The 57,671-nt window shown below is 33.1% G+C and carries 57 protein-coding genes (1 of these 57 running past the window's edge); 31 read left to right on the top strand and 26 right to left on the bottom strand.

What is annotated here, in order from left to right; all coding sequences use genetic code 11:
• The first annotated feature begins 410 nt into the window (after positions 1-410).
• Both WBG07_RS00005 and WBG07_RS00010 read left to right on the top strand, forming a co-directional pair.
• Complete coding sequence (locus tag WBG07_RS00005; protein ID WP_340198411.1) at positions 411-2,636, top strand: spermidine synthase; 2,226 nt, start codon at positions 411-413, stop codon at positions 2,634-2,636.
• A 60-nt stretch (positions 2,637-2,696) separates the two neighbouring features.
• Entirely contained in the window at positions 2,697-4,895 is a 2,199-nt protein-coding gene (locus WBG07_RS00010) for a spermidine synthase (protein ID WP_340198412.1), read from the top strand.
• Positions 4,896-4,964: 69 nt separating this feature from the next.
• Here WBG07_RS00010 and WBG07_RS00015 read toward each other — a convergent pair whose 3' ends face one another.
• Positions 4,965-5,192: a DUF6095 family protein gene (locus WBG07_RS00015; protein ID WP_340198413.1), complete on the bottom strand. Its 228-nt coding sequence runs from the start codon at positions 5,190-5,192 to the stop codon at positions 4,965-4,967.
• Positions 5,193-5,307: 115 nt separating this feature from the next.
• On the opposite strand from WBG07_RS00015, the gene WBG07_RS00020 reads away from it, so the two are divergent.
• The 4 genes from WBG07_RS00020 to WBG07_RS00035 are packed head-to-tail and all read left to right on the top strand — an operon-like array spanning position 5,308 to position 9,737.
• Positions 5,308-6,912 carry a sodium:solute symporter family protein gene (locus tag WBG07_RS00020; RefSeq protein ID WP_340198414.1) on the top strand — a complete coding sequence of 535 codons (1,605 nt, stop codon included), beginning with the start codon at positions 5,308-5,310 and terminating at the stop codon, positions 6,910-6,912.
• A gap of 4 nt (positions 6,913-6,916) precedes the next feature.
• Positions 6,917-8,593, top strand: a complete 1,677-nt coding sequence (locus WBG07_RS00025) for an alpha-amylase family glycosyl hydrolase (RefSeq protein WP_340198415.1) — start codon at positions 6,917-6,919, stop codon at positions 8,591-8,593.
• Entirely contained in the window at positions 8,590-8,853 is a 264-nt protein-coding gene (locus tag WBG07_RS00030; RefSeq protein WP_340198416.1) for a glycerate kinase, read from the top strand. The genes WBG07_RS00025 and WBG07_RS00030 overlap by 4 nt, the downstream gene beginning before the upstream one ends.
• Positions 8,854-8,855: 2 nt before the next feature.
• Positions 8,856-9,737, top strand: coding sequence for a glycerate kinase (locus tag WBG07_RS00035; RefSeq protein ID WP_340198417.1), 882 nt, complete (start codon positions 8,856-8,858; stop codon positions 9,735-9,737).
• Between the two features lie 34 nt (positions 9,738-9,771).
• Here the strand turns inward: WBG07_RS00035 and WBG07_RS00040 are convergent, their stop codons facing one another.
• From WBG07_RS00040 to WBG07_RS00065, 6 genes are all read right to left on the bottom strand, one after another.
• The gene (locus WBG07_RS00040; RefSeq protein ID WP_340198418.1) at positions 9,772-12,000 is read right to left on the bottom strand and encodes an NADP-dependent isocitrate dehydrogenase; all 2,229 of its coding nucleotides are present in this window, start codon (positions 11,998-12,000) and stop codon (positions 9,772-9,774) included.
• A 767-nt stretch (positions 12,001-12,767) separates the two neighbouring features.
• Positions 12,768-13,118 (bottom strand): 50S ribosomal protein L19, encoded by a 351-nt coding sequence (gene rplS, locus WBG07_RS00045; RefSeq protein WP_340198419.1) that lies wholly within the window; start codon positions 13,116-13,118, stop codon positions 12,768-12,770.
• 138 nt (positions 13,119-13,256) lie between these two features.
• Positions 13,257-13,931: a tRNA (guanosine(37)-N1)-methyltransferase TrmD gene (trmD, locus tag WBG07_RS00050; RefSeq protein WP_340198420.1), complete on the bottom strand. Its 675-nt coding sequence runs from the start codon at positions 13,929-13,931 to the stop codon at positions 13,257-13,259.
• 253 nt (positions 13,932-14,184) lie between these two features.
• Positions 14,185-14,793: a tRNA (guanine-N1)-methyltransferase gene (locus tag WBG07_RS00055; protein ID WP_340198421.1), complete on the bottom strand. Its 609-nt coding sequence runs from the start codon at positions 14,791-14,793 to the stop codon at positions 14,185-14,187.
• A gap of 128 nt (positions 14,794-14,921) precedes the next feature.
• A complete protein-coding gene (locus WBG07_RS00060) occupies positions 14,922-16,370 on the bottom strand; it encodes a glyceraldehyde-3-phosphate dehydrogenase (protein ID WP_340198422.1) in 1,449 nt (482 codons plus the stop codon).
• A 165-nt stretch (positions 16,371-16,535) separates the two neighbouring features.
• Positions 16,536-17,939, bottom strand: coding sequence for a trypsin-like peptidase domain-containing protein (locus tag WBG07_RS00065; RefSeq protein WP_340198423.1), 1,404 nt, complete (start codon positions 17,937-17,939; stop codon positions 16,536-16,538).
• Between the two features lie 133 nt (positions 17,940-18,072).
• Here WBG07_RS00065 and dapF point away from each other — a divergent pair, with 133 nt between their 5' ends.
• The 4 genes from dapF (at position 18,073) to WBG07_RS00085 (ending at position 20,627) form a co-directional block, all read left to right on the top strand.
• The gene (dapF, locus tag WBG07_RS00070; RefSeq protein ID WP_340199310.1) at positions 18,073-18,849 is read left to right on the top strand and encodes a diaminopimelate epimerase; all 777 of its coding nucleotides are present in this window, start codon (positions 18,073-18,075) and stop codon (positions 18,847-18,849) included.
• On the top strand, positions 18,843-19,376 hold the full coding sequence (locus WBG07_RS00075; RefSeq protein WP_340198424.1) for a GNAT family N-acetyltransferase: 534 nt from the start codon (positions 18,843-18,845) through the stop codon (positions 19,374-19,376). The genes dapF and WBG07_RS00075 overlap by 7 nt, the downstream gene beginning before the upstream one ends.
• On the top strand, positions 19,366-19,701 hold the full coding sequence (locus WBG07_RS00080) for a hypothetical protein (RefSeq protein WP_340198425.1): 336 nt from the start codon (positions 19,366-19,368) through the stop codon (positions 19,699-19,701). The genes WBG07_RS00075 and WBG07_RS00080 overlap by 11 nt, the downstream gene beginning before the upstream one ends.
• 296 nt (positions 19,702-19,997) lie before the next feature.
• Complete coding sequence (locus WBG07_RS00085) at positions 19,998-20,627, top strand: peptidoglycan-binding protein LysM (RefSeq protein WP_340198426.1); 630 nt, start codon at positions 19,998-20,000, stop codon at positions 20,625-20,627.
• Between the two features lie 29 nt (positions 20,628-20,656).
• Here the strand turns inward: WBG07_RS00085 and WBG07_RS00090 are convergent, their stop codons facing one another.
• The 3 genes from WBG07_RS00090 to dnaA all read right to left on the bottom strand — a co-directional run bounded on the left by WBG07_RS00090 (position 20,657) and on the right by dnaA (position 23,353).
• Positions 20,657-21,382, bottom strand: coding sequence for an SAM-dependent methyltransferase (locus WBG07_RS00090; RefSeq protein WP_340198427.1), 726 nt, complete (start codon positions 21,380-21,382; stop codon positions 20,657-20,659).
• A 79-nt stretch (positions 21,383-21,461) separates the two neighbouring features.
• The gene (locus tag WBG07_RS00095; protein ID WP_340198428.1) at positions 21,462-21,923 is read right to left on the bottom strand and encodes a low molecular weight protein-tyrosine-phosphatase; all 462 of its coding nucleotides are present in this window, start codon (positions 21,921-21,923) and stop codon (positions 21,462-21,464) included.
• A gap of 2 nt (positions 21,924-21,925) precedes the next feature.
• Entirely contained in the window at positions 21,926-23,353 is a 1,428-nt protein-coding gene (gene dnaA, locus WBG07_RS00100; protein ID WP_340198429.1) for a chromosomal replication initiator protein DnaA, read from the bottom strand.
• A 194-nt stretch (positions 23,354-23,547) separates the two neighbouring features.
• Here dnaA and WBG07_RS00105 point away from each other — a divergent pair, with 194 nt between their 5' ends.
• Positions 23,548-23,961, top strand: a complete 414-nt coding sequence (locus WBG07_RS00105) for an acyl-CoA thioesterase (RefSeq protein WP_340198430.1) — start codon at positions 23,548-23,550, stop codon at positions 23,959-23,961.
• Here WBG07_RS00105 and WBG07_RS00110 read toward each other — a convergent pair.
• From WBG07_RS00110 to ribD, 4 genes are read right to left on the bottom strand one after another with little or no spacing between them, the layout of a single operon-like run.
• On the bottom strand, positions 23,950-24,567 hold the full coding sequence (locus WBG07_RS00110) for an IMPACT family protein (RefSeq protein WP_340198431.1): 618 nt from the start codon (positions 24,565-24,567) through the stop codon (positions 23,950-23,952). The two genes, WBG07_RS00105 and WBG07_RS00110, sit on opposite strands and share 12 nt — an antisense overlap.
• Before the next feature lie 2 nt (positions 24,568-24,569).
• The gene (locus WBG07_RS00115) at positions 24,570-25,436 is read right to left on the bottom strand and encodes an EamA family transporter (protein WP_340198432.1); all 867 of its coding nucleotides are present in this window, start codon (positions 25,434-25,436) and stop codon (positions 24,570-24,572) included.
• On the bottom strand, positions 25,436-26,056 hold the full coding sequence (locus WBG07_RS00120) for an HAD family hydrolase (protein WP_340198433.1): 621 nt from the start codon (positions 26,054-26,056) through the stop codon (positions 25,436-25,438). The genes WBG07_RS00115 and WBG07_RS00120 overlap by 1 nt, the downstream gene beginning before the upstream one ends.
• Positions 26,038-27,096, bottom strand: a complete 1,059-nt coding sequence (ribD, locus tag WBG07_RS00125) for a bifunctional diaminohydroxyphosphoribosylaminopyrimidine deaminase/5-amino-6-(5-phosphoribosylamino)uracil reductase RibD (RefSeq protein WP_340198434.1) — start codon at positions 27,094-27,096, stop codon at positions 26,038-26,040. Before ribD ends, WBG07_RS00120 begins: the two co-directional genes overlap by 19 nt.
• 30 nt (positions 27,097-27,126) lie before the next feature.
• Here ribD and WBG07_RS00130 point away from each other — a divergent pair, with 30 nt between their 5' ends.
• From WBG07_RS00130 to WBG07_RS00150, 5 genes are read left to right on the top strand one after another with little or no spacing between them, the layout of a single operon-like run.
• Positions 27,127-27,615, top strand: coding sequence for a GNAT family N-acetyltransferase (locus WBG07_RS00130; protein WP_340198435.1), 489 nt, complete (start codon positions 27,127-27,129; stop codon positions 27,613-27,615).
• Between the two features lie 13 nt (positions 27,616-27,628).
• Entirely contained in the window at positions 27,629-28,498 is an 870-nt protein-coding gene (gene prmC / locus WBG07_RS00135) for a peptide chain release factor N(5)-glutamine methyltransferase (RefSeq protein WP_340198436.1), read from the top strand.
• Entirely contained in the window at positions 28,499-29,080 is a 582-nt protein-coding gene (locus WBG07_RS00140) for an LOG family protein (RefSeq protein WP_340198437.1), read from the top strand. It abuts the gene before it with no gap.
• A 24-nt stretch (positions 29,081-29,104) separates the two neighbouring features.
• Positions 29,105-31,105 (top strand): NAD-dependent DNA ligase LigA, encoded by a 2,001-nt coding sequence (gene ligA, locus WBG07_RS00145; protein ID WP_340198438.1) that lies wholly within the window; start codon positions 29,105-29,107, stop codon positions 31,103-31,105.
• On the top strand, positions 31,102-31,791 hold the full coding sequence (locus WBG07_RS00150; protein WP_340198439.1) for a hypothetical protein: 690 nt from the start codon (positions 31,102-31,104) through the stop codon (positions 31,789-31,791). Before ligA ends, WBG07_RS00150 begins: the two co-directional genes overlap by 4 nt.
• Here WBG07_RS00150 and WBG07_RS00155 read toward each other — a convergent pair.
• The gene (locus tag WBG07_RS00155; protein WP_340198440.1) at positions 31,763-32,671 is read right to left on the bottom strand and encodes a bifunctional metallophosphatase/5'-nucleotidase; all 909 of its coding nucleotides are present in this window, start codon (positions 32,669-32,671) and stop codon (positions 31,763-31,765) included. The genes WBG07_RS00150 and WBG07_RS00155 overlap by 29 nt on opposite strands.
• The gene (locus WBG07_RS00160) at positions 32,672-33,433 is read right to left on the bottom strand and encodes a 5'-nucleotidase C-terminal domain-containing protein (RefSeq protein ID WP_340198441.1); all 762 of its coding nucleotides are present in this window, start codon (positions 33,431-33,433) and stop codon (positions 32,672-32,674) included.
• 67 nt (positions 33,434-33,500) lie between these two features.
• On the opposite strand from WBG07_RS00160, the gene WBG07_RS00165 reads away from it, so the two are divergent.
• From WBG07_RS00165 to WBG07_RS00230, 14 genes are all read left to right on the top strand, one after another.
• Positions 33,501-34,028, top strand: a complete 528-nt coding sequence (locus WBG07_RS00165; RefSeq protein WP_340198442.1) for a DUF6913 domain-containing protein — start codon at positions 33,501-33,503, stop codon at positions 34,026-34,028.
• 1 nt (position 34,029) lies between these two features.
• The gene (gene dapA / locus WBG07_RS00170; protein ID WP_340198443.1) at positions 34,030-34,920 is read left to right on the top strand and encodes a 4-hydroxy-tetrahydrodipicolinate synthase; all 891 of its coding nucleotides are present in this window, start codon (positions 34,030-34,032) and stop codon (positions 34,918-34,920) included.
• A complete protein-coding gene (locus WBG07_RS00175) occupies positions 34,921-35,847 on the top strand; it encodes an ion channel (protein ID WP_340198444.1) in 927 nt (308 codons plus the stop codon). It begins immediately after the preceding gene.
• 96 nt (positions 35,848-35,943) lie between these two features.
• Positions 35,944-36,750 (top strand): outer membrane protein assembly factor BamD, encoded by an 807-nt coding sequence (locus WBG07_RS00180; protein ID WP_340198445.1) that lies wholly within the window; start codon positions 35,944-35,946, stop codon positions 36,748-36,750.
• Positions 36,751-36,755: 5 nt separating this feature from the next.
• Entirely contained in the window at positions 36,756-37,076 is a 321-nt protein-coding gene (locus WBG07_RS00185; RefSeq protein ID WP_340198447.1) for a DNA-directed RNA polymerase subunit omega, read from the top strand.
• A 3-nt stretch (positions 37,077-37,079) separates the two neighbouring features.
• Positions 37,080-38,285, top strand: a complete 1,206-nt coding sequence (coaBC, locus tag WBG07_RS00190; protein WP_340198448.1) for a bifunctional phosphopantothenoylcysteine decarboxylase/phosphopantothenate--cysteine ligase CoaBC — start codon at positions 37,080-37,082, stop codon at positions 38,283-38,285.
• Positions 38,263-39,177: a type IX secretion system protein PorD gene (porD, locus tag WBG07_RS00195; RefSeq protein WP_340198449.1), complete on the top strand. Its 915-nt coding sequence runs from the start codon at positions 38,263-38,265 to the stop codon at positions 39,175-39,177. The genes coaBC and porD overlap by 23 nt, the downstream gene beginning before the upstream one ends.
• A 57-nt stretch (positions 39,178-39,234) precedes the next feature.
• Positions 39,235-40,887 carry a DNA repair protein RecN gene (gene recN / locus WBG07_RS00200; protein ID WP_340198450.1) on the top strand — a complete coding sequence of 551 codons (1,653 nt, stop codon included), beginning with the start codon at positions 39,235-39,237 and terminating at the stop codon, positions 40,885-40,887.
• A gap of 60 nt (positions 40,888-40,947) precedes the next feature.
• A complete protein-coding gene (locus WBG07_RS00205; protein ID WP_340198451.1) occupies positions 40,948-41,763 on the top strand; it encodes an enoyl-ACP reductase FabI in 816 nt (271 codons plus the stop codon).
• Between the two features lie 73 nt (positions 41,764-41,836).
• A complete protein-coding gene (locus WBG07_RS00210) occupies positions 41,837-42,838 on the top strand; it encodes a glycosyltransferase family 2 protein (protein ID WP_340198452.1) in 1,002 nt (333 codons plus the stop codon).
• Between the two features lie 38 nt (positions 42,839-42,876).
• Entirely contained in the window at positions 42,877-43,806 is a 930-nt protein-coding gene (locus tag WBG07_RS00215; RefSeq protein ID WP_340198453.1) for a CdaR family protein, read from the top strand.
• Positions 43,803-44,387 carry a dephospho-CoA kinase gene (gene coaE, locus WBG07_RS00220; RefSeq protein WP_340198454.1) on the top strand — a complete coding sequence of 195 codons (585 nt, stop codon included), beginning with the start codon at positions 43,803-43,805 and terminating at the stop codon, positions 44,385-44,387. Before WBG07_RS00215 ends, coaE begins: the two co-directional genes overlap by 4 nt.
• A 78-nt stretch (positions 44,388-44,465) precedes the next feature.
• The gene (locus tag WBG07_RS00225; RefSeq protein ID WP_340198455.1) at positions 44,466-46,034 is read left to right on the top strand and encodes a sensor histidine kinase; all 1,569 of its coding nucleotides are present in this window, start codon (positions 44,466-44,468) and stop codon (positions 46,032-46,034) included.
• Positions 46,035-46,039: 5 nt separating this feature from the next.
• Complete coding sequence (locus tag WBG07_RS00230; protein WP_340198456.1) at positions 46,040-46,756, top strand: response regulator transcription factor; 717 nt, start codon at positions 46,040-46,042, stop codon at positions 46,754-46,756.
• Positions 46,757-46,812: 56 nt separating this feature from the next.
• Here the strand turns inward: WBG07_RS00230 and WBG07_RS00235 are convergent, their stop codons facing one another.
• The 9 genes from WBG07_RS00235 to WBG07_RS00275 all read right to left on the bottom strand — a co-directional run bounded on the left by WBG07_RS00235 (position 46,813) and on the right by WBG07_RS00275 (position 55,890).
• Complete coding sequence (locus WBG07_RS00235) at positions 46,813-48,150, bottom strand: GntP family permease (protein ID WP_340198457.1); 1,338 nt, start codon at positions 48,148-48,150, stop codon at positions 46,813-46,815.
• Positions 48,147-48,650, bottom strand: a complete 504-nt coding sequence (locus WBG07_RS00240; RefSeq protein ID WP_340198458.1) for a gluconokinase — start codon at positions 48,648-48,650, stop codon at positions 48,147-48,149. The genes WBG07_RS00235 and WBG07_RS00240 overlap by 4 nt, the downstream gene beginning before the upstream one ends.
• A 41-nt stretch (positions 48,651-48,691) precedes the next feature.
• Entirely contained in the window at positions 48,692-49,609 is a 918-nt protein-coding gene (miaA, locus tag WBG07_RS00245) for a tRNA (adenosine(37)-N6)-dimethylallyltransferase MiaA (RefSeq protein ID WP_340198459.1), read from the bottom strand.
• Positions 49,610-49,613: 4 nt separating this feature from the next.
• On the bottom strand, positions 49,614-50,441 hold the full coding sequence (locus tag WBG07_RS00250) for an ion transporter (protein ID WP_340199312.1): 828 nt from the start codon (positions 50,439-50,441) through the stop codon (positions 49,614-49,616).
• A gap of 170 nt (positions 50,442-50,611) precedes the next feature.
• Positions 50,612-51,976 (bottom strand): exonuclease domain-containing protein, encoded by a 1,365-nt coding sequence (locus tag WBG07_RS00255; protein WP_340198461.1) that lies wholly within the window; start codon positions 51,974-51,976, stop codon positions 50,612-50,614.
• Positions 51,977-51,994: 18 nt separating this feature from the next.
• Positions 51,995-52,663, bottom strand: coding sequence for a YggS family pyridoxal phosphate-dependent enzyme (locus tag WBG07_RS00260; protein WP_340198462.1), 669 nt, complete (start codon positions 52,661-52,663; stop codon positions 51,995-51,997).
• A 36-nt stretch (positions 52,664-52,699) separates the two neighbouring features.
• A complete protein-coding gene (locus tag WBG07_RS00265) occupies positions 52,700-53,935 on the bottom strand; it encodes a DUF1015 domain-containing protein (RefSeq protein ID WP_340198463.1) in 1,236 nt (411 codons plus the stop codon).
• 29 nt (positions 53,936-53,964) lie between these two features.
• Positions 53,965-54,852: a 3-hydroxyacyl-CoA dehydrogenase family protein gene (locus tag WBG07_RS00270; RefSeq protein ID WP_340198464.1), complete on the bottom strand. Its 888-nt coding sequence runs from the start codon at positions 54,850-54,852 to the stop codon at positions 53,965-53,967.
• Positions 54,853-54,930: 78 nt separating this feature from the next.
• Complete coding sequence (locus tag WBG07_RS00275; protein ID WP_340199313.1) at positions 54,931-55,890, bottom strand: Gfo/Idh/MocA family protein; 960 nt, start codon at positions 55,888-55,890, stop codon at positions 54,931-54,933.
• A 156-nt stretch (positions 55,891-56,046) separates the two neighbouring features.
• Here WBG07_RS00275 and WBG07_RS00280 point away from each other — a divergent pair, with 156 nt between their 5' ends.
• A complete protein-coding gene (locus WBG07_RS00280; RefSeq protein ID WP_340198465.1) occupies positions 56,047-56,688 on the top strand; it encodes a protein-L-isoaspartate(D-aspartate) O-methyltransferase in 642 nt (213 codons plus the stop codon).
• Here the strand turns inward: WBG07_RS00280 and WBG07_RS00285 are convergent.
• Positions 56,685-57,671, bottom strand: the 3' portion of a protein-coding gene (locus tag WBG07_RS00285; protein WP_340198466.1) for a DUF5686 and carboxypeptidase regulatory-like domain-containing protein. 1,479 nt of this gene lie beyond the right edge of the window; the window shows 987 of its 2,466 coding nt (coding positions 1,480-2,466); its start codon lies off the right edge, out of view; the stop codon is at positions 56,685-56,687. The genes WBG07_RS00280 and WBG07_RS00285 overlap by 4 nt on opposite strands.

Below are 57,671 nucleotides of genomic sequence, written 5' to 3' on the forward strand. Positions count from 1 at the left end.
CAGCGCAGATGGTACTGGGTAACCGGGAGAGTATGTCGCCGCCTTGCTCAAAAACCCTTCTCTATAAAGAGAAGGGTTTTTTTATGCCGCTATATCTTCATTGTTACACATATTTCTACGAAAACTTAATAATTGTTTTCGTTTAAAAAACTGTTAAACACTGATTTCAAAGACTTAAGCCCTCCCATAATTACTTAAATAAGACTCATTTTTACTTTATATTTTCTAATTATAAGTACACTTATTACACGGCTTAAAGTGCTTCAAACATTTTATTGTATTTTGCTTTCGTAATTATATACTTAAATGCATAGTCGTTTCCTTGATGTTTATTCACCACAAAAATGATTGGCTATGTAAATCAAACCTAACTAGTATTAAGGTAAGTTATTTTAAATATTTTTGTTGATATGAATTCACGACTTTATGTAGTACTTTATTCAGTTACTCTACTTTTAAGTGCTTCTCTACTCTTTGTAGTACAACCTATGTTTTCTAAAATGATTTTACCCCTGCTTGGTGGAACACCACAAGTGTGGAATACAGCAATGCTTTTTTTTCAGTTATTACTGCTAGGAGGGTATGCTTATGCTCATGGAACAACAAAGTATTTAAGTATTCGAGTTCAGGCGATACTACATGTTATTTTATTGGTAATGTTTTTCTTTGTCTTACCAATTGCAATTCCAGAAGGATGGATTCCTCCTCTTAGTAAGGATCCTACTCTATGGCAGCTTTCTTTAATGACGGTAACTATTGGAGGGCCATTTTTTGTACTATCAGGTAGCGCACCCATGTTTCAAAGATGGTTTTCCGGAACAAATCATAAGGATGCAAATAATCCATATTTTTTGTACGGAGCAAGTAATTTAGGATCTATGACAGCTTTGCTTTTCTACCCTGTTATTATAGAACCAGCAATGAATTTAGGAGAACAATCTCACACTTGGATGTATGGTTATATGGCATTAATAGTGTTCACCATATTTTGTGCTTTAGTAGTTTGGAAAACTAACAAGAAAAAAATAGAAGATAAAATAGTAATTGAAAAAGAAGTGATAACATGGGGAAGAAGAGGAAAATGGCTTTTACTTTCATTCATTCCATCATCTCTTATGTTAGGTGTTACTACTTATATTACAACAGATGTAGCTTCGGTTCCATTACTTTGGATAATTCCACTAGCCTTATATGTATCTACATTCATTATTGTATTTGCTCGTAAACCAATTATATCTGAAGAAAAAAGTTCAGAAACTTTTTCTTTTTTACTGATTTTCATGTTTGTATATATGATTTTATATCAGTCTAAAGGGATTATATTTGTTCCCATACATATGATCCTATTTTTCTTTGCTGCTTTGGTATGTCATTCTGCATTATCTTCTTCAAAGCCAAGTGCCCAGAAATTAACCGAATTCTATTTGATCATGTCTATTGGTGGTGCCTTAGGAGGTGTTTTCAATGCGTTAGTAACTCCAAATCTTTTTATAATTCCAATAGAGTATGCGTTGGTGTTAGGATTGGCAGCTTGTATGCGTTTTGCCAATGAAAAACAAGAGAAAACGAAATTGTATTATTTTGCTATTGGCATAATTACAATAGTGGCGATTACTTTTGGGATCAACAATGAATCAATGATTGTTAAGGGGTTGATGACCTTGGTTTCTCTAACCGGTTTAGCTTTAATAATTAACAAACGGTGGGTATTTGGAATCACTGTGGCTATAACTTTGCTAATTGCTCCTCCTGGTGATATTTGGGATTATGTTACAAGTGATACCATTCTTCAAGATCGTAACTTTTTTGGTGTTATGAGGGTTATAGATACAGAAGATAATCAAAGAATTTTTGTTCATGGCACAACAGTACATGGTACCCAGTCATTAGAAAAAGGTTATGAATATACTCCTATGGCCTATTACTACGACACAAGCCCTATAGCTGACATGTTTAAATTTGCCGCTACTAACTATGGAGAACAAAAAATAGCTGTTTTAGGGCTTGGAGTTGGTGTAACCGCGTGTTTTGATAGGGATGGACGTACTTTTGACTTTTTTGAAATTGACCCTGGGATTATCCGAATTGCCGAAAATCCAAAATACTTTACATTTTTATCTGATTGTGGAAGTACTTATAAAATAATTGAAGGAGACGCGAGACTCACTTTGGCTTACAAACCTGATAATAGTTATGAATTTATTCTAGCCGATGCTTATAGTTCCGATAATATACCAGTTCACCTGATAACCCGGGAAGCTGTGGAATTATATCTTAGTAAACTAAAACCTAATGGTCTTCTTGGATTCAATATATCTAATAGTTATTTGGATATAGAACCCGTTCTTGCAGAAATTGCAGATTCTTTTCAAATTAAGGGCTATGCAAAATTTTCAAAAGGGAAAACAATTGAAGGATTAGAAATTAAGAGTAATGATACGGCCGCTTTTGTTTTTGCTAGAAATGAACAGCAGGAAAAATTTCTTTCAGAGAATGGATGGACACCAGCTAAGAAAAGGAAAGGGGTTGGACTATGGACTGATAGTTTTTCTAATATTGTAGGTGTGATAGGAATAAGAACTCTTAAAAAACGGATTGAAGAGCTGGAAAGAAAAGAAAAGAAAATGGATGAGTAATCTTTAGAGCAAAAATTATCTTTTACATAATTAAGAACTTTATCAAAACCTTTTATTAGTATGAATTCAAGATTTTATGTAGCACTTTATTCTATTACCTTGCTTTTAAGTGCTTCGTTGCTTTTCGTAGTACAACCTATGTTTTCCAAAATGATACTACCTTTACTTGGAGGAACGCCACAGGTTTGGAACACTGCAATGCTTTTTTTTCAATTATTATTGTTAGGAGGATATGCATATGCGCATGGGATTACCAAATATTTAAATATTCGAGTTCAAGCAATCCTTCATATTATCTTATTAGTACTTTTTTTCTTTATTTTACCAATAGCAATACCAGAAGGATGGGTACCTCCTTTAGGTAAAGATCCTACCTTATGGCAACTCACTCTAATGACGGTTACTATTGGAGGACCATTTTTTGTGTTATCTGGTAGTGCACCTATGTTTCAAAAATGGTTTTCTAGAACAAATCATAAGGATGCAAATAATCCATATTTTTTGTATGGAGCAAGCAATTTAGGATCTATGACCGCTTTGCTTCTTTACCCTGTGATTATTGAACCTGCGATGAATTTAGGAAAACAGTCTGAAACTTGGATGTATGGGTATATGGCACTTGTAGTCTTTACCGTATTTTGTGCTTTGGTAGTTTGGAAAACGAATACACAAAAAATAGAAGATAAAAAGACAACAGAAAAAGAAGTAATTACATGGAGAAGAAAGGGAAAATGGCTTTTACTTTCCTTTATTCCTTCGTCTCTAATGCTAGGTGTAACTACTCATATTACTACAGATGTGGCTTCGGTTCCATTACTTTGGATAATTCCATTGTCATTATATGTATTAACATTTATTATTGCATTTGCACGTAAACCTATAATAACCGAAAAAGCAGCATCCTCGAATTTTGGTTTTTTACTGATATATCTTTTCATTTATACAATGATGTATGATTCGCAAGGAATTGTTTTTGTTCTTTTTCACATGATCTTGTTTTTCTTTGCGGCTTTGGTATGTCATTCTGCATTATCACAAGCAAAACCAAGTGCTCAAAACTTAACAGAATTTTATTTAGTAATGTCTATAGGAGGTGCTTTAGGAGGTGTTTTTAATGGTTTGATTACTCCAAAGCTTTTTATAATTCCAATAGAATATGCACTTATATTAGGTTTAGCTGCTTGTATGCGTTATGCAAATGAAAAGAAAAAAAGTATACCAAAGTATCATTTTGTTTTGGGGCTTCTTACTATTTTATCGGTTATTTGGGCTATTCAAATAGAATCAATTGTAGTTAAAAGTATTTTAATGGGAGTTGCTTTAACGGGTCTTTTTTTAACGATAAACGGGCGCTGGGTTTTCGGAATTACAGCGGCAATAATTTTGATCATTTCTTCTCCAGGAAATCTTATAGCTTATTTGAATACAGATATCGTTCATAATGATCGTAACTTTTTTGGAATCATTAAAATCATCGATTTAGAGAATTATAGATACTTTTTTCATGGTACAACCATTCATGGTGTACAATCCTTAGAAAAGGACAGAGAACATGTGCCATTGGCTTATTATTACGATACTAGCGCTATCGCAGATATGTTTGATTTTGCAAGCGCCAATTTTGGAGATCAACATGTTGCAGTATTAGGACTAGGCGTTGGAGTAACAGCCTGTTTTGACAAAGAAGGACGTACTTTTGATTTTTATGAAATAGATCCAGGGGTTATTCGGGTGGCCGAAGACTCTACCTATTTTACTTTTTTATCTGGTTGTGGCAGTCCTTATAAAATTATAGAAGGAGATGCAAGACTTACCTTGGCGAATAAAAATAATAATAGTTATGATTTAATTCTTGGAGATGTCTACAGTTCAGACAATATCCCAGTCCATCTAATTACACGTGAAGCGGTTGAACTCTACTTAGAAAAGCTTAAACCAGATGGAATGTTAGGTTTTAATATTTCTAACAGTTTTCTGGATATTGAACCAGTATTTGCAGAAATAGCCGATTCATTTGGTATTAAAGGATATTCAAAATTCACAAGAGGCGATAAAACTAAAGGTCTGGGAGATGCATATGGTTTTGTTTTTGCGAGAAATGAAAATCAAAAGAAATTCTTACTAGCCAATGGATGGACTCCAGCTGAAAAAAGAAAAGGTGTAGGTCTTTGGACGGACGATTTTTCTAATATACTTAGTGTGGTAAGCCCACTTTCAATGAAAAAAAGAACTAAAGAATTGGAAACCAAAGAAAATTAATGGTAAGAATTATCTCTTTGATTTTTTCTTATGCCAACGTAATTCCTCAGACCTTATCCAGAGGATTAGCTACTGATTTTTGGCAAATAATGCATTCATCATAGTTCTTAAACTATAAAATCCCATTGCGATTGCTCCAAGAGAAATAAGTAATCCTACAATCAAAACAGGCCAATAAAAAGGATGGTCTTGATTTTTAAAGGCTTGATAGATAACTATTGGCCCCGTAAACATCATGAAAACAGTAATACTAAAATATTTGACGCTTTTAAAAAGAAGTGATCTATCCGTACTCATGCCATATTTTAAATAGTTTCCAAAAATAAGAATTTAAAACTATATTTATAGCTGTATGCATAGCTTTTGAGTTTGTTACACAGATCTATAATTAACCAATCAAAAATAAATTTACATGAACTGGATAGATTATGTAGTTATTGTGGTATATCTCATTGGTGTATTGGGAATTGGATATTTCTTTAAAGAAAATAAAGACAGTAATGATTACTTCCTTGGAGGTAGGAGTATGGGTTGGGTTCCGTTGAGCCTTTCTACAATGGCTACACAATTATCAGCTATTAGTTTTATTTCTGCTCCCGCATTCGTTGGCTTAAAAGAGGGGGGAGGTCTTCAGTGGCTTACGTATGAGTTTGGAGTTCCTTTAGCAATGGCATTTTTACTGGTAGCAATAATTCCTTCTCTTTATAAGGCAGGGATTGTGAGTATTTATGAATATCTAGAAAGACGTTTTGATGCTTCATCAAGATTACTAATTAGTTTCGTTTTCCAGATAAGCCGTTCAGTGGCTACTGGTGTTATGGTATATACAATGGCTCTTATTTTACAAGCAACTGTAGGCATTGAATTTTGGATTTCAGTATTGCTAATAGGTGTTATTACTTTAATCTACTCTTTTCAAGGAGGAATGAAAGCTGTCATTTGGGGAGATGTGATTCAAATGATCATTTTGTTTTTTGGTATTGTAATCTGTTTGGGATACGGTCTTTCTGAGTTAGGAGGTTGGGAAAATTTTGTTGCCAATGTAGATACAAACCGTTTGCAAGCGGTAGATTTTAGTAAGTGGGGATTTAATAATGGCGATAAAAATGATGAATTTGGATTTTGGCCTATGGTTATAGGAGGTTTTTTCTTATACGCATCTTATTACGGTACAGACCAGACTCAATCGCAACGTTTACTATCTGCCAAAAGTCTTTCAACGGTTAAAAAGTTATTAATTGCCAATGGAATTTTTCGTTTTCCAGTCACACTCACTTATTGTATTATGGGGTTGGTTCTGGGAACCTTACTTATGAATGATGTTGGTTTTCAGGAGCGTATTTCTAGCATCTATGAAAGTAATATTTCTAGTTTACAGGGTAAGAAGGCTGATTTAATGGTGCCAGTTTTCATAATCAATTATTTGCCTAACGGTATTATAGGGATACTTTTAGTTGCAATTATGTCCGCTGCCATGTCATCTTTGAGTTCTACCGTTAATTCTTTATCTGCAGTTTCTATAGAAGATTTTGTAAAAAGATTCAAGGGTGATTTAACGAATCTGCAATATGTTAAGTATTCCAGACTCCTCTCTGTATTCTGGGGGTTGGTTTGTTTGTTTTTTGCTTTTTTTGCAGGTAGTATAGAAGGTACTGTAATAGAGGTGATAAATAAAATAAGCTCCGTATTTTACGGCCCTATTTTGGCCGCATTCATTCTGGCTATCCTTACAAAAAAGACCAATGCATTAGGTGCAAATCTAGGAATCGTGGTAGGAGTAGGTATAAACATCTTTCTGTGGTTGTATGTGCCAGAAATATTTTGGTTTTGGTGGAATGCTATAGGCTGTTTCGTAACTCTAGTTGTTGGGTATTCTATAAGTTTACTCATCCCTATGAAATCAAAAGACAGCTTGTCTTTTATAAAATATCCTGCAAAAAAAGAAATATTATTATTGTTAATTTACTTTGTGCTAATCGTAATTGCGGCACTCACAATTGATAAACTTTTTATTTAGCAAAATGGACAAATCTATTCTTGAAAATCTTTTAAGTAAAATCTATACAAACGATATTGATTTCTTGATGGAAAAAATTCAAATACTTCTTAGTAAGTATGAAAACATTATTCAGGTAAAAGAACAAAAATTAACCCATAAAGACTGTATTCTTATTACTTATGCAGATGCTATTTATGAAGAGGATCATAAACCGCTTAATACGTTAAAGACTTTTTATGATACATATCTCAAAGATAAAATAAGCGCAATTCATTTGCTACCATGTTTTCCCTATACTTCAGACGATGGTTTTAGCGTGGTAGATTACTATCAGATTAATCCAGATTATGGAGATTGGAAGTCTATTGCTAGCTTAAATGAATCTGCAGACTTGATGTTTGATGCAGTTATTAATCACATGTCTAAATCATCTGTCTGGTTTCATAAATTCATGGAAGAGGAGTCTCCTTTTGATACTTATTTTATCACGTCAGATCCTGCGGAAGATCATAGTAAAGTAGTTAGGCCTCGTGCATTACCTTTATTACATAAATATAATAAGAATGGTAAAGAGTTTTTTTTGTGGACAACGTTTAGTGAAGACCAAGTAGATCTAAATTTTAGAAGCCCTTATGTTTTTCTTCAGGTATTAGATATATTGTTGTTTTATATTTCAAAAGGATCTCGCTTTATAAGATTAGACGCTATTGCATTTCTCTGGAAAGAAAAGGGAACTAGCTGCATACATTTACCAGAAACACATCAAATTATTCAAGCATATAGAAAAATTATTGAGTCGTTAGCACCAGAGGTTATATTGATTACAGAGACCAATGTTCCTCACCTTGAAAATATCTCTTATTTTGGTGATGGTTCTAACGAGGCACATATGGTGTATAATTTCACCTTACCTCCATTATTAGCATACTCAGTACATCAACAAGATATATCTACCTTTGTTAATTGGGCGAAAACATTGGATTTAGCTAACGATACAAACTGTTTTTTCAACTTTACTGCGAGTCATGATGGTATTGGAATTAGACCACTACAAGGTATTATTTCTGATAATGAAATAGCACTTTTGGCAGAAAAAACAATTGAACACGGAGGATATGTTTCGTATAAAGATAATGGAGACGGTAGCAGTTCACCCTATGAATTGAATTGTAATTATTTTGAATTGCTTTCTCATCCAAATGAACCTATAAATATTAGAATAGACAAGTTTATTCTCACCCAGGCTATTATGTTGAGTATGCCTGGTGTACCAGGAATTTACTATCATTCAATCCTAGGGTCTCTTAATTTCAGAAAAGGAGTGGAAGAATCTGGAATTAATAGGAGAATTAACAGAGAGAAATTGGCTTTTCCGGATTTGGTGTCAGAGATTACAAATGCTCAATCTTTAAGACATCAAGTTTACGAGCGTTATATTAAATTGCTTGAATTACGAGCCAAAGAACCCTCGTTTAATCCTTATGGAAAAGCTAGATTTTCTGAGATAGGAAAAGCATTAGTAATAGAGCGCTCCTATGATCAGGACTGTTTAATTTGTATTTTTAATCTTTCAGAACACCATTTGAATGTAAAACTTCCTGTTCAGAAAGGATATGAACTAGTCCATAATAAAAGGTATCAGAATACATCCATAGATCTAAATCCATGGGGTTTCAAATGGATTAAAATAGACTCATGAAATTTGTATTAGCCCCAGATAAATTTAAAAATTCTCTTACTGGCATACAATTTTGTGAGGCTGTAAGCAGAGGGATACGCAAAGTAATTCCCAATGCTGAAATTGTGTTTTGTCCTTTGGCAGATGGGGGAGACGGTACTCTGGAGGTACTTAATTATTATTTGCAAGCTGATAAAATAACAATTCAGGTTTCCGATCCTTTTTTTGAGCCTTTAAAAGCGAGTTATCTTTTTAACGCGTCTCAAAACTTGCGTATATAGAAATGGCAGAGGCATCTGGTTTAAAAGTGTTAAAATCTAGAAAGCCTAATTGTATGCAAACTAGTTCTTTAGGCGCTGGAGAGCTTATTAAAGATGCTATATACAGAGGCGCAAAAGAAATTATTCTTGGGATTGGAGGAAGTGCGACTAATGATGCAGGAATGGGCATAGCTTCAGCCTTAGGCTATAGATTTACTGGTTATAATGATGAAGTTCTTCAACCTATAGGTGAAAATTTAGTGCATGTAGCAAATATTGAATCTAAAAATGTCCTCAGTGAGTTAGCCAATGTTCGGTTTCTCGTTGCTTGTGATGTTCAGAATTTGTTTTATGGAAATGATGGCGCATCATATGTGTATGCACCTCAAAAAGGAGCGACGCCCCATCAAGTTAAATTACTGGATATTGGACTCCGACAATTTTCAAGCGTACTCTTTAAAAAATTTGGTAAAGACGTTCAGACAATTAAGGGAGCTGGGGCAGCTGGAGGAGTAGGAGGTGGAAGCATTTGTTTTTTAAATGCAGAACTTATCTCAGGGATTGAAATGATTTTAAAGTTTGCACAGTTTTCAGATAAAATTAAAGGGGCAGATTTCATTATTACTGGAGAGGGCCTTATAGACATTCAAACATCATCTGGAAAAACAATTAAGGGGATTGTTTCACGTGCAAAAAAAGAAAATATTCCAGTAATAGCTATGTGCGGCAGTTCTATGCTAACAGAAGAACAACAACAAACTCTTGGAGTTGATTGTGTTTTTTGTATTCAAAAAGGAGTCACTGATTTACAATTTGCAATACAAAATACATCAGCTAATTTAGAATACACCGCATTTAATTTTGCCAGTTTGATACAATCCATCAATAAAAATACCCGAAATTAAATCGGGTATTTTTATTTTATAATGATTACTTTTTTTAATTCAATGATTGAAGCATTTTATTAAAAATACTACTTGGGCACATAGCTTGCTCAACAAGTCTACTGTCTGGAAGATAATATCCTTGAATATCAACCGCCTGGCCTTGTACTGCTATTAATTCTGCAACAATATAATCCTCATTTTCTTTTAATGAGACCGCTAATGGAGAAAAGAGTGCTTTAAGCTCTGCATCTTTATCCTGATTTGCCAATGCCTCTGCCCAATAAAGCGCCATGTAAAAATGACTTCCACGTGTATCAAGCTCTCCTGTTTTTCTTGAAGGTGATTTTCCGGTATCAAGCAATTTGCCAGTTGCCATATCTAAAGTTTCAGAAAGCACTAATGCTTTAGGATTATTATAGTGTTCACCTAAATGTTCAAGGGAAACTGCCAGAGCCATAAATTCTCCTAGTGAGTCCCAACGTAAGTGACCTTCCTCAAGAAACTGCTGAACATGTTTTGGCGCTGAACCGCCCGCACCAGTTTCAAAAAGGCCGCCGCCATTCATTAAGGGAACAATAGATAACATTTTGGCGCTAGTTCCTACTTCCAAGATTGGGAAAAGATCGGTAAGGTAATCACGAAGTACATTTCCAGTAACCGAGATAGTGTCTTCTCCTCTGCGAATACGATCTAAAGTAAACTCAGTAGCTTTAACCACATCCATAATATGAATTTCAAGATTACTTGTATCATAATTAGGAAGGTATTGATGTACTTTCTTAATCAGTTCTGCGTCGTGTGCTCTGGTTTCATCTAACCAAAAAACGGCCGGAGTATTTGTAGCTTTTGCACGCGTTATAGCTAGCTTTATCCAGTCTTGAACTGGTGCATCTTTTGTTTGGCACATTCTCCAAATATCACCCTCAGATACCTTATGTTCTATTAATACGTTTCCTTCAGCATTGATAACTTGAACGATACCACTTTCTGATATTTCAAAAGTTTTGTCATGAGAACCGTATTCTTCTGCTTTTTGTGCCATAAGGCCTACATTAGGAACAGTGCCCATAGTGGTTGGATCAAAAGCTCCATGTTTTTTGCAGAAGTTTATAGTTGCTTCATAGACACCAGCATAACTACTATCTGGAATTATTGCCTTCGTATCTTCTAATTTTCCATCAGCATTCCACATTTGTCCTGAGTTACGAATCATGGCGGGAACGGAGGCATCAATAATAACATCACTTGGTACGTGAAGATTGGTTATACCTTTATCAGAATTCACCATTGCAATAGAAGGTCCATTTTTCAGGCATTTATTGATTTCACTTTCTATTTCAGAACGTTGCGCGGCTGGTAACTCTTTAACTTTGTTATAAATATTACCAAGGCCGTTATTAGCATCTGCTCCAATTTCTTCAAGAAGGGTTCCATACTTATCAAAAACACTCTTAAAGTATGTTTTTACAGCATGTCCAAAAATAATTGGATCTGATACTTTCATCATAGTTGCTTTCATATGCAATGAAAACAAAATATCCTGATTTTTGGCATCGGCAATTTGTGTTTCTAAAAATTCAAGGAGCTTTAGGCGGCTCATAACAGCAGCATCTATAATTTCTCCTTCTTTAAGAGCAAGATTTTCTTTAAGTACTATTTTTTTTTCGGATTCTGTAGTTAATACAATATCAACAGTAGTTTCTTTTCCCATAACTACTGATTTTTCTGTATGACGAAAATCTCCTGAATCCATGCTAGCGACATGTGATTTTGAAGCAGCGTCCCAAGCTCCCATAGAATGAGGATTCTTACGGGCATACTCTTTTACTGCTTTTGGAGCTCTCCTGTCAGAGTTTCCCTCACGCAATACTGGATTCACAGCACTACCTTTTACTTTATCATAGGTAGCCTTGATCTGTTTTTCTTCTTCTGTTTTGGGTTCGTCGGGATAATTGGGAATCGCATATCCTTTTACTTGTAATTCTTTTATAGCATCCTTTAATTGAGGTATGGATGCACTAATATTCGGTAGCTTTATGATATTTGCTTCTGGTTTTTTGGCAAGTTCACCTAGCTCTGTGAGACTATTAGCTACTTTTTGATCGTCTGTAAGCCTTTCTGAAAAGCTTGCTAAAATTCTTGCCGCCAATGAAATGTCTTTTGTCTCAATGTTAATTTTAGAAGACTTTGTAAATGCTTTTACTACAGACAACCATGAATAAGTTGCGAGTGCAGGTGCCTCATCAGTTTTGGTATAAACAATTTTAGTTTTGTTTGCCATTATTTAGTAACGTTTATATTAGGTTTTTCAATTGAATATGGGCGAAAGAACAATGTATACTATTACAAATAAAATCTTTACAAATAATTAAGAAACGACCACTTTCTTTTTCTAAGCAATCAGAATTTAATTAAAGCCGTGCAAATATACAATATATGCGTTTTTTATTACAGTGAAGACAGGGTATTTTTAACGAAAAGTATATAAAAATAAAAGCCATGTCATAATAATTGCTTATTAATGACATGGCTTTCAGAAAATATCGCTACCAAACCATTTAACATTGCTGTTACCTACGTTGATTTTGATGAATCAAAATAACTTGATATGGTAAAAATATTTCCATGAAACATTACCTTTTTTAGATCAATATTGCTATTAAACTAAATAGAGTAGTGTCTCTATTGCTATTTGCTTCCTAATCGAATTCAATTTTCATGAATTTTTTTGGCATGAATTTATAAAATTACCACAAGGATAGTCTTATAAAACAACTTTTACACTTTTAGCTTCCCTACCTGGATAAGTATACTATCAATGTAACATAACAAATAAACAATATATTTAAGAACGTTCTTAAAAGGTCTTAAAGAATTATAAAATTACTTTCATCCTTCCCTAATTCCTTCTTCAAATATAGAATTGTTTAGCTGAAAAAAAAAGGAAATAGCCAATTAGAAATCAACATTCTACAAACAATAGTTATTAACAATTGTTCATAAAAAAGCATCGCCTAGGCGATGCTTTATATTTTCTAGAAGTAAGTACTATCCTCTAACCTCTTTAATTCTAGCCTTCTTACCAGTAAGACCTCTAAAATAAAAGATACGTGATCTTCTTACTTTACCCTTTTTGTTCACTTCAATTTTTTGAAGCGCCGGCATATTAATTGGAAAAATACGTTCTACACCAACGGTACCAGACATTTTACGAATAGTAAATGTTTCTGATGCTCCTGTTCCTCTTCGTTGAATAACCACACCTCGGAAAAACTGTGTTCTTGTTTTTTCACCTTCCTTAATTTCATAATAAACGGTGATAGTATCACCGGCAGAGAAATTTGGAAATTCTTTTCTTTCAATAAATTCGTCTTGTATAAACTTTACTAAAGCCTCCATTTCTTGGATTTTATTTTTTTATTCATTATCAACATTCACGCCTTTCGTCAGAGGTTGATCTGAAATCGATTGCAAAAATAGTAATTATTTGTGTATTAGCAATTTTTACGAGTTATTTTTATGATAGGGTATTAATTTTTATTCCAACAAATCAGGCCTCAGTTCTGAAGTACGTTTATATGCTTGTTCTTCTCGCCATTTTTCTATTTTTGGAAAGTTTCCGCTCAGCAAAATATCTGGAACTTTCCATGTTTTGTATTCTGCGGGACGTGTATAAACTGGAGGCGCTAATAAATCATCTTGGAAAGAATCTGTAAGCGCAGAGGTTTCATCATTTAACACTCCAGGAAGGAGTCTGATGATTGCGTCACATACAACCGCAGCACCAAGTTCTCCTCCAGAAAGAACATAGTCACCAATTGAAATTTCACGAGTAATCAAATGATCCCGTACTCTTTGATCAACACCTTTATAATGTCCGCAAAGAATCATAATATTTTCTTTTAGTGAGATTTCATTTGCCGCTTTTTGATTAAATCTTTCTCCATCAGGAGTCATATATATAATTTCATCATAATTGCGTTGTTCTTTTAGAGCAGATATACACTTATCAATGGGTTCTATAGTCATGACCATTCCGGCACCTCCTCCAAATTGATAGTCATCAATACTTTTGTAGGCATCTGTAGCATAATCTCTTAAATTATGAAAATGTACAGAAACCAAGCCCTTGTCTGCTGCTCTTTTAAGAATGGAAGCTTCAAACGGGCTTTTAATTAATTCTGGTAAAACAGTAATAATATCAATACGCATAGGAAGGCCTGTTTTTAGTTGCTACAAAGATGCAAAGAATAAGACAAACCTTAAAAACATTTAGGGTACCTTAAATACTTTAAAAATTAGAATTGTTATTTCCAGATGTTGACAGCTGAATACTATTTCTTAAAATGGAATAGAGAAGATTAAATTTGATTGTAGCTCATGAAGAATAGACTTAAAGGTAACAAATAAAGCTGCTCAGCATCTTCAAGATGTTATTTAGTTACCTTAATTATTTGAAGTAGATTTATTTCTTCATGAGTTTTTGCTTATTGAGTTCATCCTGTAATTGACGACTTAATTTTTGCTCTCTTTCTAGTGCTTTTCTACGATGTTGTTCATATTCTTGCTCCAAATCTTTCAAGCTAAGTTTTGCTTCACGAGTAATACTATTGCTGTTTTTAAATTTGTAAATAAACAAACTAAGAAATATGGCAAGAGCTGCCACAATAGACCACATAATTGTTTTGTAAGTGGCTTTGTTTACGAGTGTTCCAAAAAAAGAGATGCTTTCTTTTTCTTTATTTACCTGCGTGAGACTGGTATTTGTAGATGCTAAATCTGAATCCAGTTTACTTATTTGTTCTTGTTGTGACTTAATTTGATTTTCAAGCTCAATAAAAGTATTCTTTGTTTTGGCAAGTGAATCAATAACATTTCTTTTTAATTTATCAAGCCAAACTCGTTTTACTACTTTATATTCCTGATACCTTCCAGATTTTTTTATAACATATTCAAATTGATTTTCAAGAGAACCTTTATCCAGAGATAACTCACTTTGGTTATCTTCTTGTGCATTCATAGAAATACAGGCAAAAAAGCCGAAAGAAAATAGAAGAAATAATTTCTTTTTCATTTTATTAAAAAAATAGGTTAGTAATGGTCTATATGTTTAAATACGTGATAGCCTACTACTTTGGATTATACAAAATAAAATATATTTCGCAATATATTAAGATAATCACGCTAATGAAAGAAATTGTATTAATAATAGGTAAAGCGGCGAACTTTTGAAATATATTTTGCGAGCCTGATTACTTGATGACTATATCCGTATTCATTATCATACCATATATATAAGATTATATTTTTACCATCTGGTGAAACAATGGTCGCATTGCTATCATAAATGGCAGGAGCAGATGATCCTACTATATCTGATGAAACCAATTCATTACTTAAGGAGTATTTTATTTGTTCTACTAAATCGCCTTCTAAAGCATACTTTTTTATAATGGTGTTTAGCGCTTCTTTGGTGGTCTTTTTTTCTAAGTCTAAATTTAAGATGACTAGCGATCCATTAGGAACTGGAACTCTAATAGCATTAGAAGTAAGTTTACCGGCTAATGAAGGCAATGCTTTTGCAACTGCACTTCCGGCACCTGTTTCTGTTATAACCATATTGAGTCCTGCAGCACGTCCTCTTCTATATTTTTTATGCATATTGTCTACCAAATTTTGATCATTAGTATATGCATGAATAGTTTCTAAGTGACCTTTTACGACTCCTAATGAATCTTCAATCACTTTTAGAATGGGTGTAATAGCATTGGTAGTGCATGAAGCAGCTGAAAAAATGGAAACCTTGTCTGGCGAATGATCTTTATGATTAACTCCATGAACAATATTAGGTATCCCTTTCCCCGGAGCGGTTAATAATACTTTAGAAGCTCCCTTTGGTTTTAAATGTCTCATTAAAGCTTGCTCATCTCTAAATGCTCCTGTATTGTCAATTATTAAGGCATCTTTAATTCCATAGGCTTCATAATCAATATCTTCAGGTTGATTTGCACTAATCATATGTACAGTTGTACCGTTAATGATTAATACTTTGTTTAAAGTATCTGCTATTACAGTCCCATGAAAATCTCCATGAATTGAATCATTTCGTAATAACGAAGCTCTTTTTTCGAGTGTAATTTCATCTATAATACCTCTGGTAACAATAGCTCTTAAACGTAATTGACTTCCTTTACCAGTTTTTTGCATCAACTCTCTAGCGAGTAATCTACCAATTCTTCCAAAACCATAAAGAACTACATCTTTTGGCTGAATTTCTTCAGCATCTCTTGCATCTTTTAATTTATCAATAACAAATGCTCTGCTATCATTGTATTTATTATCTTCTAAATGGTATTCGTAAGTTAGTTTACCTATGTCTATTTTAGAGGGCGGTAAATCTAAAGATTTTATTCCCTGAGCTATTTCAACCGAATCAAATATTGATATGGGTTTCTGAACAAACTCGCCTGCATATTCGTGCAAATTTATAATTTGGCTAACGCTTCTATCAATTAATTGATTCCTAAACAAAATAAGTTCAACTGCGTTGTCATACCAAAGATCACTTACAATTTTTATAAATTCAACTGAAGCTCTTCTTCTATCTGCTTGAAAAGCTAACTCTTTTTCGTAACTATCCTGTGCACTCATTGTGATTTTTTTTACCCATATATTTTGGGCAAAAATAATATATTTCAAACGTTTTCGTAAATAAAAGAGAAATAAAAAAAATCGCCCAAAAATTGCTTTTTAGACGACCTCTTTATGTTCGAAAACAGTATATGCTATAAGTGTTTTTTTAGTAAAGCGACTGCATTATTGGAATATAAGACGTTCTTTTTCTCCTTTTCTATTAAGCACAAGTATGTTTGGACGTTTCCTGTATTGCTGTAAATAATCATCTACAGACTTTGCATCATTTATTGAATAAATGTCTTCACCATTTACTTCCAACAGAATCTGGCCAGACAGGTTGTAATTTTTTAAAAGCTCGCTAGCCGCCATAATTTTTACTCCGCGCTCTGTATTGAATTGTTTTTTCTCTTCTTTAGATAAGTTTTTTACTTTTAAACCTAAATTTTTAATTTGATAGGTTTCATTCTTAAGTAATTTGACCTTTATAATTTTGGTTTTACCAGACCTTTTTACATTTAAGCTCACCTCTTCGTTAGGTCTTTTGGATTTCAAATATCCTGAAAGATTCGAAAATTTAGAGATTTTAACTTTGTCAATCATTTTGATGATATCGCCACTTCTTACACCAGAATTTGCTGCCCCTGAACCTTCTTCAACACCTGTGATATAAAATCCTTCTGTATCGTCAATACCAAGTTCTTGAGACAATCGTGTATTTAACTGTTGCCCTTGAACGCCAAGAACACCTTCTTGAACCATTCCAAATTCTAAAATATCATCTACAACTTTTTTTGCAATATTACTAGGTACCGCAAAAGAGTATCCCACATAAGAACCTGTTTGAGAGGAAATAGCTGTATTAATTCCAATCAAGTCTCCATTAGTATTAACTAGTGCGCCCCCGCTATTACCTGGGTTTACAGCAGCATCAGTTTGTAAAAAAGATTGATTCTTATTATCTCCTTCATTAAGATCTCTCGCTTTCGCACTTATAATTCCTGCGGTAACCGTAGAAGTAAGATTAAATGGATTTCCTACGGCTAGAACCCATTCTCCAATTTTTGTATTATCTGAATCTCCAAAAGCTAGATAAGGAAGATCATTTTGAGCTTCTATTTTTAGTAAGGCAATATCCGTATTAGGATCTGCCCCTACCAATTCAGCTTCATAAGTTCTATTATTGTTTAGGGTAATTTGGAGCTGACTGGAATTAATAATCACGTGATTATTAGTAACAATATAACCGTCTGGTGAGATAATCACGCCAGATCCTGTACCAACTTGTGCACGTTCTGTTCCAGCTCCTGACCCATAAAAGAAATCTAAAAGAGAACTAGGAGCTCTGGTGATTGAAAGGTTTTTAACATGCACCACCGCATTCACTGTTTTCTCTGCTGCATCTACAAAATTAGTATCTGTAACAGCAACAGCTGATATAGGATTATAATTGGTGGTTACCACTTCAGGTTTTGTAGTGGTATTTTCAATTACCATAACTTTTTTCTCTAAAAATAGCTTGTAAGAGCCAATTGCAATAACTCCTCCAAGAAAAGAAACGAATAAAAGACCTAAAAACTTTTTCATCTTTAATACTTATTTATATCTTAAATTAACAATTAAAATTATACTATTATTATGTTATGAAAATAACTTTAACGGCAGTTTAACAACCATATTTATGGACGCAATCACTATCTTTAGCCTTAAATTTTTATTCATGTTATTGCCATTTTATAAATATCAAGGTACTGGTAATGATTTTGTAATCATTGATAATCGTACTTTATTCTTCCCCAAAGATGATACCAAACTAATTAATCACTTATGTGACCGCAAATTTGGCATTGGTGGAGATGGTTTGATCCTTTTAGAAAATGACAAAATTTCAGATTTTAGAATGGTATATTATAATTCTGACGGGCAACAAAGTACAATGTGTGGGAATGGAGGTAGATGCATTGTTGCGTTTGCTAATCATTTAGGAATCATTCAAGAGCATACTTCATTTGTTGCAATAGATGGTTTACACCATGCAGAATATGGTTCTGGAGTAGTAAAATTACAAATGGGAGATGTACAGGAAGTAGCTCATTTTGAAGAATATTCTTTTTTAAACACAGGGTCTCCCCATCATGTTCAACTAATAGATAATCTTGAAAAAAAAGATATTAAGAAATTAGGGGCCGCTATACGATATGGAAAATATGGTACGTCTGGGAGTAATATTAATTTTGTAGAACAACTTTCTAAAAATGAATTTGTTGTGAGAACTTATGAAAGAGGAGTAGAGGATGAGACACTTTCATGCGGGACAGGTGTTACTGCGGTAGCCTTGGCTATGTTTGATAAACATCTTGCAACTTCAAATACAATTGTATTAAAAACACCTGGAGGAGCATTGGAAGTTAATTTTAAAAAAACGGCAGCAGGCTTTTCTAATATTTTTCTTAAGGGACCCGCGCAAATGGTATTTAAAGGAGAGATAGAATGTTAAGACTTTCAGGGGATACTATTTATCTAAGAGCCTTGGAGCCCGAGGATTTAGACTTTCTATATAAATTGGAAAATGATACGGATATCTGGGAAGTAAGTGAAACGCAAACTCCTTATTCTAAATTTGTACTAAAGCAGTACTTGGAAAATGCACAACTAGATATTTATGAAGCAAAACAACTCCGGTTAGTAATTTGTAATAAAGACAAGTTAGTGATGGGTTTTGTTGACTTGTATGAATTTGATCCTAAAAACAGAAAAGCTGGTTTAGGTGTAGTCATTTTAAATAACCAAAGACGTAAAGGGATTGCAGAAGAGGCATTAGAAATACTGATTAACTATTGTTTTGAAATTTTACATCTACATCAGGTATATGCAGGAGTGGTAGCAGGTAACGAAGCGAGTTTAGCTTTGTTTAAAAAGTTACATTTTATACAAACCGGAATTAGAAAAGACTGGATATTTACTTCAGAAGGATATAAGGATGAAGTTATATTTCAAAAATTGAATTTCAAAAATGTATTTTAAGAGATTATTACTACTTATTTCTATTATAGGTTTGATTATTGCCGGTTTTGTTTCTTATAACATACACAACATTATTTTTAGCCCTAATACCAATTTTAATCAAAGCCATGTGATGGTTCGTATTCACTCAGATACTAGCCTAGAAGAAATTTATTTGTCTATTTCACCTTTTCTAAAAGATGTTAATTCATTTAAAACAATGGCTCAAAAGAGAGCGCTTGGCAAATATGTTAAATCTGGTGTTTTTAAGATAAAAAAGGGAATGAGTAATAACGATATTATAGATGTTTTAACCGATATAAGATCATCAAAAGAACAAAAATAGATTACAAAAGATTATTTCCGTATGCATAGGTAAAATTGTCATTTTAACAATAGATATACTAACTGTTTGACGAATATTGATTTTTCATGGTAAAAAAAGATCAATTAAATCTAAAATGTAATTATTTCTTGCCATATCCTAAGTTGTTAATAATCAGTTGAAAACAACACTTAATCGAACTTTAAGAATACTTTAACGAGCTAAATTTTACAGGTCAATAAAAGTTGTATCTTTGCAACGCAAAAATTTCAAGCGTTTAATTTCGGTTTTAGTAAGTCTTGAAGAATACAAATTTTATGAGAAAAGGCGTATTAAAATTTTTAATTTTAGTAGCAGCTATGGTCATGACAAGTTTAGGTTTCACTTCAAAAAAAACCAATGTAATTATACCCCAAAATTATCTTATTACAGAACCTATTACCTACACGGTTCACAAAATAGTAGAGGAAGAAACATTTGTTCACCCTCCTTTTCTAGGAAAATCCTTTATTGGTTTTAAAGAAGCACTCGCATTTAAAGAATCCAGGGGAGATTATTCTTCCATTAACTTTTTAGGTTATATGGGTAAATACCAATTTGGAGCATCTACACTTCAATTATTAGGTGTTTATAATAGCCATGTTTTTCTTTCTAACCCAGCATTACAAGAAAAAGCATTTATAGCGAATACCGCAAGAAATAAATGGATTCTTAGAAGGGATATAAAAAGGTTTGTTGGTAAATACATCAATGGTTTTAAAGTGACAGAATCCGGAATTCTAGCAGCAGCTCATTTAGGAGGTGCAGGAAATGTCAAGAAATTTTTAAGATCGTATGGTAAAACAGGATTTGAAGATGCTAATGGTATGTCTATACAATATTACATGAAGAAATTTTCTGGATATGATACATCTCATATTTTGCCTCAAAGAAGAGCAAAAATTTAAATTAAAAAAACCGACAAACGTCGGTTTTTTTACTGTTTATAGATAATAAATATACAAGGTCTTTTGTGAAGTTCGGGTTTTGATTTTTTCCAAACCGCCACTGTTTTTGTTTTAACGTACTCAGAAGTAAGGGTAAGATCGCAGGCTATGCAAAGTTGGGTAGTATCGGTTAAAACCGATAAGAAATCTGCAAGTAGTTTATCGTTTCTATAAGGAGTTTCTATAAAAATTTGGGACTGGTCTGCTTCCTTAGATAATTTTTCATACTTTTTGATTTCTTTTTTTCTCTCTTTTTGATCAATAGAGAGATACCCATTGAATGCAAATTGTTGCCCATTCATTCCGCTTGCCATAAGTGCCAACAAAATTGAGGAAGGCCCTACAAGAGGAACTACTGTAATATTTTTTTGATGTGCAAGCTCGACAATTAATGCGCCAGGGTCTGCCACTCCCGGACAACCTGCATCTGATATGATTCCCATATTTTTTCCATTAAGACAAGGTTCCAGATAGTGTTGAAGTTCTAAAGCGTCTGTATATTTATTTAATAAAAAGAAACGCAGGGAGGGTTGTGATTTTCCAGAACTTATTTTTTTGATAAACTTACGTGCAGCTTTCTCGCTCTCTACAATATAATCATCTACCTGTTCAATAGTTCTTTTAATAGATAGCGGTAAAACTTCTAAAGGCTCAATCTCACCTAACATATTGGGAATTAGATATAGCTTTCCGTAATTGGAATAATTATCAGACATGAATTAGTTACTTTGTTAGGCTTAAAACTACAAAATTGATTGTAAAAGAAGAGTATTTCTATTGAAAAGCGAGTATAAATTATTCTTTGACCAGTTGTTCTAATATTTTATCACAAGCTTCATCTAGCATCTTGAATACGTTTTCAAAACCTACATCACCTCCGTAATAGGGATCTGGAACATCTACATTTTCACCTGGGAATACCAAATTCAATATCATTTTGACTTTTTCCTTTTGATCTTTTGTTTTTGCCATTTGAAGAACATCTATATAATTACTGCGATCCATTACATAGATTTCATCAAATCTTTCAAAGTCAGAGGTAGTAAACTTTCGAGACCGCTGATAGGAAATGTCAATACCTTTTTTCTTAGCAATAGCAATTGATCTTATATCGGGAGATTTACCAGCATGGAATGAAATGGTTCCTGCTGATTCTACTTCAACATTTAAATGGTTTGTTTTTGATTTAAGAATACCTTCCGCCAAAGGAGATCGACAAATATTACCTAGGCAAACCATTAAAATGCGCCGTGACATAACTATTGTGCTAATTTCTTGGTAAGATCGTCAATATACTTTCTAAACTGCTTGTCTGTTTCCGCTAGATTATCTACCGTTTTACAAGCATGAAGAACTGTTGCATGATCTCTTCGTCCTATTTGAGAACCAATACTCGCGAGTGAAGCCTTAGTGTATTTTTTTGCAAAAAACATAGCTAATTGTCTAGCTTGTACAATGTGACGTTTACGTGTTTTGGATTGCAGAGTAGATACATCCATCTGAAAATAGTCTGAGACTACTTTTTGGATATAATCAATAGATACCTCACGTTTGGTGTTTTTAACAAATTTCTCAACAATTTGAGTAGCTAATTCAAGAGTAACCTCTTTTTTATTAAAAGAAGATTGTGCAATAAGCGAAATTATAGCTCCTTCTAACTCACGAACATTCGTTTTAATGTTTTTGGCTACATAATCAATAATTTCTTCAGGCATTTCTACACCATCTCGATAAAGCTTATTTTTAAGGATAGACACTCTAGTTTCAAAATCAGGACTTTGCAATTCAGCAGAAAGTCCCCATTTAAACCTTGAAAGTAATCTTTGTTCAATATCCTGCATATCTACAGGTGCTTTATCAGATGTTAAGATGACTTGTTTTCCGTTTTGATGTAAATGATTAAAGATATGAAAGAATACGTCTTGAGTTCCCGTTTTACCTGAAAAGAATTGGACATCATCTATAATTAATACATCAATCAATTGATAAAAATGTATAAAATCATTTCGTGTATTCTTTTTAACTGATTCAATATACTGTTGTGTGAATTTTTCAGCAGAAATATAAAGTACCGTTTTATCTGGATACTTATCTTTAATCTCAACACCAATAGCATGTGCTAGATGCGTTTTTCCTAAACCAACTCCACCAAAAATCAATAATGGATTAAAAGAAGTTCCTCCAGGTTTGTTAGCCACCGCTAAACCAGCAGATCTTGCCAACCTATTAGAATCTCCTTCAAGAAAATTCTCAAAATTATAATTGGGATTTAATTGAGATTCAATTTTAATATTACGGATTCCCGGAATAACAAAAGGATTTTTTAATTCTGGATTTTTATGCTTTATAGGAACATCTAATTCTTGAGGCCTTACATTTGCTCTATTACTGCTTGGAATTTTCTCTGTAAATGGTTTTTGATTCCCATAGGTGTTTTCCATTTTTATTACATAAACCAGTTTTGCAGTTTCACCAAGTTCTCTTGTCAGAGCAACCTTGAGAAGCTTTACATAATGTTCTTCAAGCCACTCGTAAAAGAATTTACTTGGAACTTGAATACTAAGGGCATTATCTGTAAGCTTTACGGATTTGATTGGTTCAAACCAGGTTTTATAAGCCTGTGGTTGTATATTGTCTTTTATAAAAGACAAACAATTATCCCATACCGATTCAGCAGTTATGCTCATCCCTATTATTAAGTTTAATTGTTGGTTATTTAATCCGAATGAATAGATTTCTTACTTTAGCTCTTAAAGCAGAACAAATATGTGAACAAATAATTGAAAAAAAAAATGAAAAGCTGGTTGAATTTTCACTTTTTTTTTCGCATGCTTGGTAACGATAATTTTACTTTTTGATAACCTGTAAAAAACCTTAAACTGTGAATGTAAAAACCTACGTAGTTAACGTGAGAATACGTTATTCTGAGACTGATAAAATGGGTGTAGTTTATCATGGAAATTATGCTCAATATCTAGAAATTGCAAGGGTTGAGTGGCTAAGAAGCCTTGGTATATCTTATAAGTGGATGGAAGAAAGTGGCGTGATGCTTCCGGTAACAGAATTAAAGTTGAAATTTTTAAAACCTTCTTACTATGATGACGTTTTATCGATAAAAATAACCCTTTTAAAGAGACCTTTTGTTAGAATAGAATTTGACTATGAAATTCATAATCAGAATAAAGAATTAATATGTACTGCAAATACGGTTTTGGCATTTATTAATACCGCTTCTGGAAAACCTATAAGATGCCCTTCATATCTTCTTGAAAAATTTGAAAATTTAGAATTCTGATGTACCTTTTATAAATTCTAATCCAAAGATGCTGTTTAGTATGGTTTCAATTTTTTTAGCATCTCGCTCACGAACTTTAATTTCAAGAAGGCATTTTAAAGCGGACTTTTGATTTGTGATTTCCAATTGATGTTCTTTTATGATTCGCATTACTTTATTCATCAAGACATATTCAAAATTCAAAGTATAAAGTACATCGATTGTTTTTTCTATTATGGGGGCATTTTTCAGGGTAAGATTTGCTGCTTGCTTATAGGCTTTAACTAGTCCGCCAACTCCTAGTTTTATACCACCAAAGTATCTAACCACTATTACCAAGGTATTGGTAACTCCAAAAGATTGAATTTGTCCGTAAATTGGCATACCTGCACTATTTCTGGGTTCTCCATCATCGTTAACTCTATACATTGTATTTCTTATTCCCAGCTGCCATGCATAGCACCAATGTCTTGCGCTATAGTGTTTTTCTTTCACATCTTTTATTCTAGCATTAATTCCCTCTTCTGAATCTATTGGAAATGCATATGCATAGAATTTACTTCCTTTCTCCTTGTAAAGTGCTTCGGGTGAAGCGACGGCTAATGTTTTAAAAGTGTCTTTTGTCACAGTTAACTAGCTATACTCATTAATACGATACCTCCTATTGCAATCACAATTCCAATCTTATTTAAATTAGACAACTTTTCTTTAAACAAGCCTATGCCAACAACTGTTGATAATAAAACAACACCTACATTATTTACAGGAAAAACATAAGAGCTTTCTATTCCATCTATTTTTAATGCCTTTAGCAAAAAATAAATAGAGAAAAAATTTGGTAGACCTAAAACAATACCAGCAATCACAGATTTAATCTCAAAATTCACTTTTTTTAAAATGGTCTGAATTAGGATTATAACCGTTCCGGTAATTCCAGCAACCAAAAAAATGACCGCTGAGTATATGTTTGTTTCCTCGATGCTTACGTATTTAAATTCTACATATTTGAGAATAGTATCTAGTAATCCTGAACCAATGAAGAGTAATAATGGCAAATACAAATATTTGTTTTTAACCAATGTATGAGTTGTTTTTTTAGTTACTAGATATACTGCCATTAATGCTAAAATAATCCCAATAACTTTAAAGAATGTAATTTTATCTTCGTAAACTATAAATGCAAAAACTACAGGAATTACCACAGACATCTTGCTGGCTATGGAAACTACAGAAAGGCCTATTTTTTGAGCTGTAAGTGCTAAAATATTAAAGAGAGTAACAAAAAGGACTCCTAAAAACAACGTCCCTTTAAACCAAGGGGCTTTTGGTATTTGTGATAGAGACACTATCGTCTCATCAAACATAAACCCCGTAAAAAATGCTATAAAATAATTTATAACTATCGCATGAAGATTGTTTACATTAAACCGGCTAAAGTATTTGAAGATTACAAACAAAAGCGTGTTCAACAAAATACTCAACAACAGATAGACCATTAAAAGAAGTTTTTATCTAGTAAATTAATAATGTCTTCTTCTCCGGGAATAAGATGCCATCCTTTCCAACCGGCTTCTTTTGCTGCTAAGACATTTTCCAAAGTGTCATCTACAAATAATGTTTGTTGAGGATTTAAACCATTTTCTTGTATAACAAAATTGAAAATTTCAAGGTCTGGTTTTCTTAAATGAATCTCATGAGATAAATAAAATTTCTCGAAATAGCTCTTGAATCTCTCATATTTAGTGTCACTCATACTATTTTTTACGGCACTAATATGAAGTTCATTTGTATTACTTAATAAGAATAATCTAAAGTTTTTTTTGTTTGCCAGCTTTTCCAAAAAGTTCAATCGATATTCTGGAAAATCTAAAATAATGGCATTCCATGCTTGAACGAGCTCTTCTTTTTCAACTTGAGGAAATAAATGATGATAATATTGAACAAAATGCGAGGTGCTTATAAGTCCTTTTTCATAAGACTCATTCATTTTAACCAATTCGGGTGATAATTCCTTTAATCCTAATTTTTTCATCCTTAATAGGGTGGCAGGCTTGTCCAGATTAATAAAAATATCACCAAAGTCAAAAACAATATTTTTTATGTTTTTTTTGTCCATATATAAAGTTCATCTGTGATTATTTTGTCTAAACTTATTAAGTCACCCGTAATTACAGGAGCAGGTGTTCCAGCCCTAAATACTTTATTTCCTTTAAAAACTCTTGCCTCATCCCAAAGACCTTTATCAATAAATCCTTTTAATGTCTTGTAACCTCCTTCAATAATAAGGCTTTGTATACCCATATCATAGAGTTTGCTTACTATTGAAGTAATTAAAGTATCATCAAAATGAACGCTATGATAAGAAATTTTTTGTTGCGGAGAGGGTGTTTTTTCTACTTCAGTAAAAACAAGTGTAGGAACCGTATTATCTAGGAGTTTAAGGTGAGTAGAAAGCCTCAAATTTCTATCTAATAACACCCTTACTGGGGATTTTCCATACCAGTTTCTAGTGGTTAATGATGGGTTATCTATGGAAGCGGTGTTAGTACCTACCAAGATGGCTTGTTCTTCACTTCTCCATTTATGTACGAGCTGTCTGGAGAATTTATTTGATATCCATATGGGTTGGGCTATTTGTTTTGTTGTTTTGGTAGTTGCCGGACTTAAAAAGCCATCTGCTGATTCTGCCCATTTTAATATCAGGTAAGGTCTTTTTTCGGTGTGGAATGTAAAAAAGCGCTTATTTAATGCTCTACACTTTTCTTCCATAACACCAACGGTTACGTTACATCCAGCGTCTAATAAATTTTTAATACCTCTTCCTGCCACTTTGGCAAAGGGATCTATGGTGCCAACTACTATGTTCTTAATCTGTTCTTTGATAATTAAATCACTACAAGGAGGTGTTTTACCATAATGGCTACAAGGTTCTAATGACACATAAAGAGTGGCATTTTTTAATAATTCTTTATTCTTTACAGAATTAATTGCAATAACCTCGGCATGAGGCTGTCCAGCCTTATAATGCCAACCTTCCCCAATAATTAAATTATTATGAACAATTACACTGCCAACTAACGGGTTTGAATAGGTAGTTCCTAATCCGTTTTTGGCCAGTTGAATACATCTTTTTATATATTTTTCGTGTATATTCACATCACAAAAATAGTATAATAAGGTGAGTCTATGAGCGAAATATTTATCCGGCAAATAGAATACTCTGATAATGATCAAATTGCCAAAGTTATTCGTAAAGTTATTGTTGATTTTAATGTTCCAAAAGAAGGTTCTGCTTATTCAGATAGCTCTTTACAAAATCTAACCAAAGCTTACCTTGCGGATAAATCTTTTTATTATGTGGTAATTGAAGGCGATACGGTCTTGGGAGGTGCTGGAATTGCACCTTTAGCAAATTATGCTGGAAATGTTTGTGAATTGCAAAAAATGTACCTATTAGAGATAGCTAGAGGTAAAGGTATAGGAAAAAAACTAATTAATAAGTGTATACATAAAGCTATAGAGTTTGGCTATAATGGTTGCTACTTAGAAACGATGCCAAATATGACTGTAGCGCAAAATATTTATCAACATATGGGTTTTGAACATATTGAAGCTCCTATGGGAGATACATGCCACCATGCTTGTTCTGTATGGATGTTTAAAACACTGAAGTAAATGCTAAAGAAAAATGCTTCTAAAAGAGCTTAAAAACATTTTTCATCTGGAATTAGATCAACAATATGGAGTTGAAGAAGTTGATCAATTTTTCTACAGAACTTTAGAACACTATTTTGACATTTCTAAACTTTTTGTGGCTTTAAATCCAACTCTCAGCTTGACTAATGATGAAGTACCTATTGTCTACAAAACATTGGAGAGCCTAAAAAACAACATCCCTATTCAACAAATATTGGGTAAGACTTCATTTTATGGATTTGATTTTTTTGTCACCAAAGATGTACTCATTCCAAGACCGGAAACCGAAGAGCTTGTCGAATGGATTCTAAAGGATATAAAAAATAAAAAAATAAAAAAATCACCAATCAAAATACTTGATGTTGGTACTGGCAGTGGCTGTATAGCAGTTACAATAGCCAAAAATACAGCGAGCGTTGAAGTCACTGCTTATGATATTTCAGAAAAGGCCCTAGAAATAGCTAAAAAAAACGCTAAAAACCTTCAAGTACCCATAAATTTTATTCAGGCAGACATTCTAAAAATTCAGGACTTACCAGATAAATATGACATAATAGTTTCCAATCCTCCATATGTAAGGGAAGTTGAAAAAAATCAAATGATGCTTAATGTTTTAGATTATGAGCCACACATTGCTTTGTTTGTTCCGGATGATGATGCACTTCTGTTTTATAAAAAAATTGCCCAACTAGCTGTTAATAACTTGCAGCCCGATGGTGCATTATATTTCGAGATCAATCAATATCTTGGTGATGAATTAGAAGAAGAATTAAGAGCTTTAGGATTCTTAAATATTAAAAGAAGAAAAGATTTGTTTAGTAATGAACGTATGGTAAAGGCACAACTTATAAAATCTGTATAAATGAAGAGTATTGTAGTTTTTTGTGGAAGTAGTGAGGGAAATGATCAACATATTATTAAAGAAGCCTATGAACTAGGTAAATGCCTAGCCAAACAGAACATTACTTTAGTCTATGGTGCTGCCCATATAGGCATTATGGGACAGGTTGCTTCCGGATGTCTTGATCATGGAGGGAAGGTAATTGGAGTAATCCCAGATTTCCTGAAGATTAAAGAAGTGTATCACACCGGATTAACAGAACTTATTGTGACCAAAACGATGCATGAAAGAAAATTAATTATGCATGATTTATCTGAAGGAGTAATTACTCTTCCTGGAGGTTATGGCACTTTGGAAGAACTTTTTGAAATGATTACTTGGGGACAACTAGGATTGCATACTAAACCAGTAGGAATTTTAAATGTTAGCGGGTTTTATAATGACCTTTTAGCGATGCTAGAAAAAATGGTAAAAACAGAATTTTTAAAGCCTCAAAATTATGAAATGTTATTGGTTGAAAACAAAACGCAATCTTTGTTGGAAAGAATGAAAAAATATAAACCTCAAGTACAGCCAAAATGGATTCATAAAGAACAGGTTTAGTTAAATTGAAAGAATTCCGGAAAAATGGTAAAAAACCCTAAAGACCAGATCATAGAATTAAGAAAAAAATTAAGTGAACACAATTACAATTATTATGTGTTAGATATGCCCACTATTTCAGATTATCAATTTGATATGATGCTTAAAGAATTGCAGGTGCTTGAAGATACGTATCCTGAATTCTTTGATTCGGGTTCGCCTACACAAAGAGTAGGAGGAACTGTCACTAAAAATTTTGAGACGTTAACGCATAAAGAACGAATGTATTCTCTTGATAATTCTTATTCTAGAGAAGATCTGGAGGACTGGGAAAAACGGATTCATAAAATATTAGGTACTTCTAATATTGAATTTGTATGTGAATTGAAATATGACGGTGCTTCTATTAGTATTACTTATGAAAATGGGCGCTTGTTAAAAGCGGTAACTAGAGGCGATGGGTTTAAAGGTGACAATGTAACTAATAATGTAAAGACTATAAGATCTATTCCTTTGATATTAAAAGGTGATTATCCTTCAGAGTTCGATATTAGAGGTGAAATTATATTACCATTGGAGGGCTTTAAAAAAATGAATGAAGAACGAATAGAAGCTGGAGAAGACCCCTATATGAATCCAAGAAATACAGCTAGCGGCAGTCTAAAGCTCCAAGACAGTGCAGAAGTTGCCAAAAGACCACTTGATTGTCTTTTGTATGGTTTGAATGGAAATCAGGTAAACGCGAAATCACATTTTGAAGCATTAGAAATGGCAAGACAATGGGGCTTTAAAGTACCTGCTGAAGCTGCATTGTGTAAAAGTATTGAAGAGGTAATGAATTTTATAGACATATGGGATGTAAAAAGGCATGACTTACCTTACGAAACAGATGGTGTTGTAGTGAAAGTGAATAGTATTGCACATCAACAAGAATTAGGCTATACTGCAAAGGCACCGCGTTGGGCAATGGCTTATAAATTCAAATCAGAACAAGCAAAAACAACCTTAAATAGCATCTCATATCAGGTTGGAAGAACGGGTGCTATAACGCCGGTGGCCAACCTAGAGCCAGTTTTGTTAGCAGGAACTACAGTAAAAAGAGCATCATTGCATAATGCCGATCAAATAGAACGTTTAGATATTAGGATTGGTGATCGTGTATTTGTGGAAAAAGGAGGAGAAATTATCCCAAAAATTATTGCTGTAGATTTAACTTGTAGGGAAGCGGATTCTAGCCCGGTAGCCTATATAACACATTGTCCTGAATGTCAAACAACTTTAATCAGAAAAGAAGGAGAAGCACAGCACTACTGCCCTAATTTTTACGGATGCCCTCCACAAATTACAGGTCGTATTCAACATTTTATTTCGCGCAAAGCAATGGATATTGATGGATTAGGCTCTGAAACAGTAGAACTACTATATAAAGAGGGGTTAATAAATAACTATGCAGACCTTTACGAATTGAAAATTGAACAAATTATACCTTTAGAGCGAATGGCAGAAAAATCTGCTGAAAATATAATTAATGGAATTAAGTCTTCTGTTGCAATTCCTTTTGAACGAGTTCTTTATGCTTTAGGAATACGATTTGTGGGAGTAACTGTAGCAAAAAAACTGGCAAAAGCTTTTAAAGCTATAGATCATCTCAAACAGGCTTCAAAAGAAGATTTGTTACAAGTAGATGAAATTGGTGAAAAAATAGCCGAAAGTGTGGTAGAGTTTTTTGCAAACGAAAAGAATATGCTTATTGTAGAAGACTTAAGGCAAAAAGGGGTTGCCATGCAAATATCTGAGGAAGCTTTAAAAGATCAAACAGATCTTTTAAAAGGTATTACCTTTGTTGTTTCAGGAGTTTTTGAATCTATTACAAGAAATGAATTAAAAAAACAAATAGAAGATAATGGAGGTAAGGTAGCTTCTTCTATTTCCTCTAAAACGAATTATGTGATTGCAGGAGCAAACATGGGGCCAAGTAAGAAAGAAAAAGCAGATAAACTTAAAATACCCATTATAGATGAATACCAATTTTTGGATATGATATGAAGAATTCTTTAGCAATTAAGTCTTTCTATTTGTTCGGAATACTCTTGATTATTGGAGAAGTATTTGAAATTCAGATTTTAAAATGGTTCCCAAGAGTATGCATGTTACCTTTGCTGTATTTTGTTTATTATAAAAAGACAACACTCGCAAATTGGGGTATATCAATAGTCTTTTTATTTTATTTTTTTGCGGAATTAAGTAGTTTTTTTAATCAGGAATTAATTCTAAAATATTCTTTGATCTTTTTTGGATTGGGTCATTTAGTTTTATGTGTATTTGCATTTAATCTGATTCATGAAAAAGGTACAAAAAGACTACTCTATTATTCTATCCCTATCATTCTTTTATGGTTAGTATATTATGAATTCTACCTTAGGGATGCTTTTGGAGATGCGCTGGGAATTTTATACCCCTATGTGGTTGGTTATTCAGTTGCATTAGTTATGCTGAATGTGCTCTCTAATGTGAGTTTTTTTAATTCAGGATCACAACTTACACTTTACTTAATCATTATAGCTGTAAGTCTCGTAATAGGAGATTCTATGATGAGTATGTATCTGTTTTTTAGTCCAATTAATCTCTTTGAAGTTATCAATGTCATATCGCATATAATCTCGTATATCTTTTTATTAAAGTTTGCAACAGATTATGAAGGCTTTAAATTAAAATCGACTTACCTTCCTTAAGAACCTTTCCATGAGTATCAAAGTAAAAATCTATCCTTCCTAAATTAATACCATAACAACCTACTTGATTTATTAAAACTTCTTCGCCTTTTTGGTTCAAATGAATTTCTGGTTTATCTAAAAAAGTATGCGTATGTCCGCCAATTATTAAATCTATATTTTCTGTTTTTGAAGCCAGTAAAACATCTGAAGGGGTTTGTTCATTTTTGTATTTGTAACCTAAATGAGAAAGACAAATTACAAGGTCGCATTGTTTTTCGTGCTTTAAAAGATAACTTATGCTTTGCGCTATTTCTATAGGGTTTAAATAAACAGTTTCTTTATAATTTTTCTTAGCGACGAGTCCATTAAGTTCAATTCCTAAGCCAAAAACTCCCACTTTTACGCCACCAGTTTCAAATATCTCCCAAGGTTCTACATGGCGTTCTAAAAGAGTATTTGAAAAATCATAATTAGCCGAAATAAAGCTAAAATTAGCATGAGGTAGTTGTGCATACAACCCCTCAATACCATTATCAAAATCATGATTCCCAATGGTAACGGCATCATATTTAAGCATACTCATGAGTTTAAACTCTAACTCACCACCATAATAATTAAAATAGGGGGTTCCCTGAAAAATGTCACCCGCATCAAATAAAAGCGTATTTGGGTTTTCATTGCGAATTGCTGTAATAAGAGAGGCTCTTCTGGACACACCTCCCATATTTGGGTTTCTTTTATCCGTTTCAGGAAAAGCATCTATATGGCTATGAACATCATTTGTATGCAAAATAGTGAGATGTCTTTTTAATTCTTTACAAGATTGAAAAGTGTATGGTGCAATACCAAGCATGGTAGCTCCAGCTGCACTATTCTTTATAAAAGTACGTCTATTCATTTATTCCATTATAAATCTATGATCATAAGAAGCAGAAATAGTGTCTACTTTTCTAAAATAATCAATAAAGATGTTACGTATTAAATAATCAATGTCAACTCTGCTTATAGGATCCTCAAAAAAATTCATTTGATCACCCAAGTTAGCAAGATAATCAGAGGTAGCTATCTTAAAACTCTTTAACGAGTCTAAGGGTAGTCCATGAATGGAAACATCTTTCAATGTTCCGTCTTTAAAAAGTGACAAACGTAATTCTTTTGAAAAGGGATGTGCTCTTTGCCCTACCACTAAAAAGTTGATCAACGAATCCATTTTAGATCTTGATAACTCTAATACGGAAATCGTATTCTCAAAAGGCATTAATTCATAAGCGGTTCTCGCTGTTACACCTCCCTTATTAAATCCAGATCTGATACCTCCATGATTGAGCAGTACAAAATCAACGTGATTTCCAATTCTTTTCAAATAAATAGGCTCAATAGCTTCATAAACAACATCTGCCATTAAATTTCCAAGCGCAGTATTTAGCGGAGTATCATTTTTTGTTAAGTTTTGTGGGTTGTAAGCGAGAACGCTATCTAGTGTTTGATTAATTCTTGATCTATAAGGAGTTATAAAAGATTCAATAGATTTAGTTTTAGGAAGAGAATCCGTAATATGGATATTTTCTCCCGCTATTTTTGTAACTTGATGGGAATGTTTACATGCAGCAAAAGCACAAATTGTTATAAATAAAACAAAATGTTTAATAATACGCATCATAAGTTTTTTATAAAATAAATTAATTATGGATCAGATTCTCTATTTTTGTAACACAAAGTTACTATAAATGTTTTTAGAAAAACTCAAGCGAAAAAGCGCTCTCAAATTATTGAAAAAAGCTTTAAACGCTCATGAGAATAGTAAATTATCGAAAGAATCATCTAAAATACGTTCCTTAGGTTGTATTGTTAATTTTGATGAATTCAATCATACTGAAGTTTTTCAAGAACTAGCAGAACAAATAGGATTAAAGTCTCATGAATATAAAATAATTGGTTTTAGTGAAAAAGGTTTAATGGGTACTGGATTTAACGTTCCTGTTTTTACGGATAAGGATTTGGGATGGAACGGACAAATAAAAAATTCTGATATTAATGAATACTTAGGAAGAGAGTATGATTTACTGATAAATTACTACCAACATGCACCGGTGATTTTAAAATTGGTTTCTGCCAAAACTAAATCACAAACAAAAATTGGTTTATTAGATAGTAATCAAGATTTAAATGATATTGTTTTCCAAATTTCTCCGGATTCTTTTTCAAAATTCAGAGAAGAAATTATAAAGTACCTTAAAATTTTAAAAAAGATTTAGCATGTCGCAATTAAGAGGAACAGGCGTTGCATTAGTAACTCCATTTGATGCAAAAGGCAATATAGATGTGTCTAGCCTTTCAACTTTGGTTGATTTTGTGGTTGATGGGGGAGTAGATTATTTGGTTGTTCTTGGAACTACCGCAGAATCGGCAGTTTTATCAAATGTTGAAAAGGAATTAGTTAAGACTACTATACGAAATGCAAATAAGGGAAGGTTACCATTGGTATTAGGCGTAGGTGGAAATCATACCTTGGCAGTGGTAGATGAATTGAAAACAGGAAATCTGGAAGGTTTTTCTGCTATTCTATCTGTTGCTCCTTATTATAATAGACCCAGTCAAGAAGGAATTTATGCCCATTTCAAAGCCATCTCAGAAGCAAGTCCGCTGCCTGTTGTTGTCTATAATGTTCCTGCAAGAACTGGATGCAATATGAGTGTGGAAACTACCTTGAAATTAGCATATGATTTTGATAATATTATTGGGATAAAAGAAGCTTCAGGAGATTTAAATCAGGTTACCCGAATTTTAAGAGATAAACCTGAAAATTTTCTAGTAATATCAGGAGATGACATGCTTACTTTGCCCATTTGTTTGGCTGGAGGTGCAGGTGTAATATCTGTGATTGGACAGGGGTTACCTTCTCAATTTTCTAAAATGGTTACTATGGGAATAAATGGAGATGCAAGAAATTCGTATGCTCTTTTTAATAAACTTATCCCAGTTATAGATTTGGCATTTGAGGAAGGGAATCCCGCAGGAATTAAAGCAATTCTTGAACATTATAAGATTTGTAAATCTGTGGTCAGGCTTCCGCTCACTGCTGCAACTAAGACGCTTAAAAGAAAAATCAATACATACTTGAATCAATCCATCGCAGTTACTCCATAGATGGCGACATCAAAAAAATTATCAGATCCTGGATTTGGGAGCGGTAGTACTGAAAATGTGCAACGTTTTGTGACTAAGGATGGCAAGTTCAATATTAAACATTTAAATAGAAAACATTCTATTGCCTCCACGTATAGTTATCTTGTTCATATTTCATGGGCTCGTTTTTTCTTATTGGTACTTGCAGGATACATCATTGTAAACGTGCTCTTTGCAATTTTATACCTATCTATTGGTATTAATGAATTTTATAATGAGAGTAATTCTTGGTTTATTGATTTTTTAAATGCGTTCTTTTTTTCAGCCCAAACCATTACAACAGTTGGTTATGGAAGCATGGCTCCAAAAGGTGTTTTGGTTGGAATTGTATCAACTATAGAAGCTTTGGTAGGTCTTTTAAGCTTTTCATTTATAACGGGATTACTTTATGGAAGATTTTCAAAACCAAGATCATTTGTTAAGTTTAGTGATCAAATGGTTCTTAGACCCTTTAAAAAAGAAAATGCTTTGATGTTCAGAATAATGAATACCAAAGAAACTCCAATGATAAAACCAAAAGTTACCGTAACGCTTTCATTGCATGAAATGAAAAAAGGGAATTTTACAAGTAGTTTCTTTCAACTTTCAATGGAAAGAGATTTTATTAATTATTTACCTACTACATGGACACTTGTACATCATATTGACAAAGACAGCCCGCTTTATAAGTATTCATTAAAAGAGATACCTCACTTAAAGGGAGAGATTATTGTTATGGCAAGCTATTTTGATGAATCCTTTAATGAGGAAGTACATAGGGTTTTTTCATATACCCTTGATGAAATTGAAATAGATCATGAGTTTGTAAAGGCTTTTGACTTTGATTCTGACGGAATTACCGTGTTAGATCATGAAAAGTTAAATGAAACCAGACCAATTAATAGTTAAAAAGATTTTAAAATACTTTTTTTAAGCGCGAATAAGCGTATTTTAGCCCTCTTAAATTTGTTTTTTTTATTACAATAGAATCTTTAATTTTGCCGAATGATTAAAAAAGCGCTTTTTTTTATCCTTACAGTGTTATTAGCATTTATTTTTAATTCCTGTGGTGAGTACCAAAAGGTATTGAAGGAAGATGATACTGCTAAAAAGTATGAATTAGCAGAAAGCCTTTATAAGGAAGGAGATTACCGACGTGCTGTTCGTCTTTTTGAACAAATTGTACCTAAGTTTATAGGTAAACCACAAGGAGAACGTGCTATTTTCTTTTTCGCAGATTCTTATTATAAATTAGAAGATTATTATTTGGCAGGATATCAATTTGAACGTTTCAGCAAATCTTATCCCAGAAGTGATAAAGCAGAGGAGGCTGCTTTTTATGGAGCCAAGAGTTATTATTTTTTATCTCCAAAATTTAGTATAGATCAAACAGAGACCGCATCGGCTATAGATAAACTTCAGAATTTTATTAATACATATCCAAATTCAGAAAGATTATCAGAAGCTAATGTATTGGTAAAAGAATTACGCACAAAACTTGAACGCAAGGCTTTTGAAATTGCCAAACAATACGATAAAATTAAAGATTATTATGCAGCAATTAAATCATTTGATCTTTTCTTATCTGACTATCCAGGTACTCCTTACAGAGAGGATGCCATGTTTTACAGATTAGATTCTATGTTTAAACTAGCAATAAATAGTATTGAGAGCAAAAAAGAAACACGTCTTAAAGAGGCTAAAGACGCCCACGTAACTTTAAAAAAATCTTATCCAGAATCAGAATATTTAGAAGAAGCAGATAAAATGCTTTCTATTCTTAACAAAGAATTACAACAATTTAGCAAATAGTTATTATGAGCGATTTCAGAAAAACAGAAGCACCTATTAGTACGATCACTGTCAACAAAAATGAGTTTGATAAGCCTACAGATAATATTTACGAGGCCATATCCATTGTGTCAAAAAGAGCAAATCAAATTAATGCTGAAATCAAGAAGGAATTGATTGAAAAGCTAGAAGAGTTTGCTACGTACACAGACAGTTTAGAAGAGATTTTTGAAAATAAAGAGCAAATAGAAGTCTCTAAGTTTTACGAAAAATTACCTAAACCACACGCAATGGCCGTTCAAGAATGGCTTGAAGGAAAGATCTATCATAGAAATACTGCAAAATAGAGTATGTCTATATTAAGTGGTATAAAGGTACTTTTAGGTATTACCGGGGGTATTGCCGCTTATAAAATCCCTTTACTGGTAAGATTGTTCATTAAAGCTGGAGCCGAAGTCAAAGTAATTATGACTGAAGATGCGAAGGCTTTTGTTACCCCTTTAACGCTTTCTACTTTAAGTAAAAACCCAGTGCTTTCTTCTTTTACAGTAGAAGAAGACGAGAATGCCCTTTGGAATAATCATGTGGAGTTGGGATTATGGGGTGATTTGTTTTTGATAGCTCCCGCAACAGCAAACACTCTTTCCAAAATGGCATCTGGTACTTCAGATAATATTTTATTAGCTACCTATCTTTCTGCAAAGTGTCCCGTTTATTTTGCTCCAGCTATGGATTTAGATATGTATAAGCATCCTTCTACAAAAGAATCCTTCCAAAAATTGTTTTCATTTGGAAATCGTATGATTCCATCTGCTTATGGAGAATTAGCAAGTGGTCTCATTGGCGAGGGAAGGATGGCAGAGCCAGAAGATATTTTTAATTTTATTACTAATTCAATTCTACAAGATTTACCCTTGTATGGGAAAAAAGTACTCATTACAGCTGGGCCAACCTATGAGGCAATAGATCCAGTAAGGTTTATAGGTAATCACTCTTCTGGAAAGATGGGATTTGCCTTGGCAGCATGCGCCGCTAATATGGGCGCAACAGTAACTTTGATTACGGGGCCAACTCACTTAAATATAATACACGATGGTATAGAAGTCATTAGAGTTGTTAATGCGGAGCAAATGTATGAGGCTGCACATGCTTCATTTTCAGATACCAATATCGCTATACTAGCAGCAGCAGTTGCAGATTACCGTCCAAAAAATATTGCTGATCAGAAAATAAAAAAAACAAATACAGCGTTACAGATAGAGTTGGAAAGAACCAAAGATATTCTTGCATCACTAGGCGCTTTAAAAAAGAAGCAATTTCTAGTTGGCTTTGCTTTAGAAACTAATAACGAATTGGAAAACGCCATAGGAAAGTTGAAAAGAAAAAATCTGGATGCCATTGTACTTAATTCATTAAATGATGAAGGTGCTGGTTTTGGAAAGCCAACAAATAAGATTACTTTTATTGATAAGGGAACACATCAAATCCCTTTTGAACTAAAACCAAAAGATGAAGTTGCCAAAGATATTTTCGATGAAATTTTACGCAGACTATAAGTTTTATTTTCTGACTCTTTTTATTGCCTTTTTTTTAAACACTAAAGGTAATGCTCAAGAGTTAAATTGCAGTATTATTGTTAATTCAGATCAGGTAGGGCAAACTAACCAGCAAATTTTTAAGACGCTGGAAAGATCTTTGAATGATTATGTCAATAAAGCCAAGTGGACTAATAAAAATTTTAAACAACAAGAACGTATTAATTGCAGTATGTTGCTCACCATCACAGAATTTGATGGAAGTAGTCAGTTTTCAGGAACTATTCAGGTTCAATCTAGTCGCCCTGTATTTCATTCAAGTTATGATTCCCCTATTTTTAACTATAACGATCGGCAGTTTAATTTTTCATACCTTGAATTTGAGCCGCTTTTCTTTAACCCAAACTCATTTGAATCAAATTTAGTGAGTGTGATCACTTATTACGTATATATTATTCTTGGTATTGATGCTGATACCTTTGAGAAAAATGGAGGCACACCCTACTTTGAAAAGGCTAGAAATGTAGTGAATTTGGCTCAAGGTAGTGGGTTTCTAGGCTGGCAACAAGCAGATGGAAATAGAACAAGATGGGAGCTCATTGACAATTTGTTATCAAATACCTTTAAAGAATATCGAACTGCTATGTATAATTATCATCGATTAGGATTGGACTCAATGACCGATAATATGACATTGGCTAAACAACAAATCATAGGCTGTATGAAAATGTTTGAATCTTTGGTTGCCAGAAGGCCTAATGCTTTTCTTTTACAAACCTTTTTTGATGCAAAATCGGAAGAAATTCTCGGTGTTTTTTCAGGTGGACCTAAAATTGACGTTATCAATCTTAAAAACTCACTTAACAAAGTGGCTCCATTTTATGCCAATACATGGAAGGAAATTAAATATTAACGGGCTTCTTCCAAATCTAAATTACATGTATATTTGAGGTCTTAAAAAACCATTGCATTGTTAATTTCACTTTCCATTAAGAATTATGCTTTAATAGACCATCTGGAAATAGATTTTTCAGAAGGACTTAGCGTTATTACAGGGGAAACTGGGGCAGGAAAATCAATTCTTTTAGGGGCTTTATCTTTGGTGCTCGGTAATAGGGCAGACCTTAATAGTTTGCGTAATAAAGAAGAAAAATGTATTGTAGAAGCAGTTTTTAATATACATACTTACGGATTAAAATCACTTTTTAGTGAATATGACATAGACTTTGAAAATCAGACCATAATACGTAGAGAAATCCTTCCAAGTGGTAAATCCAGAGCTTTTATTAATGATACACCATGCAATCTTACAGCAGTTCAAGCCATAGGTAAGAGATTAATAGATATTCATTCTCAACATCAGACACTTGAATTAACGGCTAACGAATTTCAGCTTAAAGTTATTGATGCTGTTGCCGATAATAAATCTTTGTTAGAAAATTATAGAGCGCATTTAAAACACTTTCGTGAAGCAACAACAAAATTACAAAAGCTTCAAAATTTTCAAATTGAAGCCAATAAAGAAGAAGATTACAATACCTTTTTACTAAAAGAACTACAAGAAGCAAATCTTTATGATGGAATGCAGGAAGAATTGGAGTCTATTTATGAGAAGTTAAATAATGTGGAGGAAATAAGAGAAAAGCTTGCTTTTGGGAATCAACTTCTTGGTGCAGATGAAGTGGGCACACTGGCTCAACTTACTGTCTTAAAAAACACACTTCAAAAGATTGCAGTTTTTGGCTATAAGTTTGAAGCATTAGCATCTAGAGTTGTATCTGTTTATATTGAATTAGATGATGCTCTTGATGAGTTAAAATCATTAGAGGAAGACCTAGAAGTTAATCCTGAATTACTTGAAGAAACACATAGCAAACTTCAATTGTTGTACGATCTGCAAAAGAAACATCAGGTTCTTGAAATTAAAGAGCTTATAAAGTTTCAGGAGGAACTGGAAAAAAAAGTTGCCATTAGTGAAAACCTGGAAACAGATATCTTACAGGCTAAAAAGGATGTTAAAAAACATGAAGATATTCTAAATAAAATTGCTGAGAAACTTCACCAACATAGAGAAAGAGCAATTCCTGTTTTAGTTGATTATCTTGAAAATTCCCTAGAGGGATTAGGTATGAATAATGCGAAGTTTCAGGTGAGTCTAGAAAAAGCTTTGGGGTTTAATGAAAATGGTAAAGACATACTTAGTTTTCTTTTTGCTGCTAATAAAGGAACGGATTTTGGCGAACTAAAAAAAGTAGCCTCAGGAGGAGAACTTTCACGAATTATGTTAAGTATTAAGGCAATATTGGCAAAACACGTAAAGCTCCCCACCATCATGTTTGATGAGATTGACACCGGTGTTTCTGGAGAGGTTTCTAACAAAATGGGTGATATAATGAAAGAAATGAGCCAAAATATGCAAGTATTTACAATCACTCATCTACCACAGGTTGCGGCAAAAGGGGTACAACATTTTAAAGTTTTTAAAACGGATAGTAAAGATATAACTACTACTGATATAATAAAGCTCAATGATAAAGAAAGGGTTCTTGAGCTCGCTGAAATGTTGGGTGGTAAATCATTGAGTGAATCTGCCCTGGCACATGCAAGAGAACTTCTTAATTGAACAAATTTTAAATATCTTTGAAGCATTAAATATTGATTGGCCATAATTAAAATCAACACTATGTCATATAACTTATTAAAAGGGAAAAAAGGAATTATTTTTGGGGCACTTGATGAAAACTCTATCGCATGGAAAACTGCAGAAAGGGTACATGAAGAAGGAGGTACCTTTGTTCTTACGAATGCACCAATAGCAATGAGAATGGGACAGATTAAGGAATTAGCGGAAAAAACTGGCTCTGAAATAATTCCAGCAGATGCAACTAGCATTGAAGATTTAGAAAATCTTGTTACAAAATCAATGGAAATTTTGGGTGGTAAAATAGATTTTGTGTTACATTCTATCGGGATGTCTGTGAATGTTAGAAAAGGTAGACCGTATACAGATCAAAAATATGATTTTACTACTAAGGGTTGGGATGTTTCTGCAGTCTCTTTTCACAAAGTGATGCAAACTTTGTACAAGGCAGATGCCATGAACGAGTGGGGGAGTATTGTAGCATTGACCTATATGGCTGCCCAACGTACATTTCCTGATTATAATGACATGGCAGATAATAAAGCATTTCTTGAATCTATCGCTAGGAGCTTTGGTTATTTCTTTGGAAAAGAAAAAAATGTTAGGGTGAATACAATTTCTCAATCTCCAACACCTACAACAGCAGGGCAGGGAGTAAAAGGTTTTGACGGTTTTATAGCATATGCAGAAATGATGTCACCACTGGGAAATGCGACTGCTCAGGATTGCGCTGATTATACGATTTCTCTTTTTTCAGATTTAACCAAAAAAGTAACCATGCAGAATCTATTTCACGATGGAGGTTTTTCCAATACGGGAGTTAGTAATGAGGTAATGGATAAATTTATAGAAGAATAACGGCTTATTCTATTAAATAGCATTAGCCGCTTTTAAAAGCGGCTTTTTTTATTCAATTAAGTACCTTTACATAATGAAATTATATATTTCTCTTATTATTCCTGTATATAACCGTCCAGAAGAAATTGATGAGTTATTACAAAGTCTTTCAATTCAAACGACCAAGAGAAAGTTTGAAGTGGTAATTATTGAAGATGGTAGCACATTGAAATCGGATGATATAGTAAATCAATATACTTCAAAATTAAATATTTCTTATTTTTTTAAGGAGAATTCTGGTCCTGGGGATTCTAGAAATTATGGAATGCAAATTGCCAAAGGCAACTATTTTGTTATATTAGATTCAGACTGTATTTTACCACCACAATACATAGAAACTGTTTATACCTCCTTAGAATCTAATTTTGTTGATTGTTTTGGAGGGCCAGACGCCGCTCACGATTCCTTTACACCCCTTCAAAAAGCAATTAATTATGCCATGACCTCTTTTTTAACTACGGGAGGTATTCGTGGTCATAAAAGAGCTATTGATAAATTTCAACCTAGAAGTTTTAATATGGGAATCTCTAAAATTGCATTTGAAAAAACAGGAGGATTCGGTAAAATACACCCCGGAGAAGATCCTGATTTAACAATAAGAATCTGGAATAATGGTTTTAATACACGACTTATTGAAGATGCTTTTGTATATCATAAAAGGAGAATTTCTTGGGAAAAATTTTATCAGCAAGTCCACAAGTTTGGACTTACCAGACCCATTTTAAATGTTTGGCATCCAGAAACTCAAAAATTAACCTATTGGTTTCCTAGTTTTTTTGTTTTCACTAGTTTCATTGCAATAAGTCTTAGTTTTTTTGGAGTGATACTTCCTCTTTTATTATTAATTACGTATTTTTTAGTCACTTTTATTGATTCTTTAATCAAAAATAAAAGTTTATATGTTGCCTTATTATCTGTTCCCGCTATTTGTGTTCAATTTTTTGGATATGGATATGGTTTTATAAAATCCACTTGGAATGTAGGTGTTTTAAAAAGAAAACCTGAAAAAGCATTTCCAAAATTATTTTTTTCATAAGAATGGTTAAAAAACACTGGAATACTGTTATTAAAAGTATGGTCAAGCGCCGTAAACTATCTGAGTTTATACTTTTTTTTGGAATCACTTTTATACTTTGGTTTTTTATCAAGCTATCTGAATCACACAATGCCATACTTAATTTCGACATAGCATATGTTTCTGTCCCAGATGATAAGCTCATTCTTGGTAATCCAACCGCTTCCATTGATGTGTCTATAAAAGCTGGTGGGTACGCCATTATAAGGCATCGTATTTTTAAAAGAACATTAAAATTAGATGTTTCCAGAGCAGAAAATAAGGATGGAGTATATGTTTTAAACACCCAATATCTTGAAGCAGCCGTAAAAGAACAACTAGATAAAGATGTAAGTTTTCAAAATTTACAAATGGGGTTTATTGCTATTGAATTGGGGAAAAATAGCGAAAAAAAAGTTCCAATAACACCAAATTTAACCGTTTTATTTGAACGTGATTTTGATTTATATGGTGATTTTGAAATCAATCCCGACTCTATAACAGTAAGTGGCCCAGAAAATGTTGTGGATACACTTTCTTCTCTTGAAACTGAAAAAATTGTACTAAATGATGTAAATACAGATTTCTCTGTAGAAGCAGCACTGGTTATTTCAGAAGCGCTGGAGCCTGTTCAACTGAGCGCCCAAACCATACAAATAAAGGGTAAGGTGGTTCGTTATACAGAAAAAATATTGGAAGTACCTATAATTATAAATAACAAACCAGATCAGGTTTCAATTCGCTTATTTCCAGACAAAGTGAATGTAAAATGCCGCGGAAGCCTTTTAGATATCAAGAAAGTTTTAGCAGATGATGTTTTGGTAGTAGCCGATTTTAATGAAATAGAAGATAAAGGGGTTTTAATTCCTACTATCAAAAAGTACCCCGAGTACTTGAGATCGGCAGAAATTTTAGATAAGAAAGTTGAATTTTTAATTAAGAAAGAATGATTATTGGGTTAACCGGAGGCATAGGCAGTGGTAAATCTACTGTTGCAAAAATGTTTCAAGAATTGGGAGTCCCTATATATGTTGCAGATATTGAGGCTAAAAAATTATTGGTAGCGTCTTCAAAAGTAAAAAACCAAGTTATAAATCTTTTAGGGAAAAAAGCTTATAAAGGTCAAGAACCAGACAGAGCCTTTATAAGTTCATTAGTCTTTAAAGATGCTGAAAAATTACAAGAATTAAATAACATAATACATCCAGCTGTCAAAATTCATTTTATGAATTGGTATAAGAATCAGGATGCTGTATATGTCATTAAAGAGGCCGCTATTCTTTTTGAGTCTGGAAGCCATAAGGATTGTGATTTTATTATTACTGTAACTGCACCAGAGAAAGTGCGTATTAAAAGAGTCATGCAAAGAGATTCAATTGATGAAAACACTATTCGTGAGCGGATGCAGCATCAATGGAGTGATAAGCAAAAAATAGAACGTTCAGATTATGTAATTTATAACTCTTCTCTGGAGAAGACACAAGAACAGGTTCTGGAAATTCACCACGAGTTACTTAATAAATCAACATAAATATACAATTTTAACATTTTTGTTAAGTTTAGGTTAAAAGCAGTTTGAAAGCAATACGAAACCTTTAATTTTGAATAAATGAGTAAGAGATTATTCGTTCTGTTGGTAGTTTTAATGAGTTTATCACTTATTGGAATTATTTTTGTTCAGGGTTACTGGATTAAAGCTACTATAGACAATAAAGAGGAGCAGTTTTCAATGAATGCAAATCAGATACTGATATCAGTAGCTGAAAGTATTCAACGAAGAGAAATTAAGGATTTTATAGATATTGTTGTCTCAGGCTTAGATAGCTTAGAAGATCCAAAAATCTCAGAAATCTCCAAACTTTTTGTAATACAAACAGATAGTAAGACTAACGAACAGTTTATCTATTCTCATGGTATATTGGAAGAAGATTACGGTTATTCTTCTGCGTTCTTTGAAAACGGTCTGGATAGTGTAAATATTAAAAGATTTATTAGTTCAAGAGAGTCAAAACTGATTCGGGAGGGATTGAGCCTAGACGGAAAAAAAGTAGACGAAGAACAGGTTATGCGGAAGATTGGAAGATTGGACGAAATTGATAAAGCTGCTTTTGAAACTTCTTACAGGGACATTGCGAAAGCAAAGCCTATTCATAAACGTACTAATGTAAGAGAAATAAGATTTGCAATACAACGGGAATTAGAAGATAGAAATATGGATGTAGATTTTGAATTCGGAATCTACAGCAAAGGGTTGGCAACAAAAGTGAGATCTAGAGGTTTTGTGCTTTCGCAATCAACTAGATACAGAACTCCTTTATTTATTGATAACGAGAACGTTAGTGACTATGATTTGCTGGTAAGTTTTCCTAAAAAGAAAAAGTTTCTTATTTCAAGCATAATGACCATGGCTTTTCTTTCAGTCATATTTACCTTAGTAATTATAATTGCGTACTCTAGTGCTCTCTATCAGTTAATAAGACAAAAGCAAATCTCGGAAATTAAAACAGATTTTATTAATAATATGACGCATGAGTTTAAAACTCCCATAGCTACCATTAACTTAGCCTTAGATGCAATTAAAAATCCGAAAACATTTGGTGATGAAGAAAAAGTTAAACGGTATTTGCAAATGATTAAGGATGAAAATAAACGAATGCATGCACAGGTAGAAAATGTTCTTAGAATTTCTAAACTTGAGAAAAATCAATTAGATATTAGTAAGGATAGAGTAGATCTTCATGATGTAATAGATGATGCCGTGCTGCATGTATCCCTTATTGTGGAAGATAGAGGTGGTTATATAGAACAGCATTTAGATGCAGAAAGGAGTGAAATATTAGCTAATGATGTGCATTTTACGAATGTTATTGTGAATATTTTAGATAATGCTATAAAATATTCACCAGATGCTCCTAAAATTAATGTATCTACCGAAATTGTAAAAAATAGTATTGTGGTTAAAATTACAGATCACGGTGCAGGAATGAGTAAGGCTGTGGCAAAACGTATTTTTGAAAAATTCTATCGAGAACATACAGGAAACATACATAATGTTAAAGGGCATGGTCTCGGTTTAGCATATGTTAAAAAAATTGTAGATGATCATCAAGGAGAAATCTACGTAGAAAGTGAAAAAGATAAAGGAAGTACCTTTTATATAAAGTTACCTTTAATATAAAAATTATGGAAAAAGCAAATAAAAAAATATTGTTGGTAGAAGATGATCCCAATTTTGGAGTGGTCTTAAAAGACTACCTAACCATGAATGATTTTGACGTGATGTTGGCTAAAAATGGTATGGAAGGTTTTGAAAAATTTAAAAAGGATAATTATGATCTTTGCATCTTGGATGTTATGATGCCTTATAAAGATGGATTTACCTTGGCAAAGGAGATTCGTGAAAAAGATGAAAATATCCCCATTATTTTCCTCACCGCAAAAACAATGAAGGAAGATGTTTTAAAAGGTTACAAAGCTGGTGCTGATGATTATTTGAATAAACCTTTTGATTCTGAGGTTTTGCTTTTTAAAATAAAGGCTATAATGCAACGTAAATCTTCAGATTCTGTGGCAGATAGCAAACAGTTTGAATTTAAAATTGGAGGTTTTCATCTTAATTCAAAGTTACGGTTCCTTACCTATAAAGAAGAAGAGCCTATCAAGTTATCACCAAAAGAAAATGAGTTGTTACGTTTGTTAGCATTGCATGAAAATGATTTAATGCCTCGTGAATTAGCACTTACTAAAATATGGAGAGACGATAATTATTTTACCTCCAGAAGTATGGATGTGTATATAGCAAAACTACGTAAGTATCTAAAGAAAGATGAAGAAGTAGAAATTTTAAATATTCACGGAGAAGGTTTTCGTTTAGTGGTGAAAAGCGAAGCGCAACAATAAGAATCCTTAGTAGATAAATAGTAACCGTATTGTTTTAAATAAACAATGCGGTTTTTTTATAGAAAACTGTTAATCAGTAAAACCATCAAAAAACCGGTTAATGCCAATAATGTAGTCATTACAGACCATGTTTTAAAAGTCTGTTTCTCCGTGAGATGTAAATATTGACCAACTAACCAAAATCCACTGTCATTTACATGTGAAAAAATGGAAGCACCAGAAGCAATGGCTATAACAAGACAAGCCAACGAAGCACCGTACAGGTCTGTTCCATGCAAAAGAGGCGCAACTAATCCCGCAGCTGTAATCATTGCTACAGTTGCAGACCCTTGAACTATTCTAACAATTGCAGCCGTGAGAAAGCCAAATACTAGAATTGGAAACTCAATTTCAATAAGGGAGGTAGCCAACATTTTACCGGCACCAGTATTGATAAGAACTTGTTTAAAAACACCCCCTGCACCAGTTAGTAAAATGATAGTTCCTGCCGGTTCAAACGACTTAGCTGAGATCTTCAGCATTTCATGATTTTTTATGCCTCTCAAAATTCCTAAACTATACCAAGCAATTAAGTTTGCGATTATTAATGCCACAAATGGATGACCAATTAATTGAATACTGTTTTTTATGTATTCGTTGGGAACCCCAATAAGATTGCTACTAACGAAAGTATTAAGCAAGATAAGAACGATAGGAATAACAATTATGGCAAATATGAGTCTGGCATCTGGTAATTCTTTTGTAACATTTCTCAAAATTTCAATGGGTGCTTCAATGTGTATTTTACTTGCGATATACTTTCCAAAAAACAAACCACTTACTAATACCGCTGGTAATCCAGCCATAAATCCTATCAAAATTACCCATCCCATATCTGCATCTACCAATTCTGCTACAGCAATAGGGCCAGGAGTTGGAGGAATAAATGCATGGGTGGCTGCAAGACCTGCTAATAGAGGTATTGCATATAACAGCAGCGATTTTTTTGTCTTACGTTGTATTGCATAAATTACTGGAATAAGAATAATAAAGGCAACATCAAAAAAAACAGGAATGGCAATTATAAAACCTGAGATCATTATTGCCAAAGGCGCTCTATTCATACCCATTCGTTGCATTAAATAGTTTGCTATAGCATTAGCTCCACCAGAATGCTCAAGAATTCCACCAAATATAGCACCTAATCCAACCACGGTAGCAACAAAGCCTAGTGTTCCTCCCATACCATCTGTGATTGTATTAACAATCTCATCTGATTCCAATCCTGCTAACAACCCTGTAATAATACTTGCAATAAGAAGCGCAATAAAGGCAGGGAGTTTTACCCGTAAAATTAATACGAGTAAAATTAGAATACCAATAATGATATTGGTAAGAAGTATAAAATCTATCATCCGGCTACTTGATTTTGCAGGTGACGTTTAATTTGCTGTACAATTTCATTTGGGGGTTTTTTAATAGAGATTGTAAATACATTTTTGGGTATCTCTAGAATTTCAAATTGCGACTTTAAAAGAGAGATAGGCATAAAATGACCTGTTCTTTGTTTCATTCTATCCTGAATTAATTCAAAAGAGCCTTCAAGAAAAACAAAGATAGTATTGTTGGTTATTTCCAAAGTGAGCAAATTTCTATAATTTTGCTTAAGCGCAGAGCAGGCAATAACACATCCTTTTTTTTTGATTTCTTGTTTTGCTAGCGCATTAATGGTCTCTAACCAACCACGGCGATCTTGATCATTTAAAGGAATACCTTGGCTCATTTTGTTCTTGTTGTCCATTGAATGATAATCATCTCCATCAAAAAACGGAATGTTTATTGCTTCACTTAAAAGTCTGCCAATAGTACTTTTCCCAGCACCTGAGACTCCTGTAATAAAAATGGCTTTACACATGGTTACGATTATACTTTTAGTCTTATTAAGACCTTAAGGAACTATATTTTCTTAGATATGTTATCTATAATTGTTTTGAAATCGGCATCATATTCTATCCACACTATACTAGAATCCTTTCTAAGCCAAGTGAGTTGTCTCTTTGCATACCTTCTTGTATTCTTCTTAATTTCCGAAACAGCAAACTCAAGGGGATAGATACCGTCTATGTAGTTAAATAGTTCTTTGTATCCTACGGTTTGTAAAGCATTCAAGTCTTTGTAAGGGTATAGTTTTACTACTTCTTCCAGAAGACCTTCTTTCATCATGAGATCTACTCTTAGATTAATCCGGTCATAGATAATGTTTCGAGGAGCATTTAAAGCCAAATTAACAGCTTGAAAGGCTCTAATTGTTTGTTTTTTCTTTAGAAAGGAAGAATATGGTTTTTGCGTTTGAATACTTACTTCTAAAGCTCTGATAATTCTTTGTGGATTATTTAAGTCTACTTTGCTGTAGTAATCGGGATCTACTTGTTTTAAGAGGTTTTGTAAATATGAAATACCTTTTTCAGTTAATTGAAGATTTAACTCTTCTCTAATAGAAGCATCTATTTCTGGAAATTCATCCATTCCTTCTAATATAGCTTTTATATACAATCCGCTCCCGCCTACAAGAATCAATACATTTTTGAGGCTAAAAAGTTCAGTGATTTTAGCAATTACTTCATTCTCATAATCTCCAACATTATAAGAATCATGAATACTTTTATGTTGAATAAAATGGTGGGGGACTGCCGCTAATTCTTCTTTGTTTGGAACTGCAGTTCCAATATTCATTTCCTTGTAAAATTGTCTTGAATCTGCAGATATAATTTCCGTGTCATAATGAGTTGCAAGTTTAATGGACAATGCAGTTTTACCAATAGCCGTAGGGCCATTTATTACGATTAATGTTTTTGGAGAAGGAGAGGAGTTCATACATTTACGGATTTAATTCTTCTCCGCATTTAAAACAGTATATAGCTTTGTCCATATGTCCTTCTGCTCCACAACAGGGACAATTTTGTGTATTGAGATGTATTTTTTTTTGATCATTGTGTTTAGCAAATTCCACCGTCACAATGCCAGTAGGTACCGCAATTATTCCATACCCTAAGATCATGATAATAGTAGCAATTGCCTGACCTAATGCAGTCTGTGGCGCAATATCTCCATAACCAACAGTAGTTAAGGTAACAATAGTCCAATAAATACTTCTTGGAATACTGGTAAAACCACTTTCATCACTTTCTATTAGATACATTGTTGTTCCCATTATTACTGATAATACCAGCACTGTATAAATGAAAACTGCAATTTTGGCCTTGCTTGCTTTTAATGCTTTAGATAATTGAGAAGCTTCACCCAAAAAACGAACTAATTTAAGAATCCTAAAAATTCTCAATAATCTAAAAGCCCTAACGGCAAGTAATACTTGCGAGCCTGCAAAAAAATAAGAAATATATAAAGGAATTGTAGAAAGCAAATCTATGATACCATAGAAGCTAAAAATATAATTCCAAGATTTTTTAATACTTATAATACGGGCAATATATTCTATCGTAAAAAATATGGTAATAACCCATTCAGCAGTTACTAAAAAGCTATGGTATTTGATATCAATATCACGAACGCTTTCTAGCATTACTATGATTATACTAATAATAATGATGAAAAAGAGTAAAACGTCAAATGCTTTCCCCAAAGGAGTATCCGCTTCATAAATTATTTCATGAAGTTTTTGTTTCCATTTATTAGAAGATGAATCGATACGGTTTATTTTATGTTTAAAAGTACTTATTTTTTATCAAGAAATGCAAGCTTATATTTGCATAATTACGTTTGTGTAATGATGTATTGTTATTAGAATTGAAAAAGTGTACAAATAGCCATGTGAGTTAACGGGTTTACCTTAGAAGTTAAAGTTCAGAATACCAGTTGTTATTGCAATTCAATAATCTTTTGAACTCTTCTTTTGCGAATGTAAGATTGAATAATATGAGTTAACTCTGCATTGTTTTGAATTGAAGTAATCATGTTTTTAAGAATTTCTGGATTACTAATCTGGTGATTAAGATCATAAAAGCCAAATCCTTGAAATTTGTTATTTTCAATTAAAATAGCACTCCTTTCATGTACTTCCCGACCACGGTCTACAATAATCATATTTTTGAAAGGATATGTGAACTTAATAATTGCTTTTTCAACACGTTCATTATATGCTTCTTTAGATTCTTCTCCAACACAAATACCTTTACATTTATTGATTTCATTATTATAACATCCTTTTTTGGCTTGTGAAAGACCAATGTATTTATGACAAAGTGTAAATTCTTCTGCCATTTTATAAAGTACATTATTTGCTTCATGAATATTAGTAAAAGTCAAAGATGGTTTACTTTGTCTATCTGTTTTTTTTATGTGTAGGTTAATTAAACCGCTCTCATCAATATGTTTGAATAAACCTATATTAAATTTCCTTCTCTTTCTGTGAAAATTGAGCATGGGTTTATTAATTCTTAATTCTTCGTACTCTTTAAGCAGCGAAACTAATTCATTACCGGTTTCTTCATAAGTAACGGCATGCACTAAATTTTGAATCCTTTTGGATTTATTGTCTGAAGATGTAAAATGTTTGTTTACTTTTCTTTTAATATTTTTGCTTTTACCAATATAAATAATTTCTCCATCTTCATTATGGATGTAAAATACACCAGTAGCTGAAGGAAGTTGTTCTACAATATCTAATAGCTTAGGCTGTAACTGAGTTTCTATTTCGGTTATGACCGATTCTTTAATGATTTTCTTCTCTTTATCTTTTGAAAGCAATAATTTAAAGAGCTTAACTGTTGCCATAGCATCACCATTTGCTCGATGACGATCACTTACAGGGATGCCAAGAGATCTAACTAGTTTACCAAGACTATAAGAGTCTTTTCCGGGTAACAATTTTTTAGAGAGCTCAACTGTACATAAAGTTTTTCGTTGATAATCAAATCCGAGTCTTTTAAACTCGGTTCGTAAAATACGATTATCAAAATTTGCATTGTGAGCCACTAAAATACAATCGTCTGTAATTTCAACAATACGTTTGGCAATTTCATAAAATTTAGGAGCATTACGAAGCATATGATTATTAATACCTGTAAGTTTTGCCACAAAAGCCTGTATTTCCTTTTCAGGGTTTACCAGACTTATAAATTTATCCGTTACTTTATGACCGTCATATCGGTAGATTGCAATTTCTGTGATTCCCTCTTCATTATACTTACCACCGGTGGTTTCTATGTCTACTATTGCGTACACGAATTGATTTTAAGATAACTAGTTTCGTGCTCCAAAGATACTACTTCCTATTCTAACCATACTACTTCCGCAAGCAATAGCTATTTGGTAGTCTCCGCTCATCCCCATAGAAAGTATCTCTGGCTTATATTGCTTATGGTTTGAATATTTTTGTTTAATAAGGTCAAATAAATTTTTAAGCTCATTAAACTCCTTTTTAATTTGATGCTGGTCTTTAGTGAATGTAGCCATCCCCATTAAACCAGAGATACAAATATGATGCATTTCTGAAACTTCCGCAGATTCTAATAATTCAAATAACTCCTTTTGATCTAAGCCAAATTTGGTTTCTTCTTCAGCGATGTGAATTTGTAAAAGGCATTTAATAATTCTATTGTGAGAAGCGGCTTTTTTATTGATTTCTTTTAAAAGCTTTAAGCTATCTACCCCGTGAATTAAGGAAACATATGGAGCCATATACTTCACCTTATTTCTCTGAACATGCCCTATCATATGCCACTCTATATCCTTTGGCATTTGTTCCCATTTTTCGGTCATCTCCTGCACTTTGTTTTCTCCAAAAATACGTTGACCTGCCTCATATGCTTCCATCAATAACTCCACTGGTTTTGTTTTGGATACTGCTACCAATTGCACATTAGGAGGTAAGGTGGCTTTTATTTGATTTAGATTTTTTTTAATACTCATAATTTTTAATTTACCACATAAGTATATCCAGTTTCACTAGAATTCATAAATAGTGAATCCGCTTCTAAGTTTAGGTTCTATATAGGTGCTTTTAGGAGGCATTTGTAATCCTTCATCTGCAATTTTTTTCATTTCAGACACATTAACTGGTACCATACTAAAACCTACAGCAAACTTTTTTCGGTCAATTAGATCCTTCATTTGCAATATGTTATTCTTACCATATCCGTATTCAATTCTGCTATCATTGCGTAAATCTTTAACTCCTAAAATTGGTTCTAAGATGGTTTTATATAAAATCTGAGTGTCTAATTCACTTAATGAATCCGTAAATTCATATAAGGGTTTCCTTAAATACAAAGAATAGAATTCGCCATCCAAGTACATACTGAAATGATGTTTTTTGGAAGGCTTATAGAGTTGAAGACCTCTGTTCTCAATCCTAAAATATTTATCCAATTCCATTAGAAAACGTTCTTTGGTAAAACCGTTTAAATCACTAACCATTCTATTAAACTCAAATATTTTAAGATTAGATTCAGAGATCAAATAACTCATAAAAAAATTATAAGGTTCTTCTCCTGTGTGATTTGAATTTTCATTCTTAAGATCTTCAGCTAGTAAAAATGATGAAGCACATCTATGATGCCCATCTGCTATATAAAGTGAAGAAAGTTTTTCAAAACTCAATTGTAACGCATGAATATCTTCTTCCTCATGAATCATCCAGAGTGTATGTTTGATACGATCTTTGGAAGTATAATTATATGTAGGGTTTGTATTCTTAATCTTAGCTATAATAATTTCAATTTCTGGTTGTTCAGGATAGGTAAGTAATACAGGTTCTGCATTGAATCCTACTGTTTTAAGATACTCTTTGAAAATTTGCTCCCTGTTCTGTAGAGTGTTTTCGTGTTTTTTGATGATATCATTTTCATAATCTTTACAATCTGCACCTGCTAGAATGCCACAAAATACAGTGTGCCTCGTCTGCATTTGGTATAAATAAAAACAAGGTTTTTCGTCGGTTACAAATACTTTTTCCTCTTTGAACTCTCTATACCTATTCTTTACTAATGAAAATCGCTCCGAACCAGAAACCTCCTGATGAAATTTAAAACCGGGATTGATTATATGTAAAAATGAGAACGGATTGAACATCAATTCGCTATTTAGTTCTTCATCTGAATAGTCTTCGTAAGATCTTGACGGAACTAAAGCCACTTTATCATCACTTGGCCTTACTGCTTTAAATGGTACTATTTTGGCCATATTAGTAAATCCTTAAGGTGTTGTTTTTATTAAACAAATTGGGCAGACACTTTTTCTGCTTTGCGACTTTCGGAATAATCATAGAAACCTTCTCCAGATTTCACTCCATATTTACCAGCTCTCACCATGTTTACTAGGAGAGGACAAGGTGCATATTTAGGGTTCTTAAATCCATCATAAAGGACTTCCAAAATAGAAAGGCATACGTCAAGACCTATAAAGTCTGCTAATTGTAACGGCCCCATTGGGTGAGCCATTCCTAATTTCATAACCGTATCTATTTCATCTACTCCAGCAACACCATTATAGAGTGTTTCAATGGCTTCATTTATCATTGGCATCAATATTCTATTAGCTACAAATCCTGGGTAGTCGTTTACAATAACAGGCACCTTATTTAATTCCTTCGATAACGAAACTATTTGCTGAGTAACTTCATCTGAAGTAGAATACCCTTTGATAATTTCAACCAATTTCATCAAGGGTACAGGATTCATAAAATGCATCCCAATAACTTGATTTGGTCTATTAGTTACCGCAGCAATTTTAGTAATGGATATAGACGAAGTATTAGTTGCCAAAATGGTCTCTTTTGGGCACAACTCATCCAATTGTTTGAAAATAGTTAGTTTAAGCTCCACATTCTCTGTAGCGGCTTCTACAACCAATCCAACATTTGCTACACCTTCCTCAAGACTGGTATGTGTGGTAATGTTTGTAAGGGTTTCTATTTTGATAGTTTCTGAAATACTGCCTTTAGCAATCATTCTATCAAGATTCTTTGTAATAACAGCGATCCCTTTTTTTAAAGAAGATTCAGAAATATCAATTAACTGAACCTTAAAACCAAATTGAGCAAAAGTATGTGCAATTCCATTACCCATAGTACCTGCTCCAATAACGGCTATGTTTTTCATATTACATTTAATTTATTATAAACCTATTGGATGTTTTTCCGTAGGAATAATTATTGTAAAAGCTTTCCAATACGCACATTAGAGCATGCTAATAATTTCGTGTGCAATTTTGAGTGCTTCGGTTCCTTGCGTAAGTGTAACCACAGGAGTTGTGTCATTTTCAATAGCATCAGCAAAACTATTCAACTCATCCAAAATAGCATTATTAGCAATAATCTTAGGATTCTCAAAATAAATTTGCTTCTTTACACCTTCCGCGTTTTGTAAGATCAACGCAAACTCATCTGGTGTTTTTGGCGCATCTTTCATTTTAACTACTTCCACATTTTTATCCAAAAAATCTACAGATATGTAAGCATCTTTCTGGAAGAACCTAGATTTACGCATGTTTTTTAAGGAAATTCTACTAGCAGTTAGATTTGCTACACATCCGTTTTCAAATTCTAATCTTGCATTTGCTATATCAGGAGAGTTACTTATTACTGAAACACCACTAGCCTGAATATTTTTAATCTTAGCGTCAACCACGCTGAGAATAATATCGATATCATGAATCATTAGATCTAACACAACAGGTACATCTGTGCCTCTAGGATTGAATTCTGCAAGACGATGTGTTTCTATAAACATAGGATTTTGCACTTTTTCCTTTACAGCGGTAAATGCCGGATTAAACCTTTCTACATGCCCAACCTGACCTTTGACATTATTTTCCTTGGCCAACTTAATTATTTGTGCTGCCTCATCTAGGGTATTAGCGATGGGTTTTTCAATAAAAACATGTTTTCCTCCCAGAATAACTTTTTCAGCACATTCAAAATGTGAAAGGGTGGGCGTTACAATATCCACCATATCTACAGCTTTTATTAAATCTTCAAGTATCGGGAAGTGCGTATATCCAGACTCTTTAACTACTTTTTGCGCATTTTTTAGATCAGGATCATAAAACCCTATAAGTTCATATTTTTCAGATTGTTGTAAGAGCCTTAGATGAATCTTCCCAAGGTGGCCCGCACCTAATACGCCAGCTTTTAACATAAGTATGTTGTTTTGTGCAAAAATAAGATTATTGAAGCATTCTTCCATAGAAATTGTTTAATAAAAACAGTAGCCCATATTGTGTAATTTATTGAACAAATCTTCTAGGGTAACTGAGTATAATGTGTATTTTTGGATTACCAAACTTTACTCGAATTGAAAGACTCTTTTAAGCACAAAGGCTTACGTAATAAGCTAGTTTCGATTTTATTAGACAAAGGCATTACTGATGAAAATGTTCTTAAAGCTATCAATAGAATACCTAGACATTTATTTATGGATAGTAGCTTTGAAGACCATGCCTATCAAGATAAAGCATTTCCTATTGGAGCAGGGCAAACCATTTCACAACCATATACAGTAGCCTATCAAACCCAACTTTTAGAAGTAAATAAAAATACTGCCATTTTAGAGGTTGGCACTGGAAGCGGATATCAAACTGCTGTACTTATAGAAATGGGAGCCAAGGTATATTCTATAGAAAGGCAAGGTGAATTGTACAAGAAAACAAGTGCTTTTTTACCTAAATTAGGCTACAGACCAAAGAAAATAATTTTTGGAGATGGATATAAGGGGTATAAGGAAGCCGCTCCTTATGATGGCATCATAGTGACAGCAGGAGCACCTTTGGTGCCAAAACCTTTATTGGCACAACTAAAAATAGGGGGGAGACTAGTGATTCCTGTTGGAATCAAAGAGCAGGTAATGACTTTGTATGTTAGAACTTCAGAAAAAGAATTTCAAAAAACTGAATTTGGGAATTTTAGATTTGTTCCGCTACTAAATGACAAAAATTAGTTGAAAATATCTATAACTTTCAAACCAAAAATAACTCCATCACCTTGAAATCCGTTTTGATAAGAACGCACATAATCCATACGGAACCATCTAAATTTGCCCCAACCAATATTATCCATTCCAATAGAATACTCTGAATACGGTTTATTATTTTTAGTGCCAAGAGTATGAGCTCCTAAAACTAAATTGAAATTAAGTTGACGTAAACCTGGGATCTTTCCTAGAATATACCCTTGAAAATTGTGCTCTGCATGTGCTTCTAGATAAGAGCTGTTTGTGCTTAGAGCATAATAGGGTAATAGATTAAAACGATTGGTATAATCACTTTCAGTACCAATTCTGGTTTGGTTACCATTGAAATGTTGAAAATCAGGAAAACTGATATTATTTGCACTAAAAAAAGTACCTGCTTTTAGATTATATACGAATCTACCCTTATTCGCAATATTAAAATTTTGAGTAATACGAGCTCTCAGTTGAGAAAAATTATTTATAGTATTATTTGATGCCAAACCTGCTTCATAAGCAAGATATAGGGAAGGATAATCATCATTAATTAAATTGTATTTAGCATTTGGATAGCTAAGATACTTTTGTCCAAAACGAATTCTCGCCGTTATGGAGGCTTTCACGATAGTATGCGCCTCAAAAGCAGGAATAAAAAAACTTTCAGGGAGTAAAGGATTATTAGATGTAAAATCATCGTTGAATTCTGAATTGAATAATGGTTTTCTATCTTCATAGCTCAGATTGGTAAAAAACCTTAAACCATTGAAAAATTCTTCTGAATAAGAAAAAGTAATATAAGTTTTCTCATAAGCTTTCAGAAAGTTATTATTGAAAGCAATACTAGCAATGGTATTAATACTAGGGGAGATAGGATTTGATGGATTAAACTGCTGTAATTTACTCCCGCCTTCTATTATTAGTAAAGGTTTTGTGAAATTATTTAGCTTATAGGATATACGCCCGCTTGCTCTTAA

The organism is Ascidiimonas meishanensis (assembly GCF_037782385.1).
Taxonomy (GTDB): Bacteria; Bacteroidota; Bacteroidia; order Flavobacteriales; family Flavobacteriaceae; genus Ascidiimonas; species Ascidiimonas meishanensis.

Bases quoted from the DNA above. Each gene is read 5' to 3' on its own strand.
- WBG07_RS00005 (WP_340198411.1), top strand. From the start codon at position 411: ATGAATTCACGACTTTATGTAGTACTTTATTCAGTTACTCTACTTTTA.
- WBG07_RS00010 (WP_340198412.1), top strand. From the start codon at position 2,697: ATGAATTCAAGATTTTATGTAGCACTTTATTCTATTACCTTGCTTTTA.
- WBG07_RS00015 (WP_340198413.1), bottom strand. From the start codon at position 5,192: ATGAGTACGGATAGATCACTTCTTTTTAAAAGCGTCAAATATTTTAGT.
- WBG07_RS00020 (WP_340198414.1), top strand. From the start codon at position 5,308: ATGAACTGGATAGATTATGTAGTTATTGTGGTATATCTCATTGGTGTA.
- WBG07_RS00025 (WP_340198415.1), top strand. From the start codon at position 6,917: ATGGACAAATCTATTCTTGAAAATCTTTTAAGTAAAATCTATACAAAC.
- WBG07_RS00030 (WP_340198416.1), top strand. From the start codon at position 8,590: ATGAAATTTGTATTAGCCCCAGATAAATTTAAAAATTCTCTTACTGGC.
- WBG07_RS00035 (WP_340198417.1), top strand. From the start codon at position 8,856: ATGGCAGAGGCATCTGGTTTAAAAGTGTTAAAATCTAGAAAGCCTAAT.
- WBG07_RS00040 (WP_340198418.1), bottom strand. From the start codon at position 12,000: ATGGCAAACAAAACTAAAATTGTTTATACCAAAACTGATGAGGCACCT.
- rplS (WP_340198419.1), bottom strand. From the start codon at position 13,118: ATGGAGGCTTTAGTAAAGTTTATACAAGACGAATTTATTGAAAGAAAA.
- trmD (WP_340198420.1), bottom strand. From the start codon at position 13,931: ATGCGTATTGATATTATTACTGTTTTACCAGAATTAATTAAAAGCCCG.
- WBG07_RS00055 (WP_340198421.1), bottom strand. From the start codon at position 14,793: ATGAAAAAGAAATTATTTCTTCTATTTTCTTTCGGCTTTTTTGCCTGT.
- WBG07_RS00060 (WP_340198422.1), bottom strand. From the start codon at position 16,370: ATGAGTGCACAGGATAGTTACGAAAAAGAGTTAGCTTTTCAAGCAGAT.
- WBG07_RS00065 (WP_340198423.1), bottom strand. From the start codon at position 17,939: ATGAAAAAGTTTTTAGGTCTTTTATTCGTTTCTTTTCTTGGAGGAGTT.
- dapF (WP_340199310.1), top strand. From the start codon at position 18,073: ATGTTATTGCCATTTTATAAATATCAAGGTACTGGTAATGATTTTGTA.
- WBG07_RS00075 (WP_340198424.1), top strand. From the start codon at position 18,843: ATGTTAAGACTTTCAGGGGATACTATTTATCTAAGAGCCTTGGAGCCC.
- WBG07_RS00080 (WP_340198425.1), top strand. From the start codon at position 19,366: ATGTATTTTAAGAGATTATTACTACTTATTTCTATTATAGGTTTGATT.
- WBG07_RS00085 (WP_340198426.1), top strand. From the start codon at position 19,998: ATGAGAAAAGGCGTATTAAAATTTTTAATTTTAGTAGCAGCTATGGTC.
- WBG07_RS00090 (WP_340198427.1), bottom strand. From the start codon at position 21,382: ATGTCTGATAATTATTCCAATTACGGAAAGCTATATCTAATTCCCAAT.
- WBG07_RS00095 (WP_340198428.1), bottom strand. From the start codon at position 21,923: ATGTCACGGCGCATTTTAATGGTTTGCCTAGGTAATATTTGTCGATCT.
- dnaA (WP_340198429.1), bottom strand. From the start codon at position 23,353: ATGAGCATAACTGCTGAATCGGTATGGGATAATTGTTTGTCTTTTATA.
- WBG07_RS00115 (WP_340198432.1), bottom strand. From the start codon at position 25,436: ATGGTCTATCTGTTGTTGAGTATTTTGTTGAACACGCTTTTGTTTGTA.
- WBG07_RS00120 (WP_340198433.1), bottom strand. From the start codon at position 26,056: ATGGACAAAAAAAACATAAAAAATATTGTTTTTGACTTTGGTGATATT.
- WBG07_RS00130 (WP_340198435.1), top strand. From the start codon at position 27,127: ATGAGCGAAATATTTATCCGGCAAATAGAATACTCTGATAATGATCAA.
- prmC (WP_340198436.1), top strand. From the start codon at position 27,629: ATGCTTCTAAAAGAGCTTAAAAACATTTTTCATCTGGAATTAGATCAA.
- WBG07_RS00140 (WP_340198437.1), top strand. From the start codon at position 28,499: ATGAAGAGTATTGTAGTTTTTTGTGGAAGTAGTGAGGGAAATGATCAA.
- ligA (WP_340198438.1), top strand. From the start codon at position 29,105: ATGGTAAAAAACCCTAAAGACCAGATCATAGAATTAAGAAAAAAATTA.
- WBG07_RS00150 (WP_340198439.1), top strand. From the start codon at position 31,102: ATGAAGAATTCTTTAGCAATTAAGTCTTTCTATTTGTTCGGAATACTC.
- WBG07_RS00155 (WP_340198440.1), bottom strand. From the start codon at position 32,671: ATGAATAGACGTACTTTTATAAAGAATAGTGCAGCTGGAGCTACCATG.
- WBG07_RS00160 (WP_340198441.1), bottom strand. From the start codon at position 33,433: ATGATGCGTATTATTAAACATTTTGTTTTATTTATAACAATTTGTGCT.
- WBG07_RS00165 (WP_340198442.1), top strand. From the start codon at position 33,501: ATGTTTTTAGAAAAACTCAAGCGAAAAAGCGCTCTCAAATTATTGAAA.
- dapA (WP_340198443.1), top strand. From the start codon at position 34,030: ATGTCGCAATTAAGAGGAACAGGCGTTGCATTAGTAACTCCATTTGAT.
- WBG07_RS00175 (WP_340198444.1), top strand. From the start codon at position 34,921: ATGGCGACATCAAAAAAATTATCAGATCCTGGATTTGGGAGCGGTAGT.
- WBG07_RS00180 (WP_340198445.1), top strand. From the start codon at position 35,944: ATGATTAAAAAAGCGCTTTTTTTTATCCTTACAGTGTTATTAGCATTT.
- WBG07_RS00185 (WP_340198447.1), top strand. From the start codon at position 36,756: ATGAGCGATTTCAGAAAAACAGAAGCACCTATTAGTACGATCACTGTC.
- coaBC (WP_340198448.1), top strand. From the start codon at position 37,080: ATGTCTATATTAAGTGGTATAAAGGTACTTTTAGGTATTACCGGGGGT.
- porD (WP_340198449.1), top strand. From the start codon at position 38,263: ATGAAATTTTACGCAGACTATAAGTTTTATTTTCTGACTCTTTTTATT.
- WBG07_RS00205 (WP_340198451.1), top strand. From the start codon at position 40,948: ATGTCATATAACTTATTAAAAGGGAAAAAAGGAATTATTTTTGGGGCA.
- WBG07_RS00210 (WP_340198452.1), top strand. From the start codon at position 41,837: ATGAAATTATATATTTCTCTTATTATTCCTGTATATAACCGTCCAGAA.
- WBG07_RS00215 (WP_340198453.1), top strand. From the start codon at position 42,877: ATGGTCAAGCGCCGTAAACTATCTGAGTTTATACTTTTTTTTGGAATC.
- coaE (WP_340198454.1), top strand. From the start codon at position 43,803: ATGATTATTGGGTTAACCGGAGGCATAGGCAGTGGTAAATCTACTGTT.
- WBG07_RS00225 (WP_340198455.1), top strand. From the start codon at position 44,466: ATGAGTAAGAGATTATTCGTTCTGTTGGTAGTTTTAATGAGTTTATCA.
- WBG07_RS00230 (WP_340198456.1), top strand. From the start codon at position 46,040: ATGGAAAAAGCAAATAAAAAAATATTGTTGGTAGAAGATGATCCCAAT.
- WBG07_RS00235 (WP_340198457.1), bottom strand. From the start codon at position 48,150: ATGATAGATTTTATACTTCTTACCAATATCATTATTGGTATTCTAATT.
- WBG07_RS00240 (WP_340198458.1), bottom strand. From the start codon at position 48,650: ATGTGTAAAGCCATTTTTATTACAGGAGTCTCAGGTGCTGGGAAAAGT.
- miaA (WP_340198459.1), bottom strand. From the start codon at position 49,609: ATGAACTCCTCTCCTTCTCCAAAAACATTAATCGTAATAAATGGCCCT.
- WBG07_RS00260 (WP_340198462.1), bottom strand. From the start codon at position 52,663: ATGAGTATTAAAAAAAATCTAAATCAAATAAAAGCCACCTTACCTCCT.
- WBG07_RS00265 (WP_340198463.1), bottom strand. From the start codon at position 53,935: ATGGCCAAAATAGTACCATTTAAAGCAGTAAGGCCAAGTGATGATAAA.
- WBG07_RS00270 (WP_340198464.1), bottom strand. From the start codon at position 54,852: ATGAAAAACATAGCCGTTATTGGAGCAGGTACTATGGGTAATGGAATT.
- WBG07_RS00275 (WP_340199313.1), bottom strand. From the start codon at position 55,890: ATGTTAAAAGCTGGCGTATTAGGTGCGGGCCACCTTGGGAAGATTCAT.